At 67.3% G+C, this 56,344-nt stretch carries 52 protein-coding genes and 1 tRNA gene (2 of these 53 running past the window's edge); 30 read left to right on the top strand and 23 right to left on the bottom strand.

What is annotated here, in order from left to right; genetic code table 11:
• The 10 genes from AC1RMY_RS21995 to AC1RMY_RS21950 all read right to left on the bottom strand — a co-directional run.
• A protein-coding gene (locus AC1RMY_RS21995; RefSeq protein WP_492868160.1) for a winged helix-turn-helix domain-containing protein crosses the window boundary here: on the bottom strand, positions 1-937 show its 5' portion. The gene continues 266 nt to the left of window position 1, outside the view; only the first 937 of its 1,203 coding nucleotides appear in the window; its start codon is at positions 935-937; the stop codon falls past the left edge of the window.
• Positions 938-1,052: 115 nt separating this feature from the next.
• Positions 1,053-1,334, bottom strand: coding sequence for a hypothetical protein (locus AC1RMY_RS21990; protein WP_492868158.1), 282 nt, complete (start codon positions 1,332-1,334; stop codon positions 1,053-1,055).
• Positions 1,335-1,342: 8 nt separating this feature from the next.
• Entirely contained in the window at positions 1,343-2,353 is a 1,011-nt protein-coding gene (locus AC1RMY_RS21985) for a WD40 repeat domain-containing protein (protein WP_492868156.1), read from the bottom strand.
• A gap of 170 nt (positions 2,354-2,523) precedes the next feature.
• Positions 2,524-3,486: a CobW family GTP-binding protein gene (locus tag AC1RMY_RS21980; protein ID WP_492868154.1), complete on the bottom strand. Its 963-nt coding sequence runs from the start codon at positions 3,484-3,486 to the stop codon at positions 2,524-2,526.
• Positions 3,487-3,530: 44 nt separating this feature from the next.
• On the bottom strand, positions 3,531-4,463 hold the full coding sequence (locus AC1RMY_RS21975; protein ID WP_492868152.1) for a metal ABC transporter substrate-binding protein: 933 nt from the start codon (positions 4,461-4,463) through the stop codon (positions 3,531-3,533).
• 37 nt (positions 4,464-4,500) lie between these two features.
• Positions 4,501-5,382: a metal ABC transporter permease gene (locus AC1RMY_RS21970; RefSeq protein ID WP_492868150.1), complete on the bottom strand. Its 882-nt coding sequence runs from the start codon at positions 5,380-5,382 to the stop codon at positions 4,501-4,503.
• A 172-nt stretch (positions 5,383-5,554) separates the two neighbouring features.
• Complete coding sequence (aztA, locus tag AC1RMY_RS21965; RefSeq protein WP_492868148.1) at positions 5,555-6,289, bottom strand: zinc ABC transporter ATP-binding protein AztA; 735 nt, start codon at positions 6,287-6,289, stop codon at positions 5,555-5,557.
• 14 nt (positions 6,290-6,303) lie between these two features.
• A complete protein-coding gene (locus tag AC1RMY_RS21960; RefSeq protein ID WP_492868146.1) occupies positions 6,304-6,453 on the bottom strand; it encodes a hypothetical protein in 150 nt (49 codons plus the stop codon).
• A 174-nt stretch (positions 6,454-6,627) separates the two neighbouring features.
• Entirely contained in the window at positions 6,628-8,280 is a 1,653-nt protein-coding gene (locus AC1RMY_RS21955; protein ID WP_492868144.1) for an OpgD/OpgG family glucan biosynthesis protein, read from the bottom strand.
• A 161-nt stretch (positions 8,281-8,441) separates the two neighbouring features.
• A complete protein-coding gene (locus tag AC1RMY_RS21950) occupies positions 8,442-8,681 on the bottom strand; it encodes a hypothetical protein (RefSeq protein WP_492868142.1) in 240 nt (79 codons plus the stop codon).
• Positions 8,682-8,817: 136 nt separating this feature from the next.
• Between AC1RMY_RS21950 and AC1RMY_RS21945 the strand changes: the two genes are divergently transcribed.
• The 5 genes from AC1RMY_RS21945 to AC1RMY_RS21925 all read left to right on the top strand — a co-directional run bounded on the left by AC1RMY_RS21945 (position 8,818) and on the right by AC1RMY_RS21925 (position 13,353).
• Positions 8,818-10,407 carry a gamma-glutamyltransferase family protein gene (locus tag AC1RMY_RS21945; RefSeq protein WP_492868140.1) on the top strand — a complete coding sequence of 530 codons (1,590 nt, stop codon included), beginning with the start codon at positions 8,818-8,820 and terminating at the stop codon, positions 10,405-10,407.
• 15 nt (positions 10,408-10,422) lie between these two features.
• Complete coding sequence (locus AC1RMY_RS21940) at positions 10,423-11,619, top strand: amidase (protein ID WP_492868138.1); 1,197 nt, start codon at positions 10,423-10,425, stop codon at positions 11,617-11,619.
• Between the two features lie 81 nt (positions 11,620-11,700).
• The gene (nthA, locus tag AC1RMY_RS21935; RefSeq protein ID WP_492868136.1) at positions 11,701-12,324 is read left to right on the top strand and encodes a nitrile hydratase subunit alpha; all 624 of its coding nucleotides are present in this window, start codon (positions 11,701-11,703) and stop codon (positions 12,322-12,324) included.
• Positions 12,321-12,980, top strand: coding sequence for a nitrile hydratase subunit beta (nthB, locus tag AC1RMY_RS21930; RefSeq protein ID WP_492868134.1), 660 nt, complete (start codon positions 12,321-12,323; stop codon positions 12,978-12,980). Before nthA ends, nthB begins: the two co-directional genes overlap by 4 nt.
• Positions 12,967-13,353: a nitrile hydratase accessory protein gene (locus tag AC1RMY_RS21925; RefSeq protein WP_492868132.1), complete on the top strand. Its 387-nt coding sequence runs from the start codon at positions 12,967-12,969 to the stop codon at positions 13,351-13,353. The genes nthB and AC1RMY_RS21925 overlap by 14 nt, the downstream gene beginning before the upstream one ends.
• A gap of 11 nt (positions 13,354-13,364) precedes the next feature.
• Here AC1RMY_RS21925 and AC1RMY_RS21920 read toward each other — a convergent pair whose 3' ends face one another.
• Complete coding sequence (locus tag AC1RMY_RS21920) at positions 13,365-14,336, bottom strand: KpsF/GutQ family sugar-phosphate isomerase (protein ID WP_492868130.1); 972 nt, start codon at positions 14,334-14,336, stop codon at positions 13,365-13,367.
• Positions 14,337-14,511: 175 nt separating this feature from the next.
• On the opposite strand from AC1RMY_RS21920, the gene AC1RMY_RS21915 reads away from it, so the two are divergent.
• Positions 14,512-15,390, top strand: a complete 879-nt coding sequence (locus AC1RMY_RS21915) for a hypothetical protein (RefSeq protein WP_492868128.1) — start codon at positions 14,512-14,514, stop codon at positions 15,388-15,390.
• A 101-nt stretch (positions 15,391-15,491) separates the two neighbouring features.
• Entirely contained in the window at positions 15,492-17,051 is a 1,560-nt protein-coding gene (locus AC1RMY_RS21910; RefSeq protein ID WP_492868126.1) for an outer membrane beta-barrel protein, read from the top strand.
• Positions 17,052-17,218: 167 nt separating this feature from the next.
• On the opposite strand, the gene AC1RMY_RS21905 is transcribed toward AC1RMY_RS21910, so the two are convergent.
• Positions 17,219-19,081, bottom strand: a complete 1,863-nt coding sequence (locus AC1RMY_RS21905; RefSeq protein WP_492868124.1) for a M3 family oligoendopeptidase — start codon at positions 19,079-19,081, stop codon at positions 17,219-17,221.
• A 213-nt stretch (positions 19,082-19,294) separates the two neighbouring features.
• Here AC1RMY_RS21905 and AC1RMY_RS21900 point away from each other — a divergent pair, with 213 nt between their 5' ends.
• The 14 genes from AC1RMY_RS21900 (at position 19,295) to AC1RMY_RS21835 (ending at position 38,096) form a co-directional block, all read left to right on the top strand.
• The gene (locus AC1RMY_RS21900; protein WP_492868122.1) at positions 19,295-20,788 is read left to right on the top strand and encodes a sigma-54-dependent transcriptional regulator; all 1,494 of its coding nucleotides are present in this window, start codon (positions 19,295-19,297) and stop codon (positions 20,786-20,788) included.
• 105 nt (positions 20,789-20,893) lie between these two features.
• A complete protein-coding gene (locus tag AC1RMY_RS21895; protein ID WP_492868120.1) occupies positions 20,894-22,849 on the top strand; it encodes a L,D-transpeptidase family protein in 1,956 nt (651 codons plus the stop codon).
• A 273-nt stretch (positions 22,850-23,122) separates the two neighbouring features.
• Complete coding sequence (locus AC1RMY_RS21890) at positions 23,123-24,832, top strand: peptidoglycan L,D-endopeptidase MepK (RefSeq protein WP_492868118.1); 1,710 nt, start codon at positions 23,123-23,125, stop codon at positions 24,830-24,832.
• Positions 24,833-24,911: 79 nt separating this feature from the next.
• Complete coding sequence (locus AC1RMY_RS21885) at positions 24,912-25,121, top strand: hypothetical protein (RefSeq protein WP_492868116.1); 210 nt, start codon at positions 24,912-24,914, stop codon at positions 25,119-25,121.
• A 314-nt stretch (positions 25,122-25,435) separates the two neighbouring features.
• Positions 25,436-26,416 (top strand): LysR family transcriptional regulator, encoded by a 981-nt coding sequence (locus AC1RMY_RS21880; protein ID WP_492868114.1) that lies wholly within the window; start codon positions 25,436-25,438, stop codon positions 26,414-26,416.
• A 150-nt stretch (positions 26,417-26,566) separates the two neighbouring features.
• The gene (locus tag AC1RMY_RS21875; protein WP_492868112.1) at positions 26,567-27,631 is read left to right on the top strand and encodes a TRAP transporter substrate-binding protein; all 1,065 of its coding nucleotides are present in this window, start codon (positions 26,567-26,569) and stop codon (positions 27,629-27,631) included.
• Entirely contained in the window at positions 27,628-28,281 is a 654-nt protein-coding gene (locus AC1RMY_RS21870; protein WP_492868110.1) for a TRAP transporter small permease subunit, read from the top strand. The genes AC1RMY_RS21875 and AC1RMY_RS21870 overlap by 4 nt, the downstream gene beginning before the upstream one ends.
• Positions 28,278-29,639: a TRAP transporter large permease gene (locus AC1RMY_RS21865; RefSeq protein ID WP_492868108.1), complete on the top strand. Its 1,362-nt coding sequence runs from the start codon at positions 28,278-28,280 to the stop codon at positions 29,637-29,639. The genes AC1RMY_RS21870 and AC1RMY_RS21865 overlap by 4 nt, the downstream gene beginning before the upstream one ends.
• Before the next feature lie 61 nt (positions 29,640-29,700).
• Positions 29,701-31,752, top strand: coding sequence for a hydantoinase/oxoprolinase family protein (locus AC1RMY_RS21860; protein ID WP_492868106.1), 2,052 nt, complete (start codon positions 29,701-29,703; stop codon positions 31,750-31,752).
• Positions 31,753-31,767: 15 nt separating this feature from the next.
• Positions 31,768-33,441 carry a hydantoinase B/oxoprolinase family protein gene (locus AC1RMY_RS21855; RefSeq protein ID WP_492868104.1) on the top strand — a complete coding sequence of 558 codons (1,674 nt, stop codon included), beginning with the start codon at positions 31,768-31,770 and terminating at the stop codon, positions 33,439-33,441.
• A 520-nt stretch (positions 33,442-33,961) separates the two neighbouring features.
• A complete protein-coding gene (locus tag AC1RMY_RS21850) occupies positions 33,962-34,957 on the top strand; it encodes an HAD family hydrolase (RefSeq protein ID WP_492868102.1) in 996 nt (331 codons plus the stop codon).
• A 14-nt stretch (positions 34,958-34,971) separates the two neighbouring features.
• The gene (locus tag AC1RMY_RS21845; protein ID WP_492868100.1) at positions 34,972-35,919 is read left to right on the top strand and encodes a formylglycine-generating enzyme family protein; all 948 of its coding nucleotides are present in this window, start codon (positions 34,972-34,974) and stop codon (positions 35,917-35,919) included.
• Positions 35,920-35,952: 33 nt separating this feature from the next.
• A complete protein-coding gene (locus AC1RMY_RS21840; RefSeq protein ID WP_492868098.1) occupies positions 35,953-37,590 on the top strand; it encodes an arylsulfatase in 1,638 nt (545 codons plus the stop codon).
• Positions 37,591-37,844: 254 nt separating this feature from the next.
• Entirely contained in the window at positions 37,845-38,096 is a 252-nt protein-coding gene (locus AC1RMY_RS21835; protein ID WP_492868097.1) for a hypothetical protein, read from the top strand.
• 196 nt (positions 38,097-38,292) lie between these two features.
• On the opposite strand, the gene AC1RMY_RS21830 is transcribed toward AC1RMY_RS21835, so the two are convergent.
• Positions 38,293-38,368, bottom strand: a tRNA-Ala gene (locus tag AC1RMY_RS21830).
• A 142-nt stretch (positions 38,369-38,510) separates the two neighbouring features.
• On the opposite strand from AC1RMY_RS21830, the gene AC1RMY_RS21825 reads away from it, so the two are divergent.
• From AC1RMY_RS21825 to AC1RMY_RS21815, 3 genes are all read left to right on the top strand, one after another.
• Positions 38,511-38,801, top strand: a complete 291-nt coding sequence (locus AC1RMY_RS21825) for a YggT family protein (protein ID WP_492868095.1) — start codon at positions 38,511-38,513, stop codon at positions 38,799-38,801.
• Position 38,802: 1 nt separating this feature from the next.
• Entirely contained in the window at positions 38,803-39,120 is a 318-nt protein-coding gene (locus AC1RMY_RS21820; protein WP_492868094.1) for a DUF167 family protein, read from the top strand.
• A gap of 69 nt (positions 39,121-39,189) precedes the next feature.
• Positions 39,190-39,897 carry a carbonic anhydrase gene (locus AC1RMY_RS21815; protein ID WP_492868092.1) on the top strand — a complete coding sequence of 236 codons (708 nt, stop codon included), beginning with the start codon at positions 39,190-39,192 and terminating at the stop codon, positions 39,895-39,897.
• Here the strand turns inward: AC1RMY_RS21815 and AC1RMY_RS21810 are convergent.
• Genes AC1RMY_RS21810 through AC1RMY_RS21800 form a run of 3 tightly spaced genes read right to left on the bottom strand, consistent with a single transcriptional unit; the run spans position 39,894 to position 41,570 of the window.
• The gene (locus tag AC1RMY_RS21810; RefSeq protein WP_492868091.1) at positions 39,894-40,484 is read right to left on the bottom strand and encodes a HutD/Ves family protein; all 591 of its coding nucleotides are present in this window, start codon (positions 40,482-40,484) and stop codon (positions 39,894-39,896) included. The two genes, AC1RMY_RS21815 and AC1RMY_RS21810, sit on opposite strands and share 4 nt — an antisense overlap.
• 13 nt (positions 40,485-40,497) lie before the next feature.
• Positions 40,498-41,427, bottom strand: coding sequence for a site-specific tyrosine recombinase XerD (locus tag AC1RMY_RS21805; RefSeq protein WP_492868089.1), 930 nt, complete (start codon positions 41,425-41,427; stop codon positions 40,498-40,500).
• The gene (locus AC1RMY_RS21800) at positions 41,424-41,570 is read right to left on the bottom strand and encodes a histidine kinase (protein ID WP_492868087.1); all 147 of its coding nucleotides are present in this window, start codon (positions 41,568-41,570) and stop codon (positions 41,424-41,426) included. Before AC1RMY_RS21800 ends, AC1RMY_RS21805 begins: the two co-directional genes overlap by 4 nt.
• Before the next feature lie 174 nt (positions 41,571-41,744).
• Between AC1RMY_RS21800 and AC1RMY_RS21795 the strand changes: the two genes are divergently transcribed.
• Complete coding sequence (locus tag AC1RMY_RS21795) at positions 41,745-42,368, top strand: shikimate kinase (protein WP_492868085.1); 624 nt, start codon at positions 41,745-41,747, stop codon at positions 42,366-42,368.
• Complete coding sequence (aroB, locus tag AC1RMY_RS21790) at positions 42,365-43,519, top strand: 3-dehydroquinate synthase (RefSeq protein WP_492868083.1); 1,155 nt, start codon at positions 42,365-42,367, stop codon at positions 43,517-43,519. Before AC1RMY_RS21795 ends, aroB begins: the two co-directional genes overlap by 4 nt.
• Before the next feature lie 34 nt (positions 43,520-43,553).
• On the opposite strand, the gene AC1RMY_RS21785 is transcribed toward aroB, so the two are convergent.
• The 4 genes from AC1RMY_RS21785 to AC1RMY_RS21770 all read right to left on the bottom strand — a co-directional run bounded on the left by AC1RMY_RS21785 (position 43,554) and on the right by AC1RMY_RS21770 (position 48,162).
• Positions 43,554-43,940, bottom strand: coding sequence for a DUF1801 domain-containing protein (locus AC1RMY_RS21785; protein ID WP_492868081.1), 387 nt, complete (start codon positions 43,938-43,940; stop codon positions 43,554-43,556).
• Positions 43,941-43,993: 53 nt separating this feature from the next.
• Positions 43,994-45,118 carry a calcium:cation antiporter gene (locus AC1RMY_RS21780; RefSeq protein ID WP_492868207.1) on the bottom strand — a complete coding sequence of 375 codons (1,125 nt, stop codon included), beginning with the start codon at positions 45,116-45,118 and terminating at the stop codon, positions 43,994-43,996.
• 140 nt (positions 45,119-45,258) lie between these two features.
• Positions 45,259-46,242 carry a TRAP transporter substrate-binding protein gene (locus AC1RMY_RS21775; protein ID WP_492868079.1) on the bottom strand — a complete coding sequence of 328 codons (984 nt, stop codon included), beginning with the start codon at positions 46,240-46,242 and terminating at the stop codon, positions 45,259-45,261.
• Between the two features lie 102 nt (positions 46,243-46,344).
• A complete protein-coding gene (locus AC1RMY_RS21770) occupies positions 46,345-48,162 on the bottom strand; it encodes a glucan ABC transporter ATP-binding protein/ permease (protein WP_492868077.1) in 1,818 nt (605 codons plus the stop codon).
• Between the two features lie 150 nt (positions 48,163-48,312).
• Between AC1RMY_RS21770 and AC1RMY_RS21765 the strand changes: the two genes are divergently transcribed.
• Both AC1RMY_RS21765 and AC1RMY_RS21760 read left to right on the top strand, forming a co-directional pair.
• Positions 48,313-49,080 (top strand): motility protein A, encoded by a 768-nt coding sequence (locus AC1RMY_RS21765; protein ID WP_492868076.1) that lies wholly within the window; start codon positions 48,313-48,315, stop codon positions 49,078-49,080.
• Positions 49,081-49,106: 26 nt separating this feature from the next.
• Positions 49,107-49,931, top strand: a complete 825-nt coding sequence (locus tag AC1RMY_RS21760) for an OmpA/MotB family protein (RefSeq protein ID WP_492868074.1) — start codon at positions 49,107-49,109, stop codon at positions 49,929-49,931.
• Between the two features lie 12 nt (positions 49,932-49,943).
• Here AC1RMY_RS21760 and AC1RMY_RS21755 read toward each other — a convergent pair whose 3' ends face one another.
• The 3 genes from AC1RMY_RS21755 to AC1RMY_RS21745 form a co-directional block, all read right to left on the bottom strand.
• Positions 49,944-50,429: a CAP domain-containing protein gene (locus AC1RMY_RS21755; protein WP_492868072.1), complete on the bottom strand. Its 486-nt coding sequence runs from the start codon at positions 50,427-50,429 to the stop codon at positions 49,944-49,946.
• Positions 50,430-50,472: 43 nt separating this feature from the next.
• Positions 50,473-53,088, bottom strand: coding sequence for a DUF3772 domain-containing protein (locus tag AC1RMY_RS21750; protein ID WP_492868071.1), 2,616 nt, complete (start codon positions 53,086-53,088; stop codon positions 50,473-50,475).
• A 270-nt stretch (positions 53,089-53,358) separates the two neighbouring features.
• Positions 53,359-54,483 (bottom strand): ROK family protein, encoded by a 1,125-nt coding sequence (locus tag AC1RMY_RS21745; protein ID WP_492868070.1) that lies wholly within the window; start codon positions 54,481-54,483, stop codon positions 53,359-53,361.
• A 275-nt stretch (positions 54,484-54,758) separates the two neighbouring features.
• Here AC1RMY_RS21745 and AC1RMY_RS21740 point away from each other — a divergent pair, with 275 nt between their 5' ends.
• Positions 54,759-55,238 carry a DUF2938 domain-containing protein gene (locus AC1RMY_RS21740; RefSeq protein WP_492868205.1) on the top strand — a complete coding sequence of 160 codons (480 nt, stop codon included), beginning with the start codon at positions 54,759-54,761 and terminating at the stop codon, positions 55,236-55,238.
• 37 nt (positions 55,239-55,275) lie between these two features.
• Positions 55,276-56,344 carry the 5' portion of a metal-dependent hydrolase family protein gene (locus AC1RMY_RS21735; protein ID WP_492868068.1) on the top strand. It continues 167 nt past the right edge of the window, so only the first 1,069 of its 1,236 coding nucleotides appear in the window; it begins with the start codon at positions 55,276-55,278; the stop codon falls past the right edge of the window.

Raw genomic sequence — 56,344 nt, 5'->3', positions numbered from 1 at the left:
CCTCGAAGGCGTGGCTGTAGCCGAAGAACAGCTTGAGCCGCTTGCGCTGGATGATCAGCGGGTCGAAGGGCGAGAGGATATGGACGAGCCCGGCCTCAGCGCCCTTCTCGGGCACGGCCATGTCTCGCCGCATCCAGTGCGGCACGACCGAATCCGCGATGCGGACCGGCATGAGCTCGCGGCGCTTCACCCGCGCCTCGATCAGCTCGGCGACCGCCTTCTTGCTGGGCGCATCGAGATGGCAGATCGAATCGAGACTGACGACGCCCTGGGCACGCAGGGCGCGGTCGAGCAGATAGGCCGTGACCTGCCGCTCGGACGCCGGCGCCGGCCGCTTCTCCCAGCCGAAATGCCGGTCGATCAGCTCATAGGTCTTGAGCATGCCCGAGCGCGCGGAGATGACGAGTTCGCCATCGTAGAAGGCCCGCTCCAGCAGGCCTTTCGACGGCTTCTTGCTGGCCCAGAGATGCGCCTTCTCGACCAGCACATCTGTATCGATGTCGCGGATGGTCAAAGCGCCGTCGCGGCGGATACGGCTGAGCAGCTTGCGGGTTTCCTCGCGTCCCCCCACGGCGGACCAGCGCTTGGGCTCCTCGCGATGCGCCTTCATCGCACCGAGGAAACAGCGGATGTCGCGTGTCGGCACATAGGACAGCGCATGCGTCCAATACTCGAAGACGCTCTTCTCGACGGATTGCGCCTGCGCCAGATGCCCGCGCTCGTAGGTTGGGATGCGACTGTAGAGGACGTGGTGGTGACAGCGCTCGATCACGTTGATCGTGTCGATCTGGACATAGCCGAGATGCTCGACCGCCGCGCGCGTCGCCTCAGGCCCCGAGCCGAAGGGCTCGGCCTCGTCGAGCCGCTGGGCCTTGAGCCAAATCGCTCGGGCCTGGGCCTTGGCCAGGGTAGGCGGGGATTTGAGACGCGCAGCCATACGGCACGCTAGCCGCCTCCGCATCCGGCCGTAAGGCCCTGTGGCGAGGCCCCTGACATGAGCTGGCGGGAGAGCGCCGTGCAGAGGCACAGCTTCGTCCCGAATGACGCGACGTTTAGGTGTCCTGCCCCCAAAGAGCGCTCGCCAGCGCCTCCGGCGTCACATCCGCAATCGCCATCTGCAGCTTGAACGCTCTGGTCTTCTCGCCAGGGTTCATCACCAGGATCACCGTCTCCGTGCCGGGACAGGCGGGATCGGCGCAGATGATCTCGTTGACTGCGATCGCAGCCGCCTCCGGCAGCCCCAGGATCTCACGCACCTGTGCCTTGATCCGCCCGGCCTGCTCCGCGGCCTGCGCCTTGTCGGCTCCGCCCTTGCCGAAGAGGCCGAAGCGCATCGTCCCGCTCAGGCGGCCGGCAGCGTCAGCACGCCGGCCGCGCCGTCTTCGGCGCCGAAGGCGAGGCGCTTGCCTGCCTTGTCCCAGGCGAAGGCGGTGATGCCGCTGCCCCGCAGGGCCGGCCGCACCAACAGCTCGGAGGCATCGGTCAGGCGGATCATCAGGATGCAGCCATCGTCATAGCCCACCGCCAGCACCAGCGCCCGGGGATGGAAGGCGACGCGCGTCACCTTGGCATGGCGCGCCCCGCATTCGCGCGGCGCCTTGCCTTGGGGCCCCTCGCCCTGGAAGGGCCAGACGATCGCGGCATCCGCCCCGCTCGAGGCGAGCCAGAGGCCGTCATGCGACCAGGATAGCGAGCGCGGCTTGGCCGGATAGCCGGTCATCCGCATATGGCTCGGCTTGTCACCGAGCCGCCAGCCATGCAGCGCGTTCTCCTGCATCGAGGACACCACGAAGCGCCCATCCGGCGACCACATCACGTCGAGATGCGAGCCCTTCCATTCGAGGAATTCCGGCTTAGCCTCGGTGTTCGGATACCAGAGCGAAACGCCGTTCATCTGGCCAATCGCGAGCCTATAGCCCTTGGGCGCGAAGACGAGGCCCTGCGGCGTCGTTGTCAGGTCGAGCGACCTGACCTTGCCCTTGTCGTCGCGGGCGTGGACGGTCTTGCCGGTGTTCCAGGCGATGCTGCCGGAAGTGGAAAGCGTCACCGCGTCGATCCAGCGGCGCTTCGGATCGCGGGCGATCTCGACAGGATCGCCCGTAGCCAAGGTCGCAACCACGCGCCCGTCATCGCCGCCGCTGACCAGCCGCTCGCCGTCGCCGGTCGCACAGAGCAGGCCGCCGGCATGCGCCTGGACGCTGTCCTGCGCTCCATCGGTCCAGCGCAGCACGCGGCCATCGGCGAGAGCGAGAGCGAGCGTTGCCTTCAGCCACTGGGCGCCGACGACATGCTCCCCCGCCTCGACGGGGACGACATGCTCGCGCAGCGAGACGGGTTTGGTGATCGTGTCCATGGGCGGGGTCTAGCGCAGCTTGCCAGTCATGAAAACCGCGCCGTCATCCCGGGCGGAGCGAAGCGGAGACCCGGGATCCATGCCGGAACGGTTCAGGCATGGATCCCGGATCGGCGCCGCTGACGCGACTTGTCCGGGATGACGGAACAGGAATCGGAGGAAAGCCCCCTTTACGCCGCGCAGGCCTCGAAGCCCTTGCGCAGTTCGTTCTCGTTCAGGTCGCGCCCGATGAAGACCAACCGGCTCTGGCGGGCCTCGTCCGCTTTCCAGTCGCGCTGGAGATCGCCGTCGAGGATCATGTGCACGCCCTGGAAGACGAAGCGGCGCGGCTCGTCCTTGAAGGCGAGGATGCCCTTCGAGCGCAGGATGTTGGGGCCCTGCGCCTGGCTGATGTCGTTGATCCAGGGCATGAACTTCTCGGGATCGACATCGCCGGGAATCGTGAACGACATCGAGCGCACCTCGTCGGAATGATGGTGATGATGGCCGGATTCGAGGAAATCCGGCTCGATGTCGAGGATGCGGTCAAGGTCGAAGGCGTTGCGGTCGAGCAGGTTTTCGATCGGCACGTCGCAGCGCGTCGCCTTGTGCAGCTTGGCATAGGGGTTGATGGCGCGGATCGCGGCCTCGACCGAGGCCAGTTCCTCGGGCGTGACGAGATCGATCTTGTTGAGGACGATCACGTCGGCGAAGGCGATCTGGTTCTTGGCTTCCGGAGCGTCCTTCAGCCGCTCCAGCAGCCACTTCGCATCGGTCACCGTCACCACCGCGTCGAGCTTGGTGGCGTCGCCGACATCCTGATCGACGAAGAAGGTCTGGGCGACCGGAGCCGGATCGGCGAGGCCGGTGGTTTCGACGATGATCGCGTCGAACTTGCCCTTGCGCTTCATCAGCCCGTCGAGGATGCGGATCAGGTCGCCGCGCACGGTGCAGCAGATGCAGCCGTTGTTCATCTCGAAGACTTCCTCGTCGGCGCCGACGACGAGGTCGCCGTCGATGCCGGCCTCGCCGAACTCGTTGACGATTACCGCGAATTTCTTGCCGTGATCCTCGGTGAGGATGCGGTTCAGGAGCGTGGTCTTGCCGGCGCCCAGATAGCCTGTGAGCACCGTGACGGGGATTTTCTCGGACATGGGTTCGACCTGATGCGTGGCGGGGGCGGCCCGTGGCGCGGCTCTCAGGCCGGGCCGGCGGCGAGCGCCTTTTCGATCTCGCTTATATTGTGTTTCATCATGCCGATGTAAGTCCCGGCCGGGCCGGCAGCATCGGAAAGCGCATCGGAATAAATCCGGCCGCCGATCTTCGCGCCGCTTTCGCGCGCGATCTGCTCGGCGAGGCGTGGATTGGTGACGTTTTCGAGGAACACGGCCGGCACCTTCTCCGCTTTCACCTGCCGGATGATGCGCGCAACGTCCTTGGCCGAGGCCTCGGCCTCGGTCGAGACGCCCTGCGGCGCGATGAACTGGATGCCATAGGCCTTGACGAAATAGCCGAAGGCGTCGTGCGAGGTGATCGCCTTGCGCCGGTCGGCCGGGATGCGAGCGACGGCTGCTTTGATCTCGCTGTCGACCGCGTCGAGCTGCGCCAGATAGCGCGTCGCATTGGCCTCGTAAGCTTCCTTGCCGGCGGGATCGGCCTTCACCAGCGCATCGCGGATATTACCGACATAGATTTTGGCGTTAGCGACGCTCTGCCAGGCATGGGGATCGATGCTGCCATGGTCGTGGCCATGCCCGGCCTTGCCGTGGTCGTCATCGCCCTTCAGCGGCGCGATCCCGGATGTCGCCGTCGCGATCGCAGCCTTCGCCGCCGACGACTTGATCAGGCGGGTCATCCAGCCCTCGAATTTGAGGCCGTTGACGACGATCAGCTTTGCCGCTGCCATGCTCTTCGCATCGGCCGGCGTCGGCGAATAGACATGGGCATCGCCATTGGCGCCGACCAGCGTCGTGACGGCGACCCGGTCGCCGCCGACCTCGCGGACGAAGTCGCCGAGGATCGAGAAGCTCGCGACGACAGGCAGCTTCTCCTGGGCGTTTGCGGCAAACGGCATGGCGGCGAGCAGCATTCCGGCGGCAAGCCCACCCAGCAGGGCGCGACGGTTCGGCATGATCATCTCCAGCGAATAGTGAAACACTATAACGTAACTAGCGCTGGAGATGGGAGCGAGGCAAGAGGCGCCGCGCAAGCCCGCCCTGCGAACCGAGCAGGAGCGAGCCGAGATAGAGCGCCCCTGCCGCGAGGATGATCGCCGGCCCGGCGGGGAGATTGGTCCCCGCCGAATAGGAAACGACGAGCCCGGCATAGCCCGAGACCATTGCGAAACCGCTGGCGAGCAGGATCAACCGCGTGATGTCGGCGGTCCAGAAGCGCGCGGCGGCTGCCGGCAGCATCATCAGACCGACCGCCAGCAGGGTGCCGAGCGCATGGAAGCCCGCGACGAGATTGAGCACGACGAGGCCCAGGAACGTCAGGTGGACGACGCCACCGGAGCGGCTGACCGAGCGCAGGAAGCCCGGATCGACGCATTCCATCACCAGCGGCCGGTAGAGCGCCGCCAGCGTCAACAGCGACAGGCTCGCCACGCCCGAGAGCAGGATGAGCACGTCATCGTCGAGCGCCAGCACATTGCCGAACAGCACGTGGAAGAGATCGACCGCAGAGCCTCGCAGCGAGACGATGGTGACGCCGAGCGCCAGCGAGATCAGGTAGAAGGCGGCGAGTGAGGCGTCTTCCTTCATGACCGTCACCCGCGCCACGGCCCCGGCCGCCAACGCCACCGCGAAGCCGGCCGCAAGCCCGCCCAGCGTCATCGCCGGCAGCGAGAAGCCGGCGACGAGATAGCCGATCGCCGCGCCTGGCAGGATCGCATGCGCCATCGCATCGCCGGTCAGGCTCATCCTTCTCAGCATCAGGAAGACACCGATCGGCGCGCCCGAAACCGACAGCGCGACGATGCCGACCAGCGCCCGGCGCATGAAGTCGAATTCGGCGAAGGGGCCGATGAAGAGGTCGTGGAGAAGCGTCATCGACGGCCTGAATTCCCGACGCCGTCATTCCGGACAAGCCGCGTAGCGGCGCCGATCCGGAATCCATCGTAAGGCATCGTCGATGCACTATGATGGATTCCGGGTCTCCGCTGCGCTGCGCCCGGAATGACGGCGTCCTTGTCCTAGAGGGTGTGCGAGATCAGCGAAATCATCATGCCGCGTCGCGCTCGCAAGGGGCGGCATGGCTGTCGAAGGCCTCGACCATGCGGCGTGCCTTCAAAAGATTCGCCGGCGTCAGCACCTGCGCGGTCTCGCCCCAGGCCACCGTCTCGCGCGCCAGCAGCAGCGTATGCGGGAAGGCACGGCGCACGGTCTCGATGTCATGAAGCACGGCGACGACGGTGCGGCTCTCGCCATGCCAGCGCTGGACCAGCGCCAGCAGATCGGCCGTGGTGCGCGCATCGATCGCGGTGAAGGGTTCGTCGAGAAGGATGATGTCGGCGTCCTGCAGCAGCAGACGCGCAAACAGGGCGCGCTGCATCTGCCCGCCGGACAGGGCTCCGATCGGCCGGCGCTCGAAGCCCGAAAGTCCGACGGCGGCGATCGCCGCCTCGACCTTGGCGGCGGCACCGCGCCCGATCCGCCCGAAGATGCCGGCGCTGTTCCATAGCCCCATCGCAACGAGATCGTAGACATGGATCGGGAAGGATCGGTCGAGCTCAGCCGATTGCGGCAGATAGGCGAGGCGCTTTCCGCCCGCGACCGAGACATCGCCACCGAGCGGCGACAGCGCCCCGGCGATGCCTTTGAGCAGCGTCGACTTGCCGGCACCGTTGGGGCCGACGATTGCCGTCAGGCTGCCCGAGGCGATCTCGCCCGACAGGTGATGCACCGCCGGATGGCGGTCATAGCCGAGCGTGAGATCTTGCAGGCGAATGGCGGACACAGGTTCGAACTCACTCACAGGATGACGGCCAGCGTAGCGGCCCAGACCAGCGCGACGACGACGCCGGCGAGCCCAATGCGCCCGAGCGCCGACAGGCGCAGCAGCGACCAGCCCGGATCTTCCGAGACGGCATGGGAAGGAGGATGGGCATGCGCATGGACCATGCGCGATGATATAATGTTACGAACCGGCCGGAGCAAGCGGAGTCTGTGGATGGCTCCAGCGCCTTTCTGTCATGCTCGGCCTTGTGCCGAGCATCCCCATGCGGAACCACATTCGACCAGCGAAGACGTGGGTGGTCGGGACAAGCCCGATCATAACGACCGGAGCGGCCCCGCTCAGAACGGCAGGTACTGATACAGCCAAGTCTCAGTCAGCACTGTCTCGCCAGCCTTCAGGAAGCAGCGCATCTCGACCGGGTCGCTGCCATCGACGGTGAGGTCGAACTGCGCCCGCCAATGTCCGGGCACGTCATTCGGCACCGCTTCCGCGAAGATATAGGAGAACGAGCCTCGCGAGGCCGAGAGGACGACCTCGGGCTTCACGCCGAAGGGGATCGTCTCCAGCGCCGGTCCCTTGAACTCGATCATGAATTTGCGCACGCCCTTGGGCCGCGTCGTGCCGGGCTGGCCGCCATTGCCGAGGCGCGTCGCGACGACCCGGCCGAGCTGCGTCGGGAACGGCTCGTCGGCGAGCCAGTGCAGCCGGTAGCGGAAGGCATAGGACGCGCCCGCCCTGGCCGGACCGGCCGGCACCCACATCGCGACGATGTTGTCGTGGATCTCGTCATCGGTCGGGATCTCGATGAGCTGGACCGCGCCCCGGCCCCAGTCGCCTTGCGTCTCGACCCAGAGGCTCGGCCGGCGCTCGTAGAAGACGCCGTCGAGATAATGCCCGACCTCGCGGTCGCGCTGCATCAGGCCGAAGCCGCGCGGGCTTTCGTCCATGAAGGAGGAGGCTGTCGTGCGTGAGGGGTTGTTGAGCGGCCGGAAGGCGCGCTCGCCTGTCCCGGTCCACAGCGCGAGCCCGTCGGAATCATGCACCTCTGGGCGCCAGTCGACGGCGGTGGCCTTGGCGGTCTCGGAATACCAGTACATCGAGGTCAGCGGCGCGATGCCGAGCCGCTCGACATCCTTGCGCAGGTAGAGCGCCGTTTCGATATCCATCACCACGCCCTTGCCACGATGCATGCGGAAGCGATAGGCGCCGGCGACGCTCGGCCCCGAGAGGAGCGCGTAGACGACGACGAATTCGGCGCCCGGCGCTGGCGTCTCCAGCCAGATATGGGTGAAGTCGGGAAACTCCTCCGCCTTGCCGCCGACCGCCGGATCAATGGCTAGGCCGCGTGCCGAAAGTCCGTACTGATAAAGCTCGCCGATGGCGCGGAAATAGGAGGCGCCGAGGAAGGCGACCCAGTCGTTCTTCTTCCAGTCGAGCTTCTCGCCCTTGCGCCCGGGGTGCCCGGTGCGGCTCTCCTGGAAGCGGAAACCGGCGAAGCCCGCGCCGCGAGGCAATTCGCGCGCCGGCGAATCCGCCGGCATCTCGAAATAGCTCTCATCATAGACGATCTCGCGCGCCTTGCCGTCGTCTAGCACATGCATCCGCACCGGCTTCTGGAAGTAGCGGCCGAGATGAAAGAAGGTCACCGGCCAGGGCGAGGGCCCGTCGGCCCAGAGCGCCATCTCGGGCCGGAACTTGATCTTGCCATGGGCATCGTAGTCGATCCGCTCGAGCACGTCGGGGCGCGGACTCGGCGGCGCCTGATAGGGCCTGGTCGCAAGGTCGCGGGCCCGCGTCTTCAGCATCTCGAAGGTGAAGGCTTCGGCTTCGCCGAGCTTGAGGCCCTGCTGGGCCAGCGCCTCCGGTGAAAAACCGAGCGCGGCGAGAGCCGCGGTTGCGCCTGCTGTCGCGAGCAGGGTGCGGCGGTCGAGGGAGAAAGGCGTGGTGACACCGTGCTCGGCGCGGTCTGGCATGTCTGTCCCGGTTCGCATTTTGCGGTCCTGCGCTCCCGGCTAGCCTGTCCTGCTGGGCAGGGCAACCGGCGCGCACGCCCGAGATAGGCAGTCAAACGTGGCAAAACAGGTGCGGCAGTGAGGCGAATGATCGCTGGGCCGGTTTCCGTCCGTCCATCGGCGCCTTCGGCAAACGCTGCTCAGCCGTTTTCGGTCAGCCGCTCGATCTTGAGAACGCGGCGCATCAGGTTGAGCATGGCATAGCCCGCGAATACCGAAAACACCGCCATCAGCACATAGCTGACGATCGCCCCCAGCTCGAACAGCCCGGCCAACGCCCAGCCGGAAGCCAGCGCGACGCCGAACAGCTCGACCGCGATCAGGATACCCAGCGAAACCACCATGATCAGGTTGCGCCAGTTGGTGCGCCTTGCGGCCATGCTGTCAGTCCTCGATCCTGGGGCGGCAGAGCCCCCGTTTTTCGGGCGCAAGCTCTAGCGAAGCAGGCTGGAGCATGCAACAAAATCGCGCCGTCCCGCCGAAATGGCTGCTCCAGCCGAGTTTGAAAAGACCCTTATGATCGATACGCCTGTCTTCGGTTCGGCGGCCGCCGCCGCGCCTCACCATCTCGCTTCGGAAGCCGGCCGCGCCATCCTCGCCGAAGGCGGCAACGCCATCGAGGCCATGGTCGCAATGGCCGCCACCATCTCCGTGGTATATCCGCATATGAATGCGATCGGCGGCGACGGCTTCTGGCTGGTGCATGAGCCCGGCGGCAAGGTCCGCGCCATCGAGGCCTGCGGCGCGGCGGGCTCGCTCGCCACCATCGAGCGCTACCACGAGAAGGGTTACGATGCGATTCCCCAGCGCGGCCCGGACTCGGCCCTGACGGTCGCGGGCGCAATCGGCGGGTGGGAAGCAGCGCTGGCGCTCTCGAAGTCGCTAGGCGGCCGGATGCCGCTCGAGGACCTGTTGGCCGACGCCATCCGCCATTGCGACGAAGGCTATGAGATCTCGGCTTCCGAGCTGCGGACCTGGCCGCAGCAGGTCGAGGCGACGAAGGAAGCGATCGGCTTCAGCGAATTCTTCTGGCCCGGCGGCGAACAGCCCAAAGCCGGCGCGCGCCGCAAGCCCGAGGCTCTCGGCGCGACCTTCCGCCAGCTCGCCGATGCCGGCCTGTCCGACTTCTATCGCGGCGACATCGGTCGCGAGATCGCCCATGACCTCAGCCGGATCGGCGCCCCCATCACCCGCGCCGATCTGGAAGCCTTCAAAGCCCGCCTCGTCCAGCCGCTCTCAATCCGGCTGCCGGAACTGACCGTTTACAACTTCGCCCCGCCGACCCAGGGCGTCGCCGCGCTGCTGATCCTCGGCATCTTCGAGAAGCTCGGCATCGCCCGTGCGGAGGGCTTCGACCATCATCACGGCCTGGTCGAGGCGACCAAGCGCGCCTTCGCGATCCGCGACAAGATCGTCACCGACCCGGCTTTCGCGAAGGTCGATCCGGCAAGCGTGTTGACCGAGGCCGTCTTCGCCCGCGAGGCCGCCGCGATCGACCGCAAGCGCGCCGCCTCCTGGCCGTTCAAGACCGGCGATGGCGACACCGTCTGGATGGGCGCGATCGACGGCTCGGGACTGGCGGTCTCCTATATCCAGTCGATCTACTGGGAATACGGCTCCGGCTGCATCCTGCCGCGCACCGGCATCAACTGGCAAAACCGCGGCGTCGCCTTCTCGCTCGACGCCAAGGCGCTCAATCCGCTGCAGCCCGGCCGCAAGCCGTTCCACACGCTGAACCCGGCCTTCGCCCGCTTCGACGACGGCCGCGTCATGTCCTATGGCGCGATGGGCGGCGACGGCCAGCCGCAGTTCCAGGCGCAGATCCTGTCGCGCTACCGCTTCGGCCAGAACCCGGCCACCGCCGTCGACGCACCGCGCTGGCTCTTCGGCCGGACCTGGGGCGCGGGGTCGATCTCGTTGAAGCTCGAGAGCCGCTTCGACCCGATGCTGCTGGCACGGCTGACCGGCTCCGGCCATCCGGTCGAGGAGTATTCGGAAGCCTATTCCGACCAGTTCGGCCACGCGGGCATGCTGGTGAAGCACGCGAAGGGTCATGTCGAGGCGACGCATGATCCGCGCTCCGACGGTGACGCCAAAGGCTGCTGAGAGGATTTGTTTCGGATGCTCGTCGACGATCCGTTCCGCTGCTTCGTCCCCTATCCGGAAACGCCCGTGAAGCATGCGGCGACCGGCCCGCTCGCCGGGCTGACGCTCGCGGTCAAGGACCTTTTCGACGTCAAGGGCTATCCGACCGGCGCCGGCTCGCCGATCGTGCTGGCGCAGTCGGGCATCAAGGCCAAGACCGCGCCGCTGGTGAAGCAATTGCTCGACGCCGGCGCGCGCTTCGTCGGCAAGACCCACACCGACGAGCTCGCCTTCTCGCTTAACGGCAAGAACGCGCATTTCGGCTCGCCGATCAATCCGGCCGCGCCCGAGCGCATCACCGGCGGCTCCTCCTCCGGCTCCGCCGCTGCGGTGGCGGGGCGGCTGGCGGATTTCGCGCTGGGCTCGGATACCGGCGGCTCTGTGCGTGCGCCCGCGAGCTATTGCGGCTTGTTCGGTATCCGCCCCAGCCATGGCCGCCTCTCGCTCAAGCGCGTCTGGCCTTTGGCAGAGAGCTTCGACACGCCCGGATGGTTCGCGCGTGATGGCGAGGTCTTCGCCCGCGTCGGCGAGGTGCTGCTCGGCAAGGACAAGGTGTCCCTGCCTGAAACACCCCGCCTGCTGATGGCGGACGAACTCTTCGCCCAGGCCGTGCCGGAGGCCGAGACTCTGCTGCGCAACGTCGTTCAGCGCATCATGCCACTGCTCGGGGAGCTGCAGGCGGTTACGGTCGCGCGCGATCTCGACGCCCTCTACTGGGCCTCGCGCCGCATTCAGGGCCGCGAGGCCTGGCTGAATGACGGCCCGATGATCGAACGCTTCGGCGCGCCGCTGGGACCGGGTGTCGGCGACCGCTTCGCCTACGCCAAGGCGATCACCGATGCGGATTTCCAGAAGAGCGAAGGCGTCCGCAAGCGCTTCCGCAGCAAGCTGACCAAGCTGCTCGGCAGCGACGGCGTGCTGCTCTTGCCGACTGTGCCGGACATCGCCCCTCTCGCCGCCGCCGGCGAGGATGAGCTCGACGATTTCCGCAACCGCGCGCTGCGCCTGCTCTGCCTCGGCGGGCTCTCGGGCTTCCCGCAGATCTCGGTCCCCGTGTCGCGGCGCGAGGGCGCCCCGCTCGGCCTCTCGCTGATCGGCCCCAAGGGCTCGGACAAGTCCCTGATCGCCTTCGCGGTCCGGCTGGAGCGGGCGGGCCGCGTGCGGATCGCTTGATACGCATGGCCTCAGCTACCATCCTTCGAGATGCGAGCTTCGCAATTCTCCGGAGACTGAGGGTTTGACGGGAGAAGGTCCATGAGCGGCCACCACGACCACGATCATCATCACGACAACCACTTCACCCCAATCGAAGCGCGGGTGAGAGCGCTGGAATCGCTGATGGTCGCGAAAGGTTATGTCGATCCCGGCGCGCTCGACGCCATCGTCGAGACCTATGAAACCAAGGTCGGGCCGCGCAACGGCGCCCGCGTCGTCGCGAAGGCCTGGACGGACCCGGACTATGCGGCGCGGCTGAAGGCGGATGGCACGGCGGCCGTCGCCGAACTCGGCTATGGCGGGCGCGGCGGCGAGCACATTGTCGCCTGCTTCAACACGCCGGAAGAGCATAACCTGATCGTCTGCACCTTGTGCTCCTGCTATCCGTGGCCGGTGCTCGGCCTGCCGCCGGTCTGGTACAAATCGCCGCCCTACCGGGCCAAGGCCGTGATCGATCCGCGCGGTACGCTGGCCGATTTCGGCGTGACGCTGCCGGAGGGTCAGCGCATCCGCGTCTGGGACTCGACCGCCGAGACCCGCTTCATCGTCATCCCCATGCGCCCGGCCGGCACCGAGGGCTGGTCGGAGGAAAGGCTCGCTTCCATCGTCAACCGCGACGCGATGATCGGCACCGGGCTGCCGCGCGTGGAGGACGCATCATGAATGGCGGGCAGGATCTCGGCGGGCAGATGGGCTTCGGCCCGGTGAGCCCCGAGCCGAATGAGCCGATCTTCCACGCCGATTGGGAGAAGCGCGTGCTCGCGATCAATGTCGCGGCCGGTGCCATGGGCGCCTGGACGATCGACGGCATTCGCGCCGCCCGCGAGAGCCTGCCGCCGGCACAGTACCTCTCCTCTTCCTATTACGAGATCTGGCTCGCCGGGCTCGACAAGGTGCTCGTCCAGCACGGCTTCCTGACGCCGGAGGAACTCCAGCAAGGCAAACCTCTCGCGCCCGCCAAGACGCCGAAGCGCGTCCTCAAGGGGGAGGAGGTCGAAGGCGTCCTGCGCCGCGGCTTCCCCTATGAGCGCGAGGCGCAGTCGCCCGCGAAATTCGCGGTCGGCGACAAGGTCCGCACCCTGGTGATGCACCCGACGCACCACACCCGCCTGCCGCGCTACGCCCGCGGCAAGGAAGGCGTGATCGAGCGCGTGACCGGCTGCCATGTCTTCCCGGATACCGGTTCGCAAGGCCTGCCGGAGACCGCGCAGTGGCTCTACACCGTCGTCTTCACCAGCCCGGAACTCTGGGGCCGCGACGCCGACCCGACATCGACGGTCTCGATCGAGGCCTGGGAGAGCTATCTTGAGCCGGCCTGACACTGACCTCGCGACCGCGCTCGCCGCCGACACGCCGATCCCGCGCGATGCGGAGGGGCCGGTCTTCGCCGAGCCCTGGCAGGCGATGGTCTTCGCGCTGGTGGTGGAACTTCAGAACCGGGGCGTATTCACGGCGGATGAATGGGCACAGGCGCTCGGCGCCGAAATCCGCGAAGCGGTCGCCGCCGGCGGCTGCCGCGACGGCTCGGATTACTACGAGCGCTGGTGCGAGGCGCTGGAGCACCTGCTCATCGCCAAGGGGCTCGCCTCGCATGACGGCGTCGACGCGCTGGCGGCCTCATGGGCGCGCGCCGCCGAGGCGACGCCGCATGGCAAGCCGATCCTGCTGGAGAACGATCCGCAGCGCGGTTGAGCGCTGCCTGCTTAGGCCACCCCGAGCGACAGCAGATCGTGCACATGCACGAGCCCGACCGGGCGCTCTTCGGCATCGGCCACGATCAGCGCGGTGATGCGCAGCCGGTTGACCATCTCCAGCGCCTCGCCGGCCAGGGCGTCGGGGGCGATGCGGCGCGGATTCGGGCTCATCACGTCGCGGGCGCGCTGGGCCAGGCTGCCGCCGATGAGCTTGCGGCGCAGATCGCCATCAGTGACCACGCCCGCGAGCTTGCCGTCGAGATCGACCACGATCGCGCAGCCGAAATTCTTCGCCGAGATCATCGCGATCACGTCGGGCGCCGCCGCATCCAGGCCGACCACCGGCAACGCCGCGCCGCGATGCATGATGGTTTCGACCGTCTTGAGCTGCGCGCCGAGCTTGCCGCCAGGGTGGTAGACGAAGAAATCCTGACGCGAGAAGCCGCGCGCCTCCAGCAAGGCCACCGCCAGCGCATCGCCTAGCGCGATCTGCATGGTCGTCGACGTTGTCGGCGCAAGCCCGTTGGGGCAGGCCTCCTGCGCCTTTGGCAGGGTCAGCGTCACATCAGCCTCGCGGCCGAGCGCGCTGTCGGCATTGGCGGTGATGCCGATCAGTCCGACGCGGAAACGCCGCGTATGGGCAACCATGGCCGCAAGTTCCGCTGTCTCGCCTGACCAGGACAGCGCGATGACGACATCATCGGGCTGGACCATGCCGAGATCGCCATGGCTGGCCTCGGCCGCATGGACGAAATGGGCGGGCGTTCCGGTCGAGGCTAAGGTCGCCGCGATCTTGCGGCCGACAAGGCCGGATTTGCCCATGCCAGAGACGACGACGCGCCCGCCCGCCGCCTGGATCATCGCGACCGCAGCGCCGAAGGGCTCGCCCAGGCCATTGGCCAGGGCGTCGTGAAGGGTATCGAGGCCGGCACGCTCGGTCGCGATGGTGCGGAGCGCGGAAGCGCGGATATCGGCTGTCATGCCGCGCGCTCTAGCACAGTCCGCGCCGCGTTTTCCACCGCCATGGCGAGCGGGCGGCGCCGGCGCTCATGCGTTCGAAGGATGCCGCGGGCCTCGCGGCCACGCTAGCGTCGGCTTCGGAGGCGCGTTGCCCGTTCGCGCGAGCCTGGGCGACACATGCGATGGAGATCGTGCGATGCCGCTGACGCCGAAGGAATATCTCGACCGCTACACCTCGATCGTCGTCAAGCACCCGCTCAACGGGACGCAGGTCACGACCAGTCTGACCGGCTACGGCTCGGGCTGGGGGCCGGAGCCGGGCTGCAACCGCAAGACCATCGGCCCGAAGGCGCAGAAAGAGTTCTTCGCCCTGAAGACCGCGCTGCAGAAGCACCTCAGCGGCGGCGGCAAGGTCAAGCCGCTGCCCAAGGAAATCTATTTCAAGGAGCGGCCGCTCGGAAACATCCCGGCATTGGAAGCTTTCTACCCGATCACGCTGATCAACAGCTATGTCGGCAAGGGCAGCCCGGACGAAATCCGCGACACCTTGCGGCTCGCCATCGCGCTGGGCCGCATCGGCGGCAGCCGCGACGTGGCGGGCCAGGCCGCCGGCGCCTCGACCGTCGCCGAATACATGGAACGATTCCTCACGCTCGACTGCAACGGGCTCGTCGGCAATTATTACGGGTTGAGCGGCATCCCGAACATCTCGGTCGGCAGCTACGCGGTCGCCGGCCGGCGGCGCAAGACGATGAACGACGTGCGCCAGGGTGACTGCGTCGTCACGCACAGCAAGAGCCGCCCCTATGAGCACATTGCGCTGGTCGAACTCTGGCAGGTGACCGAGAACGTCCCAACCAAAGACATGAAGGGGACCGTCTTCGCCAAGCTCGTCGAATGGGGCCAGGCCGGCGGCGAGGAGAAGCATTACACCGGCGCCGCCGCGAAGACGATCAAGGTCGGTCCGGGGCCTGAGAAGACTTGGGGCGTCGGCTTCGACGGAGCCAACGGCACCTATCGCTACGTCTTCGCGCCGCCGCCCTCCTTTTCCGAGCACAATGGCTGGCCCGACTAGGGGCCGAACCCGAGCGTCGACGCCGGTTCATTGACGCGCCGTTAACCGAGTTCGTTCTAACTCCGTTAACCATGCGCGTCCTCCCGGGCGCGCCAGAGCTCATGCTTTGGAGCGACGAGAGCCTCGTGTCCTGCCGCGTACCGACCCTGTTGCTGACCGGCGTCACCGCGGCGAGCCTCGCGCTCGCCGCGACCGCCGTCCAGGCCCAGCAGGCGCCCCGCGTCGGATTGCGCTCGTCGGTTCCCGTCTATGTCGCCCAGCAGTCGGCGCCGGAGCAGCCCGCCGCGAACCCGCTCTCGGCAATGCCCGCCTCGGTGCGCGACCCCGCGGCGCTGATCCAGGACCAGGCCTCGACGATCTCGCGCCGCGCCCCGCCGAATGCGAGCCGGCCGGTGCGCGCGACGTCCGTGCGCGGCGTCACCCAGCGCCAGTTCCGGCCTCCGCAGCCGACGGTGACCGGCCTGCCGCCGGCTCCTCCTCCACCGCCTCCGCCGCCGCGCCGTCGCGCCGGCGCTGAGGAAGACCCCTATGCGCCGCTCGGCCTGCGGCTGGGCAATGTCGTGCTGAAGCCGGCAATCACCAGCGGCATCGGCTACGACACCAATCCGCAGCGCAGCGCCGGTCCTGACCGAAAGGGTTCGCCCTTCAGCCGGACCGACGGCGAACTCGAGATCCAGTCGGACTGGAACGTCCATGAGCTCAAGGGCAAGCTGCGCGGCGGCTACAGCTCCTATTTCCGCAATCCCGAGGCCTCGCGCCCCGATGGCGAGGGCAATCTCGACCTGCGGCTGGATGCCTCGCGCGACACACGCATCCTGTTCGAATCGCGCATGAAGCTCGATACGCAGCGGCCGGGTTCGCCTGATCTCAACGCGCCGGTCATTGGCCGCCCGCTCGTCTATCAATATGGCGGATCGGCCGGCGTGACGCATGACTTCAACCGCCTGCAGATGACCCTGCGCGGCTCGGTCGATCGCAGCGACTATGAGGACGCGGAACTGGCCAGCGGCGCGATCCTGAGCCAGAAGGACCGCAACCAGACCCAGTACGGCCTGCGCCTGCGAGCGGCCTACGAAGTGACGCCCGGCTTCAAGCCCTTCATCCAGGGCGAGGTCGACACGCGCGAATTCGACCAGGCGGTCGATTCGAACGGCTATCGGCGCTCTTCCGACGGCGCCACGGGGCGCATCGGCTCGACCTTCGAGATCAGCCGCCAACTCACCGGCGAGATCTCGGGCGGCTATCAGAACCGCAAATACGACGACACTCGCCTGCGCAACCTCAAGGGCTATGTCGGCGATGCCGCGATCCTGTGGTCGCCGACGCCGCTGACCACGGTGACGTTGCGAGGCACCTCCGAACTCGGCGACACCACCATCGCGGGCTCGTCCGGCACCCGCGCCCACCGCGCCACGCTCGAGATCGCCCATGCGCTGCGCCGCAACCTGATCATCACCGGCATCGCCAGCTTCGGCCGCACCGAATATGACGGCCAGGACCTGCGCGAGGACTTCTCCAGCCTCGGCGCCCGCGTCGAATACAAGCTGACGCGGACCTTCTCGGTGCGCGCGAGCTTCACCCATGAACGCCTGAACTCGACGGCGCAGGGTTCCGACTATACGGCGAACGTCGCACAGGTGGGCCTGCGAGTGCAGTTCTGATCGAGCTTACCTAAACCCCATATGCGGTCATCCCGGACAAGCGGCTTTAGCCGCGCCGATCCGGGATCCATTCCGGAACTTCTCCGACAAGCGCTCGGGGATGGGATCCCGGGTCTCCGCTTCGCTCCGCCCAGGATGACAGCGCATTTTGAAGGTGGGAAAACGCCCTATTCCATTCCCTCCAGCTCGATGATCAGCCCCTCGATCATCGAGAGCCCGATCTGCCAGAAGCCGGGATCTTTCGCATCGAGCCCGAAAGGTGCCAGCAACTCGGAATAGGGCTTGCTGCCGCCCGCCGAAAGCAGGGCGAAGTAGCGCTCCTGGAAGCCCTCTGCCGCATTCTGGTAGACGCCGTAGAGCGAGTTCACCAGACAATCCCCGAAGGCATAGGCGTAGACATAGAAAGGCGAATGGATGAAGTGCGGGATGTAGCACCAGAACGGCTCGTAGCCGGGTCCAAGCCGGATCGCCGGCCCCAGGCTCTCGGCCTGCACGCTCATCCAGAGCTCGCACAGCGCCTCGGCCGTCAGTTCGCCGCTCTTTCGAGTCTCATGCACCTTCCGCTCGAAGGAATAGAACGCGATCTGGCGCACCACCGTGTTGATCATGTCCTCGACCTTGGCCGCCAGCATCGCCTTGCGCTGCTTCGGATCGCTCGTGCCGTCGAGCAGGCGGCGGAAGGTCAGCATCTCCCCGAAGACGCTCGCCGTCTCGGCCAGCGTCAGCGGCGTCGGCGCCATCAGCGCGCCATTCGGCGCCGCCAGCACCTGATGCACGCCATGGCCGAGTTCATGGGCGAGCGTCATCACGTCGCGCGGCTTGCCCTGGTAGTTGACCAGCACATAGGGGTGGGCGGACGGCACCGTCGGATGCGCGAATGCGCCCGGCGCCTTGCCGGGCCGGGCCGGCGCATCGATCCATTTCTCGTCGAAGAAGCGCCGGGCGATGCCCGCCATCTCCGGTGAGAAGGCGCCATAGGCGTCGAGCACCGTGTCGCGCGCCTCCGTCCACGGGATCGTGCGCTGCTCGACCTGCGGCAGCGGTGCATTACGGTCCCAGAAATCCAGCTCCTCACGGCCGAACCATTTCGCCTTGAGTTTGTAGTAGCGGTGCGACAGCCGCGGATAGGCCTCACGCACGGCGGAAACCAGTGCATCCACGACCTCGCGCTCGACGCGATTGGCGAGATGGCGCGAATCCGCGACGTCCTCGAACTTGCGCCAGCGATCGGAGATTTCCTTGTCCTTGGCGAGCGTGTTGGTGATGAGCGCGAAGGTGCGCAGATGCGCGCGGAAGACCTCGCTCAGCGCCTCGGCCGCGGCCTTGCGCACGCCGCCATCGGCATCTTGCAGCTTGTTCAGTGTCAGTTCGAGCGTCAGCTCCTCGTCGCCGAACCTGAAGCGCAACGAAGCGATGGTCTCGTCGAAGAGCCGGTTCCAGGCCGCATGACCGGTCATCGACTTCTCGTGGAAAAGGGCTTCGATCCGATCCTCGAGCTGATGCGGCTTGTCCTTGGCCAGATCCTCGATCCAGGGCTTCCAGTGCGACAGCGGCGCCTGCGCCACGATGCGCGCCAGCCGTTCGGGCTCGATCCGGTTGAGTTCGAGCTCGAAGAACAGGAGTTCGGTCACTGCCGCGTTCAGCCGGTCCTGCGTGTCGCCATAGAACTTGGCGCGCTGCGGATCGGTGGTGTCGCCGGCATAGACGAGGCCCGCATAGGCGCCGATCCGGCCGAGCAGGTCGCTGAGCTTCTCGAAGGACCCGACGGCCTCGGCCAGCAAGGTGCTGGCATCGTCGTGCTCGGCCAGCGTCGCGAGCTTGCCGCGATAGAGCGAGGCGAAGCCCTGCGCCTGGGTCATCGCGCCATCGAGATCGGCTTTCAGGGCGGCTGAATCCATCGACGGGTAGAGATGGCTGAGATCCCATTCCGGCAAGGGGCCGAGCGCCTTTGCAGTGGCGGCCTTGGCCGTGCGGGCCGCGGCCGTTTCGGCGGGCTTTGCGCGCATCACCCCGTCAAACGCAATCGTCATCTCTGAATCACCTCGCAGGATCGGGCCGGCTCTACACTCATATGCGCGGGGCAGGTGGCGCGATCAACGCTGGTGTGAGGCTGTCGGCGTCGCAGCCGGTCGCGCCTCGCTTAAGCACCGCTTAACCGTTCTGGCCGAGGATGCCCCAGAACGAAACAGCGATTCCGCTGCTGGTCGTTTTTCAGCATCCCACTGCCCGACTACCGAGGTGCCATGACCGCCACCGTCCTCGTCGTCGACGACGATCCCGTCCAGCGACGCCTGCTAGACGCCATGCTCCGGCGTTCCGGCTACGACGTCGTCACCGCCGAAACCGGCCAGGACGCGCTCCGACAGCTTTCCGGGCCGGAGGGCGAACGCTTCGACGCGATCGTCCTCGACCTCGTCATGCCCGAGCTCGACGGCATGGGCGTGCTGGCCGCCCTGCGTGAACGCGGCATCGACACGCCCGTGATCGTGCAGACGGCGAACGGCTCGATCGAAACCGTGGTGCAGGCGATGCGCGCCGGCGCGGTCGATTTCGTCGTCAAGCCGGTCGGGGCCGAGCGACTGCAGATCTCGCTGAAGAACGCGCTCAAGCTCGGCGCGCTCGAACATGAACTGCGCCACATCAAGCGACGCGCCGCCAACACGCTCGGCTTCCGGGACCTCGCCACCAAGAGCGCCGACATGGCCCGCGTCGTACGCCTCGCCGAGCGCGCCGCGAAGTCGAACATCCCGATCCTGGTCGAAGGCGAATCCGGTGTCGGCAAGGAGGTCCTGGCCCGCGCGATCCAGGGCTCCAGCGACCGCAAGGGCAAGCCCTTCGTCACCGTGAACTGCGGCGCGATCCCGCACAACCTCGTCGAATCGATCCTGTTCGGCCATGAGAAAGGGTCCTTCACCGGCGCGACCGAGCGCCATGTCGGCAAATTCGTCGAGGCCAATGGCGGCACCCTCTTCCTCGACGAAGTCGGCGAACTCCCGCTCGACGCGCAGGTCAAGCTGCTGCGCGCCATCCAGGAGGGCGAGGTCGATCCGGTCGGCGGCAAGAAATCGGTGCGCGTCGACATCCGCATCATCTCGGCGACGAACAAGAGCCTGCTCGACCAGGTCAAGGCGGGCGAGTTCCGCGAGGACCTCTATTACCGGCTGAACGTCTTCCCGATCACGCTGCCGCCGCTGCGCCAGCGCCGCGAGGACATCCCGGATCTCGCGCGCGGCTTTCTCGCCCGCTTCGCCGCCGAGGAGGGCAAGAAGCTGCGCGGCATCTCCGCCGAGGCGCTGTCCCTGATCGGCGGCTATGACTGGCCGGGCAATGTCCGCCAGCTCGAAAACGCGATGTTCCGTGCCGTGGTGCTGGCCGATGGCGACGAATTGACCGTCGCCGAGTTCCCGCAGATCGCGGCGCAGATGGACGGCTTCGACATCCGCATCCCGCCGGCGCCCGCGCCGCTCGGGCCGGCGGAAGCCCGCAACGACACGCCGCGCATCATCCAGATGCCCGTGCGCGACCCCAATGCGCTCGACCTCGTCGAAGGCTCCGACATGCGCAAGCTCGACGACCTCGAGCGCGACATCATCAAATTCGCGCTGGGCCATTATCGCGGCCACATGTCCGAGATTTCGCGCAAGCTCGGCATCGGCCGCTCGACGCTCTACCGCAAGCTCAAGGATTACGGGCTGATCGAGGCGGAAGCCGGCGCGGATGAAACCGATGCGGCCTGAGCCGCGACCAACCGATTGCAGCAGCATGTTGCGCCGCCGCATCTTGTCGAAACAGGCCGAGTCACGCAGGAATGCGGCACTCGGCAGAATTCAGGGATAGCGACCATGCGTCGTCGCCAATGGGCGAATCTGGCTTGCGTCTCGGCTCTGGCGCTCTCACTCGGATGCACTGCCGCCCTCGCCGAAAGTGGCGCCACCACCGACCCGACGCTGGGCATCCCGCTGCCGGAACAGCCTGCCCTCGTCATTCTGGACCATGAAAGGCCCGCGGTCGCACAGCCGCAGGCCAGCGCCGAGGCCGCTCCAGGCGCTTCAGGAAGCACCGTCTCCGAAACCGCCAGCGTCCCCGACGCCGAACCCGGCATGGTGACCGGCGCGGTGACGCCCTCCGCCCAGCCTCATGGCAGCCTCGTCACTCCGGAAACGCCATCCACTCCGGCAGCGGCCGACGAACCGATGACGCTCGACATCCCAGAGATCGAGCTTCCGCCAGCCGATCCCGCATTGATTCCGGCGATCAAGCCCCAAGGCTGGCCCGAAACCGCACCCGCACCTTTGCGTTCGGCCGAGCCGCTGATCGCACCGCCCGACCTGCCGAAGGTCGTGGTCGAGCTGCCCCCAACCTCAGCATTCGCAGCCGACATCACCGCCCGAGCAGCCGAGGCGCTGGCGTTGCCGCGCCTGAGCGAGCGCGAGCGCGCCGATATCCTCGCCGCCTATGAGGCGAACGGCAACAAGCCGCTCTGGATCGACGGCAAGGGCTGGAGCGAGGCCGGCAAGCGCCTGACGGCCAGGCTCGGCCGCGCCGCCGAGGATGGCCTGCGACCGACCGACTATCCTCTGCCGGCCTTCGAGGCCAGCGACAAGGGCAGCCTCGCGGAAGCCGATGTCAGGCTTTCCGCGCTGGCCGTGCTCTATGCCCGCGATGCGCGCGGCGCCCGCGTCGACCCCCGTCGACTTTCGAAGCTGCTGACGCCGACGCTCTATCTGCCGTCGGCCACAGAGGTGCTGTCGGAGCTGAGCGGCGCCGGCGATCCCGGCGCGGTGCTCGCTGCCTACAATCCGCCCCATGAAGGCTACCGCCGCCTCAAGGCCAAGCTCGCCGAACTGCGCGAACATATCGACGACACCCCGCTGGTGCGTATTCCCGCCGGTCCGGCCCTGAAGCTCGGCATGCGTGACGACCGCGTACCGCTTGTGCGCGCCCGGCTCGGTCTCGGCCCGACAGAGGAGCCGGTCTTCGACCGCTCGACGGCGACCGCTCTCGCTGCCTTCCAGAAGCAGGCCGGCCTGCCCGCCAACGGCATCCTCAGCCCGCAGACGCTGGCCGCGCTCGGCACGCCGGCGCGGGCCCGCGGCGAGCAGGACATCGTCGCCCAGATGGAGCGCTGGCGCTGGCTGCCGGCCGATCTTGGTACCGACCACATCATGGTCAATGTTCCGGAATTCCGCGTCCGCGTCATCCGCCACGACCGGATCGTCCACGAGACACGCGCCATCGTCGGCAAGCCCGAGACCGCCACGCCCATCTTCTCGCACAAGATGGACCATGTGATCGTCAACCCGTCCTGGTATGTGCCACCCTCGATCCTGAAGAAGGAGTTCGTTCCGGGGCTGGCAGCCGATCCGGAATACGCGGCCAAGCGCGGCTATGTCGTGACGCGCACCAAGGGTGGCGGCATTTCGGTGCGCCAGCCGCCGGGCGAGCGCAACGCGCTCGGCTGGATCAAGTTCATGTTCCCGAACGAGCATTCGGTCTATCTGCACGACACGCCCAACCGCCGGCTCTTCGCCAATGAGCGGCGTGCCTTCAGCCATGGCTGCGTGCGCGTCGACAACCCGTTCCTGCTGGCCGACCAGGTGCTCGGTGCGGAATGGACGCATGAGCGGCTGAAGCGCCTGATCGGCTCGGGCGAGCGTCGTATCAACCTGCCGCTGCCGCTGCCGATTCACCTCGTCTACAACACCCACGTCGTTGGTGCGGATGGCAAGCTGATCACCTTCGACGATCTTTACGGCTTCCATCGCATGGTCAGGCAGGCACTCGAACAGCGCAGCTGATCCCTCTGGCTGATATATGGGCACCGTTTCGCCACGATCCCCAGCTAGCCAGCAAGCTGCAAAAAATGATGGCACGCCGATCCTCGGCTTGCTAACCAATCGTTAACGCTTCTCCGCAACTGTTCGTTCACGTTCATTCGCGCCGCTCAGCCGGGGCATCGAGACGGGTCAGGCAGATTGGGCAGGTCAAACGCCACGCTTTCGGGACGGCTCGCGTCGCGCTCGAAGCCGGTAGTTCTTCGGGCGCTGACCCTGGGGGTCGCGGCTGGCGCCTTGCTGCTCGGCGTACGCGGCACGCAGGATGCCGTCGCCAATGGCGACACCCGCACGCTCACCATCCGGCACATGCACACCAAGGAGGAGACGACCGTCACCTTCAAGCGTGACGGCCGCTACATCTCCGAAGCGCTGGAGAAGCTCAACTGGGCGCTCCGCGACTGGCGCACCGACGAGCCGATCCGAATGGATCCGCGCCTGTTCGACGTCGCCTGGGAAGTCCAGCGCATGGTCGGCTCCGAACAGCCTTTCCATGTCGTCTCCGCCTATCGCTCGCCCGGCACCAATTCGATGCTCCGGCGCCGTTCGAGCGCCGTCGCCAAGCACAGCCAGCACATGCTCGGCAAGGCGATGGATTTCTATCTGCCGGACACGCCCACCGCCCGCATCCGCGAGGCCGGCATGCGGCTCCAGCGCGGTGGCGTCGGCTTCTATCCCGGCGCCCACACCCCCTTCGTGCATCTCGACGCGGGCTCGGTGCGCTCCTGGCCGCGCATGACGCGCGACCAGCTCGCGCGTCTGTTCCCCGACGAGAAGACCGTCCATCTCCCCGCGGACGGCCAACCCATGGGCGGCTACGAGCTGGCAAAGGCCGAAATCCTGGCTGGCGGCGGCTCCGTCGCCGGCTACGCTGCGGCCGATCTCGACGAGGGCGCGGTGATCTCTTCGGGTCGCAAGAGCCTCTGGGCAGCTCTCTTCGGCGGCGACGAGGAAGAGGCCGACGCCCGCCCGACCCGCGGCCGGCGCGGCGCGCCGCGGCCCCAGCCTGCCGTCATGGCCTATGCCAATAGCGGCTATGTCGACAGTAACTCCTCGGATGGTGGCCGCTTCGCCGTGGCTTCCGTTGCGCCCGCGCCCACGCGCTCGCTCGCACAGGAACGCGCCGAGCGGCTGGCGCCCCGTGCGCCCGAACCGCCGGCAGCCCAGGCCGTCGTGCCTGTCAATGTCGCAGCAGCCCCTCCCCCGCAGGAGAGCCGGCCTTCGCTGATCGACGCTCCGATCCCGCTCGCGCGCCCGCGCGGCCTGACCCTGCCGCAGCCGCCGAGCGAAGGCGCAGTCCAGGTCGCGGCGCTTCCCGGATCCGGCGGCGCGCTCGCCTTCGCGCAACAGCCGGCGCTCACCGATCAGAAGCTGATCCTCGCGGCCCTGCCGCCGCGCCGGCCGGACGGAGTCGCGGCCCTGACCGAAGCCGTGATCGCTGGCCGGCCGACCAACGCACCCTTGCCGCCGACGCGGCCCACAGCCCTCGCACAGTTCGCCCTGGCGGGCAGTTCGACCCCGCTCGCGCCGACCGGATTGCGCGGCTCCGAGGCCGCCGCCCAGCCCGCCATGCCGGAAGGCCGTCTCGTCACCGTGACCCACCCGCTGCCGCCCAGCCGTCCACATGGCGGCGGCGTGACGGTGGCAGCCGCCGCGCCAACCCGTCCGACGCCGGCGCCGACGCCGATCGTGGCGCAATATGACGCGGACCGTTCCGGCCTCGATTCCCTGTTCGCAGCAGTGGCGCGTACGCCCGCTCCGGCCGGTACGAGCGTCACGGTCGCGACCGCCCGCGCCAGAACGACCGCGCCGGCAATAGCCCCGATCGCGGGTCCGAGCCCGGCTGCCGCGCTCGGCTTCAGCCATGCCGAACCGAGCGACGCCAGGACCGGCTCCTTTAGCGGCCCGGCCGTCCGCGCGCTGCCTACCAACTTCGTTCAGAACTGAACCGACCGCCGCCCGCGTTAACGGATTGGCGACCCGGCTCGCGCCACACTGCCGGCGATTCGTCAGCAGTGAGAGTGACATGGGACAGGTTCTGCAGTTTCGACTGCCGCAAGTGCGGAAAGAGGCCCCGGTCGGCCTCGCGCTCGATCTGCTGTCGGCCGTGGATTTTGCGCTACGCGACCTGACCGATATCGGCAACCACGTCACCCTCGAAGCCGTGCGCGAACAGGCCGCCGCCTGCCGCGAAATGCTGGAAGCCGCCTATCTCGCCGAATGCGAACGCGGCTGACACCACCAGCTCGGCGCATTCGCTGATCGACCGCGCCGCATCGCCCAAGCCGGCGCAGTCTGCCGCGCATTCTTGCAAGGCCTGTCGAAGCGAGACCTGTCGAACGACGGCCGTCTGATCGACGGCTTTGCCGCACGCGACCGCGCCCCCCGCGGCGAGCAGGCCGAAGCGCGCGCCCCCATACTCGAGATCGCTTTCCGCCTCTGACAGCGCGCCCGCGCGGCTTCGGCACGGATGATGCTAGCCGGTGATGGCAGCGCCTCTCGGCTTGCCGCCGGCGCGACGTCCCGCGGCTCCCGTGAGGCTGGCTGAGCATGAACGATCTGAAATGCCTGGAAACCTTCGTCTGGGTGGCGCGGCTCGGCGGGTTCAGGGCGGCCGCCGGGCATCTCAACACCACCCAGCCCTCGATCTCAGCGCGCATCGACCAGCTCGAAAGCCATTTCGGCACCACCCTGTTCGGCCCGCCGCAGAAGCGCACGACGCTAACCCGGGAGGGCACCGTGCTGCTGGAATATGCCGAGCGCATGCTCTCGATCATGACGGAGGCCCGCGCCGTCGTCTCGCGCGCCGATGCCGTGCGCGGCGTGCTGCGGCTCGGCGTCGCCGAAACGCTGGTGCACGCCCTGATGCCGAAGCTGATCGCGGTCATCAACGCCAACTATCCCGAACTGGTCGTCGACATGGTCGTGGACACGACCAACGTGCTCTGCGAGCAGCTTCTGCGCGGACAGGTCGATCTCAGCATGCAGGTCGGCCCCGTCGCCGATCCGCGCGCGATCAACCAGCGCCTTTGCCATCTGCCGCTGGGCTGGGTGGCAAGCCCTGAGCTTCCGATCGGAGAGGGACCGTTGACCCTCGCCCGGCTGGCGCAATGGCCGATCATCAGCTTCTCGCATTCGAGCCCGCTGGCGGAGGAGATCAAGCGGGCTCTGGCCGGCGAGGGCCGCGAGCAGGTCCGGCTCTGGGGCAGCGCCTCGCTGACGATCATGATCCGCATGGCGCTCGACGGCATGGGAAGCTGCATCCTGCCGCTGGCGCTGGTGCGCGAGGAGATCGAACGGGGCCGGCTGCGCCGGATCGAGGTCGAGGGCGTCACGCTGCCGCCCAACGGCTTCCAGATCGCCTATCTGCGCAAGCCCAACAATTTCCTGGCCGCGCTGGTCGCAAGGCATGCCTGCCAGATTGGAAAGACGCTCGAGGAGCGGCCACCGTCCGATCGGAATTCCCGATCACCCCGATCCAAAAACACAATTCGACAGTGCAGGGCCAATAGCCTTCAAATCACGCCCTGAAGACAGCCGGAACGGCTGTCCGGGCTGAAACCCAGCAGAACGAGGATCGTCAGTTCAGGATAGCAATCGCCGATCACAGGCGAGGCGGGGAGCGAGACAGCCATAAGCGCGGGGCCATCAGGGGAACAACAACAACCGAGGCTCACAGCGATGATGAAGAGCATTTTGACCGGCGGAGCACTGCTTGCGGCGCTCACGACCGCCGCAGCCGTATCGGCGCAGACCGCCCTGCCCAAGCTGACCATCTCGGCGGTGACGCAGCCGCTGCCGACCAGCGCCCAGTATACCCTCGTCGACCAGCCGCTGCTGCGCGACGGCCTCGCCAAGGCCTCGAACGGCCAGTTCACGATCCAGCTCTCATCCCATGCCGAGCGCAATCTCGGCGGCGCCGAGATCGTCCGTCTCGTCCGCTCCGGCCAGGTCGACATCGGCGCCGGCACGCTCACCACCCTGTCCGGCGACGTGCCGCTGCTCGACGGCATCGACCTCTCCGGCCTAAGCCCCGACATCGGCATGGCCCGCAAGATCGCCGACGCGATGCTGCCGATCGCCAACAAGGAGCTGGAGCGCTTCAACACGCGCCTCGTGGTGACCTATCCCTTCCCGGCGCAGGTGCTGTTCTGCCGCCAGCCCTTCACAACGCTCTCGGACCTCAAGGGTCGCAAGATCCGCACCTTCGGCAACTCGCTGGTCGATCTCGTCCAGACCATCGGCGGCCAGCCGGTGAGCATCGGCTTCCCCGAGGTCTACAGCGCGCTCGAACGCGGCGTCGTCGACTGCGCCGTCACGGGCACGGGCTCGGGCGCCGCCGCACGCTGGCCGGAGGTGGCGAGCCACATCTCCGATCTGCCGCTGTCCTGGGCGGTAGCCGGCTACATGGTCAACGTTGCCTGGTGGAACAAGCTCGACGCGCCCAGCAAAGTGCTGCTCGAGAAGACCTTCGCCGAGATGACCGACGCGCTCTGGAAGCTCGGCGATGCCGCGACGCGCGACGGCATCGACTGCAACATCGGCAACAAGGACGCCTGCAAGATCCATTCGCTCGCCGCTCGGCCTATGACCGAGGTCAAGTCGACCGAGGCCGACAAGGTGCTCGTGCGCCAGATCATGGAGAGCACCGTCCTGCCCGGCTTCGTCAAGCGCTGCGGCGCCCGTTGCGGCACCGTCTACAACGAGGTCATCGCGCCGATCTCGAAGGTGGAGTTCAAGCCTTGACCGGCGCGGCCGGGGTTTCGACCCCGGCTCCGCTGCGGTTTGCCCGGGCCCTGCGCAAGGGCGTCGATCGCGCGGCAGCCGGGATGGCCTATCTGGCAGGCTGGAACTACGTCGCCTGCGCCCTCTTCATCACCGCCGACATCGTCGGTCGCTCGGCCTTCGGCGTCTCCAGCGCCGCGACCGTCGAGATCAGCGGCTACATGCTGGCCTGCGGCATATCCTGGTCGCTGGCCCACACCCTGGCGGAGCGCGCGCATATCCGGGTCGACGTCCTCGTCAACCGCATGCCGCTGCGCGCCCGCGCCTTCCTCCATCTTCTCGCCCTCGTCCTGCTCGGATTGTTCTCGGCCTTCCTCGCCTGGGCGGGGTGGGACCTGCTCCAGGAATCGCTGATGTTCGACGCGCATGACAACAGCGCCCTGCATATCCTGCTCGGCATCCCCCAGGGCATCTGGGCCTTCGGCCTGGCGGCCTTCCTCGCGATGATCGCGGTGCTGCTGCTGGAGGCCATGCTCGAGCTGTTCTGCGGCCATTACGACGAGATCGTCGCGCTGCTCGGCTCGCGCAGCATCGACGACGAGGCGGACGAGGCGCTCGAAGCCGTCGCCATGGCGCATGTCGCGATGGCCAGGAAAGACGCCAGCGCATGATCGCCGTCACCTTCCTCCTCGGCATCCTCGGCCTCGTCGTCGTCGCGGCCTCCGGCGGCCAGGCGCTGCCGATCGCAGAGATCCTGGTGCTGGTCGCGGTCTTCCTCGTGTTCTTCGGCGCCGGCGTCCACATCGCCGCCGTGCTCGGCATCCTCGCAGTGCTGACCGGGCTGATGTTCTCCGACCGGCCGTTCTGGGCCTTCGCCGGGCAGACCTTCTGGGGGCCGTCCAGCAATTTCGTGCTGATCGCCGTGCCGCTCTTCCTGCTGATGGGCGAGATCCTGCTGCGCGCCGGCCTGTCGGAGCGGCTCTACAAGGCGCTCAACGTCTGGCTCAACCGACTGCCCGGCGGGCTTCTGCACACCAACATCGCCGCCTGCGCCCTGTTTTCCGCAATCTCCGGATCCTCCGTCGCCACCGCCGCGACGATGGGCTCGGTCGCCCTGCCCTATTTCGAGGGCACGAAATACAGCCAGCGCATGGTGCTGGGCTCCCTCGCCGCCGGCGGCGCGATGGGCAACCTGATCCCGCCCGGCATCACCTTCATCGTCTACGGACTGATCACCGAGACCTCGGTCGGCGCGCTCTACATCGCGGCGATCGTCCCCAGCGTCATCGTCACCGCCTTCTTCGTCGCGATCATCATTCTGCACGGCCTGCGCAACCCGCTCGACAAGCCGCCGCCGCTGCCGCTGATCATCAAGCTCAAGGCGCTCGCCGATCTCGTGCCGACACTGGTGCTGATCGTGCTCGTGCTGGGTTCGATCTATGCCGGTTATGCGACGCCGACCGAGGCCGCAGCCCTCGGCGTCGTCGGCGCCGCCGTCTTCGCGCTGATCGAACGCCGGCTCTCCTTCGCCATGGTGCATGCCTCTGCCCTGACGACGGCGCGCAACACGGCACTGCTCGGCCTGATCATCATGGGCGCCTATCTGCTCAACTACGTGCTGACGCTGATCAATGTGCCGCAAAGCGTCGCCACGATGATCTCGGGGCTTCCGGTCCCGCCCTGGGCGATCATGCTGGCGATCATCGGCATGTATTTCGCGCTGGGCACCTTCATGGAGGGCTTCTCCATGATCATCACCACGGTGCCGGTCGTGTTCCCGATCGTCATCGGCCTCGGCTATGATCCGATCTGGTTCGGCGTGATCGTGACCATGCTGGTCGAGATCGCCCAGATCAGCCCGCCCGACGGCACGGTGATGTATGTGCTGCAGGGCATGCGGCCCAAGGGCGGGCCGATCACCGATGTCTTCGCCGGCGTCATGCCCTTCCTTGCCGCCTATCTGCTCGCTGTCGCCGTTTTAATGCTGTGGCCGCAGACCGCGCTCTGGCTGCCGGCGCTGATGCGCTGATCACACCCAACCGTCAATCTCCCAAATCCTTGCCACGCTCGTCATGACGACTGGAGAACCCGTGACTTCCGCTCCCTTCATCCGCATCGGCATCGATATCGGTGGCACCTTCACCGACCTTCAGATCCTGAACGAGTCCACCGGCACGCTCGCGAGCCTGAAGACGCCGACGACGCCGGAGGACCCCTCCATCGGCCTGTTGACCGGGCTGAAGCAGGCGGGCGACCGCTTCGGCTTCTCCCTGCCCGACATCCGCATTCTCCTGCACGGCACGACCATCGCCACCAACGCCGTGCTGGAGCGCCGCTTCGCGACGGGTGTGCTGATCACCACCGCCGGCTTCGAGGACGTGCTCGAGATCGGCCGACACAACCGGCGCGACATCTACAGCGCCCGCCAGAAGCGGCAGGAGCCCTTGATCCGGCGCGATCGGCGCCTGGGTGTGGTCGAGCGCATGCGAGCGGACGGCAGCATAGAGACGCCGCTCGACCTCGCGGCTTTAGGCGCCCTCGCGGAACAGATCGCGGCAGCGGCTCCCGCCAGCATCGCAGTCGCCCTGCTCAACGCCTACCGCAACGATGCCCACGAGAAGGCGCTGGCCGCCTGGCTCGCCGAGCGCTTCCCCGCGATCCCCGTCTCGCTCTCCTCGGACATCAGCCCTGAAATCCGCGAATTCGAGCGCACCTCGACCACGGTCCTCAATGCCCTGCTGCTGCCGGTCGTCGGCAACTATCTCGATCGGCTGACGGCGCGCCTCGCCGAGGCCGGCATCGCTGCGCGACTTCTTCTCGTCCAGTCCAATGGCGGCGTCTGCAGCGCCGATGTCGCCAAGCGCCAGCCCGCGCGGCTCCTGCTGTCGGGCCCCTCGGGCGGTGCACTCGCGACGCTTCGGATGGCGCAGGCGCTGGAGCGGCCAAACCTGCTCGGCGTCGATATGGGCGGCACCAGCTTCGATGTCTGCGTCGTCCGCGACGGCGCGGTGACCCAGATGACCCAGGGCGAGATCGACGAATTGCCGGTGCGCCTGCCGATGATCGAGATCCGCACCATCGGCTCCGGCGGCGGCTCGATCGCCTCGATCGACGAGGCCGGGCGCCTGCGTGTCGGCCCGCGCAGCGCCGGCTCGCGCCCCGGCCCGGTCTGCTATGACCGTGGCGGCACGGAGCCGACCGTGACCGACGCCAACCTCGTCATGGGCCGCCTCGACCCGCGCTATTTCCTCGGCGGCGCCATGAAGCTCGATCTCGACGGCGCCCGCCGCGCCATCGAGACCAGGGTCGGCGCGCCGCTCGGTCTGTCGATGTCGGAGGCGGTCGACGGCATGATGACGGTGACGAATACGAGTCTGGCCGCCGCCGCGCGGCTCAGCCTCTTCGAAAAGGGCCTCGATCCGCGCGATTTCAGCCTCGTCTCCTTCGGCGGCGCCGGCGGGCTGCATGCGATACCGGTTGCCGAGGAACTCGGCGTCTCCGAAGTGGTCTTCCCGGCCGATGCCTCGACGTTCTCGGCCTATGGCATCCTGCATTCCGACATCGTCCACGATCTCGCCCGCAGCCGCGTCATGCCCGCGACCGCGGCAAGCCTTCCCCAGATCGCGGCGATGCTCGCCGAGTTGCGGGCACAGGCAGAAGCGCTGCTGACGGAAGACGGCGTGTCGCCCGACGCCCGTCGCTACGGCGTCTCGGCGGACCTGCGCTACAAGGGCCAGGCTTCCGAACTCGTCGTGCCCTGGCCGGAGGCCGCCGGTACGGAAGAGGCGCTTGCGCGCGTCATCGCCGACTTCCACGAGGGCCATGCCCAGCGCTTCTCCTATGCGGATGAAAATGCGGCGGTGGAGATGGTGGCGCTGCGGCTCGCCGCCGTCGGCGTGCTCTCGAACGGGACGGCCAGCACTGCAGCCACTCTCGCCGCCGGACCGTCCGAAGCGATGGAAACCCGGCCCGTGCTGCTCGACGGCCAATGGAGCGAAGTCGCCGTGTTCCGCCGCAGCGCGCTCGCCGGCGAGATCGCCGGCCCGGCGCTGGTCGAGGAAGAATACACCACGATCCTGCTCACCGCCGGATGGGCCTGCGTGCCCGGCCCGATGGGCACCCTGATCGCCCGCAAGAACTGACCGGGAGACGATGCCATGAACGCCCCCATGCCCCGCTTGCCTATGTCCCCGGCCGCAGCCGCCGATCTCGGCCCCGTCACCATCGAGGTCCTGCGCAACGCCTTCACGGCGACGGCCGCCGAGATGGACGTCACCGTCTGGCGCACCAGCCGCTCGACGATCGTGCGCGAGATGCTGGACTACTCGACGGCCGTATTCGACCGCGACGGCTACAACATCGCCCAGTCGGCCCGCATCCCGGGCCATCTCAACTCGATGAGCGCCGGCCTGTTGACCATCGTCCGCGACTTCCTGCCGCTCGATCAATGGGCGGAAGGCGACGTCGTCATCACCAACGACCCCTATTGCGGCGGCCAGCATATCCCCGACATCCTGGCCTATCGCCCGGTCTATGCGGAGGGGCAGCGCATCGCGATCGTCGGCACGCTCTGCCACCATCTCGACATGGGCGGCATGGCCGCAGGCAGCTATGCCGCGACTGCGACCGAGATCTTCCAGGAAGGGCTGCGCATCCCGCCGCTCAAGCTGGTGCGCGGCGGGGTGATGAACGAGGACGTGCTGGCGATGATGCGCCAGAACGTGCGCAGGCCGGACATGCTGATGGGCGATCTCCAGGCCCAACTCGCCTCGCTTGCCGTCGGCCACGGCACGATGCAGCGCCTCGCCGCCCGCTTTGGCGCGGAAACCATCATCGAGGTCTGCCGCCGGCTGCTCGACGGCTCCGAGCGGGCGGTGCGCGCCATGATCGGGCGCATCCCCGACGGGCGCTACAGCTTCGAGGATTTCCTCGACGATGACGGCATCGTCCCGGAGCCGATCCGCATCCACACCGCGATCGAGGTGAAGGGCGAGGAGATGATCGTCGATCTCTCCGGTTGCGGCAAGCAGGCGACCGGGCCGATCAACGCCACGCTCGCTTCCTCTGGATCGGCCATCTACTACGCGGTGATGGCGATCGCCGATCGCGACATCCCGGCCAATGCCGGCTGCTACCGGCCGGTCACGGTGATCGCGCCCGATGGGCTGATCGTCAACCCGTCCCACCCTGCTCCGGTCGCGAACCGGGTCGCGGTCGCGCACCGGCTGGCGACGACGATGTTCGGGGCGCTGCACCAGGCCGTGCCGGGGCGTGTGCCGGCTGCCTATTACGGCGTCTCCTATGTCTGCTCCTTCCAGACGATTGGCGAGAAAGGCGAGCGCGGCGTGCTGGTCGAGATCGAGATCGGCGGCACCGGCGCCTATGACGATCAGGACGGCTTGAGCGCCTATTCCTACGGCATGCACAACAACGCCTCGATCCCGATCGAGATGATCGAGGCCGACATCCCGCTGACGGTCACGGGTTACGGCCTGATCGACGGCTCGGGCGGCGCCGGCTGCCATCGCGGGGGCTTGGGCCTCTTCAGGGAATGGCGGGTGGACAGCCCGGCAGCCGTCTTCACCGCCAATCTCGAGCGCTTCAAGTTCCAGCCCTATGGGCTGGAAGGCGGCGAGCCCGGCCGGGCCGGCAGACTCTTTCTGATCCGCGCTGGCGAGTGGAAGGCGCTCGGCTCGAAGATCAACAATCTGCCGCTGCTGAAGGGCGACATCATCCGCTTGGAAACCTCTGGCGGCGGCGGCTACGGCCCCGTCGAAAAGCGCAGCCTGGCCGACGTCCATCGTGACAGGATGTGCCGGTACGCGGACTGAGGCGTCGCATCGGCCGTCAGACGCCCTACGGGCATGGCCGATCGGGAATGCGACGGTGACGAAGGAAGGGCGGTGCGCCGACGGTTTCGAGATCGGCCTCGCGCAGAATTGTCAAAGCGGCATGAGCACGCGAATACCGGGCTCCGTGAAGGATTAAGATAATATATCTCGATCATGTTTTCGTAATGTAATGCGCGACTTTCGACGCAGTGCACCAGAACTATTTGCTTGTCGCGGTGAATTCACTGCGCCATCATCGGGATCGGAGACGACGAGAAAAAATCCAGGCTTTGGAGTCGAAGCGATGGATGGGGAACTCTCGAATCGGCGCGCGCCACGATGCCCGGCCGCCACCAGCAGCAGATCCGGCGAGGCGCTGGGATCATCCTCCCGGCGGCCATCGGAATCGCGCGGAGGGCTCGATCGCCGCGCCAGTCGGCAGTGGCGGCGACAAGCCCCTCAGCGACAAATGGACCTCCTCGCGACCTGAAATCCTGCGACAGCAAGAGCGAGAACCGGCATGTCCAGGTTGCGCGCGACCGTCACCGCATTTCTCCTGATCTGGGTTCTCGCGATCCCGGCCTTCGCCCAGGGCGACCCGCTGCCCTCCTGGAGCGACGGCAAGAGCAAACAGGCGATCCTCGACTTCGTCGGCCGCGTAGCCCGTGAGGGCGGCCCCGATTTCGTCAGGCCGGCGGAACGGATCGCGACCTTCGACAATGACGGCACGCTCTGGGCCGAGCAGCCAGTCTACTTCCAGCTCCAGTTCGCCTTTGACGAAATCAAGCGGCTCGTGACCCAGAACCCGGCGCTGAAGAGCAAGGAACCCTATCGCTCGGTGCTCGCACGCGACCTCAAAGGCTTGTCGGCCAACGACAACAAGGGCTTGCTGCAGGTTATCGCGTTGAGCCATTGGGGCATGACGACCGACGTGTTCAACGCCTCGGTCGCGGACTGGCTCGCTTCGGCCCGCCATCCGACCAAGCAGCGGCCCTACACCGAGCTGGTCTACCAGCCGCAGCTCGAGCTGCTCGCCTATCTCCGCGCCAACAGCTTCAAGACCTTCATCGTCTCGGGCGGCGGCATCGAGTTCATGCGCGTCTTCGCCGAGAAGGTTTACGGCATCCCGCCCGAGCAGGTCGTCGGCTCCTCCGGAGCCGTGAAGTTCCGGCTGACCGCCGAAGGCAAGCCCGAGCTTTTCAAGGAGAACAAGGTCGAGTTCGTCGATGACGGCCCGGGAAAGCCCGTCGGCATCAACCGCTTCATAGGGCGACGCCCGATCCTCGCCTTCGGCAACTCCGACGGCGACCTGCAGATGCTGCAATACACGGCAGCCGGTCCGGGGGCGCGCCTCGCCCTGATCCTCCACCACACCGATGCGGACCGCGAATGGGCCTATGACCGCACATCCCGGATCGGCAAGCTCGACAAGGCGCTCGACGAAGGCCGGGCGAAGGGCTGGACCATCGTCGACATGAAGACGGACTGGAAGACGGTCTTTCCGGGCGGCAAGTAGAACGCGAGGGGCAGATGCTGGACCGACCCGCTCCGACCACGGGAATGCGTCGCGTCGAGGGCGGCACTTTCCGCATGGGCTCCGACCGGCACTATCCCGAGGAGGCGCCGAGCCACCGCGTCGCCGTCGACGGCTTCTGGATCGACGAGGCCCCCGTCACCAACCGGCAGTTCCGGTCCTTCGTGGAGGCGACCGGACACGTCACCTTCGCGGAAATCGCGCCCAATCCGAAGGATTACCCGAACGCGCTGCCGCATATGCTGCGGGCTGGCTCGCTGATGTTCGACCCACCGATGCACCCGGTCGACCTGCGCGACTGGTCGCAATGGTGGACCTTCAAGTTCGGCGCGACCTGGCGCAAACCCTACGGCTCAGGCTCGTCGATCAGAGGGCTCGACGATCATCCGGTCGTCCATGTCGCCTACCGCGACGCCGAGGCTTATGCGTCATGGGCAGGAAAGTCGTTGCCGACAGAGGCCGAATGGGAGTTCGCCGCCTGGGGCGGGCGCGAGGATGCCGAGTTCGCCTGGGGCGATGAATTGATGCCGGAAGGCCGCCACATGGCGAATATCTGGCAAGGCCAGTTCCCGCACGAGAACACCAGGGAGGATGGCTGGGCGCGCACTTCGCCCGTCCGCAGCTATCCGCCGAACGGCTACGGTCTCTACGACATGATCGGCAATGTCTGGGAGTGGACGACCGACTTCTGGTCTATGCGACACGAGGGCGACGCGCCGAAGGCCTGCTGCGTGCCGCAGAACCCGCGCGGCGGCTCGGAAAGCGAAAGCTACGACCCGCGCCAGCCGGAGATCCGGATCCCGCGCCGGGTCCTGAAAGGCGGCTCCCATCTCTGCGCGCCGAGCTACTGCCGGCGCTACCGCCCCGCGGCACGCCATGCCGAGCCGGTCGACACATCGACCAGCCATGTCGGCTTTCGCTGCGTCGTCAGGCCCATTTCGTGACTGCCCTACCTGAACCCGGAAGGAGGACGCGCGATGAAGGAAGATCTGGAGCACATCGGACAATCGGCATCCATCGAGGATCAGCCCTGCCTGGACCGGCGGAAGATCCTGCTGTCAGGCACCGCATTCATGACCGCCGCGGCGGTCGGCTCGGGCGCGATCGCCCAACAGCCGGCGCCGGCGCCCCGGCCGGCCGCTCCCGCCGGCGGCCGGCAACCGAACATTCTGGTCATCTGGGGCGACGACATCGGCACCTGGAACATCAGCCATAACAACCGCGGCATGATGGGCTACCAGACCCCCAACATCGACCGCATCGCCCGCGAGGGCGTCGGCTTCACCGACTATTACGGCCAGCAGAGCTGCACCGCGGGCCGCGCCGCCTTCATCGGCGGCAACGTGCCCGTGCGCACCGGCATGACCAAGGTCGGCCTGCCGGGCGCCAAGGAGGGCTGGCAGAAGACGGACGTCACCATGGCTACCGTGCTGAAATCGCAGGGCTATGCGACCGGCCAGTTCGGCAAGAATCACCAGGGCGACCGCGACGAGCACCTCCCCACCCAGCACGGCTTCGACGAGTTCCTCGGCAATCTCTACCATCTCAACGCAGAGGAAGAGCCGGAGAACTTCGACTATCCCAAGAGCCCTGAGTTCCGGAAGCGCTTCGGGCCGCGCGGCGTGATCAGGGCGTCCGCCGACGGCAAGATCGAGGATACGGGACCGCTGACCAAGAAGCGCATGGAGACGATCGACGAGGAGACCAACGCCGCGGCGATCGACTTCATCGACCGGCAGGTCAGGGCCAACAAGCCGTTCTTCTGCTGGTGGAATGCGACGCGGATGCATTTTCGCACCCATGTGAAGGAGGCCAATCGCGGCAAGTCCGGGCAGGACGAGTACAGCGACGGCATGGTCGAGCACGATGCCATGGTCGGCGTGCTCCTCAAGAAACTCGATGATCTCGGCATCGCCAACAACACCATCGTCTTCTACTCGACCGACAATGGCCCGCACTACAACACTTGGCCCGATGCCGGCACCACGCCCTTCCGCAGCGAGAAGAATTCCAACTGGGAAGGCGCCTATCGGGTGCCCGCCTTCATTCGCTGGCCGGGCACTTTCCCGGCCGGATCGACGCTGAACGGCATCGTCGCTCACGAGGACTGGCTGCCGACATTCGCGGCGGCAGCCGGCGCGCCGGACATCAAGGAGCAGTTGCTCAAGGGCGTGACGCTGAACGGCCGCCCCTACAAGAACTACATCGATGGCTACAATCAGCTCGATTATCTCTCCGGGAAGGTGAAGGAGTCACCACGGAAGGAGTTCTGGTACGTCAATGACGATGGCCAGGTCGTTGCCGCGCGCTACGAGGACTGGAAGGTCGTCTTCCTGGAGAATCGCGGCCAGGCCTTCGGCGTCTGGCGCGAGCCTTTCACCGAGCTGCGCGTGCCTCTGCTGTTCCATCTGCGGCGTGACCCGTTCGAGAAGGCGCAGCACAATGCCAATGTCTACAATGACTGGTTCCTCGATCGCGCCTTCGTCATCGTGCCGATCCAAGGGCTTGCGGCGCAATTCCTGCAGTCGATGAAGGACTATCCGCCGAGCCAGTCCCCGGGCTCGTTCAATCTGAGCAAGATCGAGGCACAGCTCCGAAACGCAGCGATGCCTTGATGCGAGGACGGTGCGCTCTCCCGAGACCGGGCGCACCGCCAGCCGTCGAGCGCTCCGGACACCGTGCCCGTAACCCATTTCCGTTCGAGGTGGGGAAGGTTGCCGGACCGCGCGAAACCGGATGCGGCGTGGCGCCCTGCATGCCGGTGCCACCGTGCAATTTCACAGCTTGAGAGTTCCCGTCGCGCGCGTCATCCTCGGCGCGCGTCGCGCGGCTCGCGACAGTCTTGTCCGGTGAGGATCTGATGAGGACCATGACGAAGAACTCGGGCTTGCTTGCGACGGTTTTCTGCTGCGCCGCGCTGGCGGCCTGCAACACCTCATCCGAACCACCCGTCGCGTCCTCCGCGCCGATCGCGATGCCGCTGCCCGCGCAGCGCAGCTATCTTGATCCCGGTCCGAACGCCCCGAGCAGAGGCGGCGCGAACTATGTCCGGGCGAACCAGACCAGCGGACCGCGGCAGACGGATTTCTTCGGAAACGACGTCCTCCCGCAGACGCCTTGAGGCCTGCGCCGCCCGACAGGGCAAACAATGCGCCATGTGCTCCGCCAGGCAGCACATGGCGCGGCGCTCGGCAGGAGCCGAGGCGGCAAGGTCATGCGACTGTGGAGAAGAGCCTTCGAGCAAGATGCGCGAGCGCGCCCCTCGCCACGCCCCGTCATCCGATGCTTTCGCTGCGCCTCGTGGCCCACCAGAAGCCTGGTGGAGCTGAGGGGATTCGAACCCCTGACCTCTGCAGTGCGATTGCAGCGCTCTCCCAACTGAGCTACAGCCCCGAGGCGCTGGCCTTCTAGGCCGTGCGTCGCCTGTCTGTCAATCGTGCGCGCCATGAGTTTCTCGGGTGAGTTTCTCAGGCGCGTTTCGCCGGCCGGCTGGGGACGCAGCGCCGCTGTCCAACGATGATCAAGAGGAATGCCGATGCGTGCTGTTCTCGACGTGGTGATGCTCGCCTTGGACATCTACAAATGGCTCTTGATCATCTCCGCGATACTGAGCTGGCTGATCGCCTTCAACGTCCTCAACACCCGCAATCAGTTCGTCGCGACCGTCTGGGATATGCTCTACCGGATCACCGAGCCGCTCCTGCGCCCGATCCGCAACATGCTGCCCAATATGGGCGGTATCGACATCTCGCCGATCATCCTGCTGCTCGGCATCTTCTTCATCCAGAGCGTGATCGTTCGCTACATCTACCCAAACGTCTTCTGATATGACCGAGCCCTGGTCCGTCTCCGGCGACGGCCTGCGGTTGACGGTCCGGCTCACTCCGCGCGGCGGGCGCGACGCGATCGACGGCGTCGAGACCCTCGCCGATGGACGCGCTGTCCTGAAGGTCCGGGTCCGCGCCGCGCCCAGCGACGGGCAGGCCAATGCCGCGCTGGTCGCGTTTCTCGCGCGCGAGCTCGACCTGCCGCGCTCGGCCGTGACGCTCGTCGCGGGCGCGACCGCCCGGCTCAAGACGGTGGCGCTGACCGGCGAGGCACAGCGGCTCGCCAGCCTGTTAAGGGCCAAGATCGCGGCGGGATGAACCGGCTTCGGCCCTCCCGCAATGCAACACGCGCTTGACGAAACCGCGCGCCTCCTGTTCGAAGGAGCCATGGAAAAGCCAGCAGCTCCTTTGCCAGCAGCCCCGTTTCCCGATCGGCTGACCGAAGGCTACCGCGCCTTCCTCGACGATCGTTTCGACCGCGAGAAGGATCGCTACGAGCAGCTCGCCGAAAGCGGCCAGACGCCGAAGATCCTGCTGATCGGCTGCTGCGATTCCCGCGTCTCGCCGGAGGTGATCTTCGATGCGCGGCCGGGCGAGATGTTCGTCGTCCGCAACGTCGCCAATCTGGTGCCGCCCTTCTCGCCCGACGATCAACTCCACGGCACTTCGGCAGCGCTCGAATATGCCGTGCAGGCGCTCAAGGTCGAGCACATCGTCGTGCTCGGCCATGGCCGCTGCGGCGGCATCCGCGCCTTCGCCGACGATGCGCAGGGGCCGCTCTCCTCCGGCGACTTCATCGGCAAGTGGATCACGCTGATCGGCCCCGCCGCCGAGCGCACCGGCGGGCGCGGACGCCACGAGACGCTGGACGGCTATGTCGAGCGCCTCGCCTTGTCGTCGATCCAGCAATCGCTCGCCAATCTTCGCAGCTTCCCCTGCGTGCAGATCCTCGAGGGCAAGGGCCGCCTGCATCTGCACGGCGCCTATTTCGCCGTCGCCACCGGCGTCCTGATGATCCTGGACCCCGTGACAGGCCAGTTCGTCCCGGCGATCGGCGAATTGCCGCGCAAGGCGCAGCCGATCCGCTGCGACTAACGAAGGCGGATCGTCGCCAGTAGGGTCTGCCCTTCGCCCACCGTCAGCGCGACATCCGCATCGGCGTCGATGCGCAGGGCGTGCCCGGCAGGAACGCTGAACGCCTCCGCGCCGCAGCGCCCGGTCACGGCCGTGCCCGGTGCATAGAGGATGTGGATTCCACGGCTCAGGGCCATGCCCTGCCCCGCCACCGGAACGACCATGTCGGCCGTGCACAGCGCCCGGTCGACCATCAGGTTCAGCACCTCGACCGGCCCGTTCTCCAGCCGGCTGACCAGGGGGATGCCACCATCATAGCGCACCGGCCGGAAGGGCTCGCGCAGATCGACCTCGCCATCCGCCCCCTCCAGAACGAGGCCTGAGCCGACGATCACCACCTGCAGGCGCTCATAGCCGGTGAGGTCCGAGAACGGGCCGGGCTGGACGATGGCCGTGCGACCCAGCCGCCAGATCATGCCCTCCCAGCCGGCCGGATCGGCGCCGGGGGCGCAGGCATCGGCGATGTCCAGCGTGACACCGCCACCATTCTTCCAGGGCTTGCTCCGGAAGCTCTCCGGCGGGAGCGGGGTCAGCGTCGGCTGCGTCATGATCAGGCTCTTCTCAGGCATCGTCCGCCAGGGGATGCAGGTCACGCACCATGCTCTTGAGGCGGTCGTCGAGGACATGGGTATAGATCTGGGTCGTCGCGATGTCGGCATGCCCCAGCAATTCCTGCACGACACGCAGATCGGCGCCATTCTGGAGCAGATGGCTGGCGAAGGCATGGCGCAGCACATGCGGACTCAAGCTCGACGCGGACAGCCCGGCCGCGCCTGCCAGGACCTTGAGATCACGGCCGAAGGCCTGGCGGGTGAGATGGCCGCTCTCGCCCTCGGAGGGAAACAGCCAGCGGCTTTCCCCACCGCCGGTCTCGCGCAAGGCCTCCAGCCACGACCGCGCGGCCTCCCGCGCCGGCTCGTTCAGCGGCACCAGCCGGTCCTTGTCGCCCTTGCCGCGCACCACCAGGAAACGCTCGCGCGTTGTGGCGGCCGAGAGCGGCAGCGCGATCAGCTCCGAGACGCGCAGGCCAGTGGCGTAGAGCATCTCGATCAGGCAGCGCATCCGCAGCGCACGCAGGCGCGCAGGCCTCGTCACGCCCTCGCGCTCGCAGGCCGATCGCGCCGTCTCGATCAATCGGTCGACATCGGCGACCGAGATCACCTTGGGCAGGGGCCGCCCCTGCCGGGGGCCCTCGATCGCAGCCGACGGGTCTCCGGGCGAGAAGCCCTCGGTGTAGAGGAAGCGGTGGAACTGGCGCACGGCCGAAAGCCGGCGCGCCGCCGAGGAGGCCTTCAGCCCGCGCGCCGAGACATCGGCAAGCCAGGCGCGGATATCGTCGGCGGAGACCGCGTCGAGCGCCTGCCCGCCAAGGAATTCGAGATAGTCGTCGATATCGCGCTGATAGGCGTCGAGCGTGTTGCGGGCGGCGCCGCGCTCGGCCGCGAGCATGTCGAGGAAGCCGTTCAGCCGCGCCCTTGCGATCCGGCTCATTTCGGCTGCAGCTTGGAGGGCGGCACCGTCTCGACCATCTCACGCGGCACCGGCTGGACGAAGGTGACCAGCGCGACCATGCCGCCGAAGACCAGCCCGCCGAGCAGGGCGAGAAACGCCACGAATCTGAACAGCGTCGGCACGGCGAGGCTTAACCCTTGTGGAAATCGACAGATGCGGCGTCGAATAAGCACATTTGTCTGGAAATGGCGGGCAGGAGCAAGGGCAGCAAGACCACAAGCCGGCCAAAAACTGCAGGGCGCGGGCATGACGGCGCGCAATCGCTCATGCTAAACGGGCGCTGAGGACAACGCCCGATGACGATCGTCGAAACGCTCGACCAGCCCGAGAGTGAGAGATTCCGCGTGGACCGCGACGAATTGCGCGCTGCGATCGGCCGGCGCGCCATCGTGCTCGTCGGCATGATGGGCTCGGGCAAGAGTTCGGTCGGGCGCCGGCTGGCGGCGCGGCTCGGCCTGCCCTTCGTCGATGCCGACGCCGAGATCGAGACCGCCGCCGGCATGACGATCCCGGAGATCTTCACCCAGCGCGGCGAGGCCGAGTTCCGCGACGGCGAGCGCCGGGTCATCAGCCGCATCCTGACGACGCGCAGCCCCCTGGTTCTGGCGACGGGCGGCGGCGCCTTCATGAATGCCGAGACGCGCGCCCGCATCGCCGATCTCGGCATCTCGATCTGGCTCAAGGCGGAGCCCGAGGTGCTGATGCGGCGCGTGCGCAAGCGCTCGAACCGGCCGCTGCTGCAGACAGCCGATCCCGAGGAGACTTTGCGCCGGATGCTGGGCGAGCGCGAGCCCGTCTATGCCCTGTCCGACCTGACGCTGGTCTCGCGCGACGAACCCCATGACGTCGTCGTGAGCGCCGCGATCACGGCGCTGGAGCGGCATCTGCGCGCCGGCGACGACAGAAAGCGTATGCCATGACCACTCCCGCGAAGGAGGCCTCCGGCGCCCGGATCGTGGTTCCGGTCGCGCTCGAAGGCCGCGCCTACGACATCCATATCGGCCGCCACCAACTCTGCGAGGCCGCCGCCCTGATCGCCGGCTTCGCGCCCGGCGCCAAGGTCGCGCTGGTGACCGACGAGAGCGTCGCGGCGTTGCATGCGCCGGCCTTCGAGGCCTGCCTGCAGCAGGAGGGCATCGCCTCGACGCGCATCACCGTGCCGCCGGGCGAGGCGACCAAATCCTATGCCCAGTTCATCGCGCTCTGCGACGCGTTGCTGGCGGCGAAGATCGAGCGCGACGACCTCGTCATCGCGCTGGGCGGCGGCGTCGTCGGTGATCTCACCGGCTTCGCCGCCGCCGTGCTACGCCGCGGCGTGCGCTTTGTGCAGATGCCGACGACCCTGCTGGCGCAGGTCGATTCCTCCGTCGGCGGCAAGACCGGCATCAACTCCAGCCATGGCAAGAACCTCGTCGGCGCCTTCCACCAGCCGGCGCTGGTGATCGCCGACACCGCGCTGCTCGACACGCTGAGCGAGCGCGAGTTCAAGGCGGGCTATGCCGAGGTGGTGAAATACGGGCTGATCGACGACCCCGGATTCTTCGATTGGTGCGAGGTCAACTGGAGCCGGATCATCGCCGGCGGGCCGGAGCGCGACCATGCGGTCGCGGTCGCCTGCAAGGCCAAGGCCGCCATCGTCGCCCGCGACGAGCGTGAGGAGGGCGACCGGGCCCTGCTCAATCTCGGCCACACCTTCGCGCATGCGCTGGAACGCCTGACGGACTACGACTCCGCTCGGCTCGTCCATGGCGAGGCCGTCGCGATCGGGCTGGCGCTGGCTTTCCGCTTCTCGCAGCGCATGGGGCTCTGCCCCGGGCAGGACGCCATCCGCGTCTCGCGCCATCTCGACGCCGTCGGCCTACCCAGCACCCTCCAGCAGGTCCCCGGCGGCGTCGGCAGTGCACAGGAGATCGTCGCGGCGATGGGCCAGGACAAGAAGGTCCGGCGCGGCGTTCTGACCTTCATCCTCGCCCGCGGCATCGGCAAGAGCTTCATCGCCCATGGCGTCGCGGCCGAAGAGGTTCAGGCGTTTGTCGAAACCGAACTGGCGGCGAACGGGCAAGCTCGCTGACGCAAAGGCGCTCCTAGCCGGCGCCAGCCAAGGCTCAGGCCCTGTTCAACGCCACGGCAGCCTGGATGAGCGCCTTGAAGGCGTCGCCATCAAAGGTATCGCCCTGATGCAGATCGATCGCGCGGCGGACGTTGCCGTCGAGACTGGCATTGAAGAGGCCGGCAGGATCGGCGAGAGCAGCTCCCTTGGCGAAGGTCAGCTTCACGGCCTGCTTGTAAGTCTCGCCGGTGCAGATCATGCCGCCGCAATACCAGACCGGAACGCCTCGCCACTTCCAATCCTCGACCACCTCCGGCACCGCCTGCCGGATCAGGGCACGGACATGAGCGAGCATCGTGCCTCTCCAGTCGTCCAGCTCAGCGATTCTCGCATCGATCAACGCCGACGGCGTCTCATCCGGGGCCATTGCGGTTTTTGTCATGGCGCCGCCACTTCCTGTGATCGTTCCCAAGCTTTGGCCGAAACCTGCACTCCCTAGGGGCTGAACACCAGCACCAGGAACACGAAGAACACCGAGAGATGCACCGCGCCCTCCAGCATTGTCGTGCGCGTGCCGGTGAAGGTCAGCGTGCTCAGGAGCAGTGTCATCGCGAGGATGACCATGTTGGTGCCTGACAGCCCGAGCACGATCTCCTGTCCGGTGAGCAGGCCGATCGCCAGCACCGCCGGCACGGTCAGACCGAGCGTCGAGGCGGCTGCGCCCAAACAGAGATTGATCGCGCGCTGGAGCTGGTTGGCGCTGATCGCCCGCAGCGCCGCGATGCATTCCGGCGTGAACACGACCATTGCGATCAGGATGCCGCCGAGCGCGACCGGCGCGCCGAGCTTGATAATGCCGAAATCGAGTACGGCCGCGAGGCTCTTCGACAGGATGACGATGGGCAGGATGTTGGCGAGCAGCAGCGCGACATGGCTCGCGGTCGCACCGCCAGGGTCTTCATGGCCGTGATCGGCTTCCCCGGCTTCGTCGACGGGCAAGGCGGTGCGCGGCAGTGGAGCCTGCTCGCGGGTCGGCTCCTGGAAGAAGGAGCGGTGCCGCCCGGTCTGGAGCACCAAGAAGGCGCCGTAGAGCGCGAGCGTGAACAGCGAGAAGCTGACCGACTGCAGCGTCGTCAGCGTGCCATTGCTTGTCGAGGTCGTGAAGTTCGGCAGCACCAGCGGGATCACCGTCAGCGGGATGATCACCGCGAGATAGGAGGAGGCGCCCTTGAGATTGTAGCTCTGCGCGAAATGGCGACGGCCTCCGACGATCAGGCCGATGCCGACGACGCCGTTCAGCACGATCATCAGCACAGCGAACATGGTGTCGCGCCCCAGCGTCGGCGCGCCCTTGGCTCCGAGCATCACCGCCGAGATCAGCGCCACCTCGATGATCACGATCGAGAGCGTCAGGATCAGCGTGCCGAAGGGCTCGCCCAGCCGGCCCGCCAGGATCTCCGCCTCATGCACCACCCCGAACGCCGCCCAGATGATGATGCCGAGCAGCCAGAGGAAGATCAGCGCCGAGATCAGGCGCGCGCCAAGCTGGCCCAGAAGGCCGTCTCCGAATAAGAGGAATGCGGCAACGGTCGCCCAGGCGCAGGCGAGGCGCAGGATCATGGTGCTCAATGGTCCATCCCGAAATTAATCGGCTTGAAAAGGGCGTGCGAAAGCGGGCCGCCGAAGCAGCCTGTCGCAGCCTAACGCATTCGGATGAAGTTTTGTTCGCCAGACCGCCGGCGGATGCGTGAACCTCGAACTCAGGGCTTGCGATAGGCGTCCAGAACGGCGGCGCCGTCCGGCCCCGCCTTCTGGCGCCAATCGTCGACCACGCCCTTGCCGGCCTCCGCGAGCGCCTTGGCGATGGCCGGCGGCACATCCGTCAGGATCGTAACCTTGTTGGCGCGCATGCGGGCGTAATTCTCGTCGAGCCGCGTACGGATCGCGATCCATTGCCGCTGCTCCGTTGCTGCGGCGGCATCGTCCACGATCTTGCGGAGATCGGCCGGCAGCGCCTCATAGGCCGCGAGGTTGACCGTTGCGAGCGAGATCGGCAGCGCGTAGTTCACCTCGGCGAAGTTCGGCAGGAAGTCCCAGAGATTGCGTCCGGCCCCACCATCGCCCGAAGACAGAACGGCAGTGACGCTGCCATCCTTCACCTTCGGCATGGCATCCGCGAAGGAGAGATTGCTCGGCTTGGCGCCGGCCACGTTCATCACCGTGGTCGACGTCGCATCATAGGTGCGGATCGAAAGGCCCGCGAGCGCGGTCGGCGCGCTCAGCGCCTCCTTCGACCAGATGCCCGAGGCCGGCCAGGGCGTGGTGTAGAGGATCTTCTGGCCGAAGCCGGCGAGCTTCCTGTCATAGGCCGGGCGAGCCAGATCGGTGAGCTTGCGCGCATCCGCGATCGAGGTCGCCAGGAACGGCAGCGAAGACAGTCCGAACAGCGGATCGACCGCGCCGAGCGCGCCTGCGAAGGCATCCCCCGCCGCCACCTCGCCCTTCTGCACCGCGGCGATCATCGCCGCCGACTTGATGCCGCGCGAAGCGTCGAAGCTCGGCTTGATCGTCAGCCGCCCGCCGGACTTCTCGTTCACCAGCTGGGCAAAGGTCGCAACGCCTTCGCCGGGAATTGCGGTCGCCGGATATTCCGTCGGCATCTCCCAGACCGTCTGCGCGCCCGCGGGCACGGTGATCGCCAAGGAGACGGCCGAAAGCACGAAGCCCGCGATGAACGAACGCATGGTCATAACCCTCGTAGCGGCGGGCAGGCGACGACCGGCCCCTCTTCGACGGAGCCGTTCCATGCAAGATCGGGGCGAGCGGCCCGTTCGATCGAGCGTGCCTCAGTCGAGCGTGATCTTGGCGGCGAGCGGGCTCACCGTCTCTTCGGTCACGGAGGTCGGCGCCTTGTCGCTGACGAGGTACTGCGCGCGCGCCAACGCGGCGAAGCGCCCGCCCTTGGCGACGAGTTCCTCGAAGGAGCCCATCTCGATGACGCGGCCCTGCTCGAACACCAGGATGCGGTCGGCATTGCGGATCGTGGCGAGGCGGTGGGCGATGACGAAGGTCGTACGCCCCTTCATCACCTCCTCCAGCGCCTTCTGCAGCTTGACCTCTGTCGCGGCATCGAGCGCCGAGGTCGCCTCGTCGAGGATCAGGATCGGCGGGTTCTTCAGCAGGGCGCGCGCGATCGAGAGGCGCTGGCGCTCGCCGCCGGACAGCGTGCGGCCGCGCTCGCCGACCAGCGTGTCGAGCCCGTCCGGCTGGCGTGCCATCACCTCGGTCGCCTGCGCCCGGTCGAGCGCCTGCATCATCTCCTCGTCGGTCGCGTCGGGCTTGCCGACGGTCAGGTTCTCGCGGATCGAACGTGCGAACAGCATCGGCTCCTGGAACACGACGCCGATATTCCGGCGCAGCGACAGGAGCGAGATCTCGCGGATGTCCTTCCCATCGACAGTGATCGAGCCCGATTGCGGATCGAAGGCGCGGTGCAGCAGGCCGAGCGTGGTGGATTTGCCCGAGCCGGTGGAGCCGACGATGGCGATCGTCTCGCCCGGAGCGACCGCAAACGAGACGTCCTGCACCGCGGCGCGCTTGCCGTCATAGGAGAACGAGACATCCTTGAAGGCGACCGCGCCGGAAAGCCGCCCGGCATCGAGCGCGCTCGGCAGGTCGCGCACGGCCGGGAGCGTGTCGATCACCTCGAAGAACTCGCGCATCTTCGGCGCCTGCATGAAGATGAAGTTCACGAAGGCGACGATTTGCTCGAGGCGCCCGACCAGCATGGTGGCGAAGCCCATGAAGGTGACGATCTCACCGACGGTGGTCAGCCCCTGCATCAGGAGCCAGGCGCCGACGACGAAGATCGCGAGCACGGTCAGGGTCGCCGAGGCGCGGGTCGCGACCGTCGCGATCGCCCACCACGACAGGACCGGGAGCTGCGCATCGAGCAGGCTGGCGATGGTCGAGCGCAGGCCGCGAACCTCGGCCTCGATGCGGGTGAAGCTCTGGATCACCGGAACGTTGCCGAGCGCATCGGAGGCGCGCTCGGCGAGGTTCGAGTGATAGGATTCGACATTGCTCTGCAGCTTGTCGGTCTTGCGCAGCACATAGGCCGTCAATGTGCCGAACAGCACGACGAGGCTGATCAGCAGCAGGCCGAGCTGCCAGTTCTTCCAGAGCGTGAAGGGCAGGAGCACGAACAGCGCGACGAGGCTGGCGCAATGCTCGCGGAAGAAGGAGAGCCACAGCGCCCACATGCCGCTGGTGCCGTCGAGCATCACCTTGAGCACGCGGCCGGAATGGGTCTGGGTGTGATAGGCCAGCGGCAGCGTCAGCGCGTGCTCGAAATAGTTCGCCATCACCGCGAGCCGGCGCCGATGCGCCAGCCGGTCCGAATGCAGCGAAACGAAGACGGAGGCGCCGATGGTGAACAGCCCGAAGCCGACCCAGGCCAGGATCAGGGCGTTGATGTCGCTCCAGCTCAGCTTTTGCCCGGAGCCCTGCACGCTCGACAATTTGTCGATCAGCGCGCCGAACAGCATCGGCTCAGCGAAGGAGGCCGCCGCCAGCAGCACATTGGCCAGGGCCAGGATGAGACCCAGGCGCTTCTCGGGGCCGAGCTCGCCGAGGACGCGCATGTAGATGGAAAAGAGCGACATGGCCGCCAGCTTTAGCTGACATGGCGGCCCGGGCAAGCTCCCAAGCGCAAGGCTCTAAACCTTAACGCTTCCTTCAAGGGGCTCTCACTATCCTATCCCGGTTCTCGGCATGGCGACGGCGCCGGTCCGGGCGGCTGTCAGGGTGGTGTCATGGATCTCGCAACGGGCGTAGGACTCGCCGCCGGCGTCGGCGTGCTCGTCGGCCTGATCATGCTCGATGGTGGCAATTTCAAAGCCTATTACGACATTCACGCGGTCATCGTGATTTTCGGCGGCGCGACCGCCGCGACGATGATCCGCTTTCCGTTCTCGGTGATCCTGCACGGCCTGCCCATGGGCATGCGCTTCGCCTTCACCATGAGCGCGAGCCATCCGCGCGAACTCATCGAGGAAATCACCCGCGTCGCGGACCTCGCCCGCAAGAGCGGCCCGGTTGCGCTCGAGACGGCCGAGGTCTCCGACACCTTCCTCGCCCAGGGCCTGCGCTACATCGCCGACGGCTACGACAAGGAATTCATCCGCGACACCATGGAGCGCGACCGCGACAACTTCCTGCAGCGGCTCGACGAAGGCTCGAAGGTCTATCGCTCGATCGGCGACTGCGCCCCGGCCTGGGGCATGATCGGCACGATTCTCGGTATGGTGACGATGTTCGCCAACATGTCCGACCCATCCAGGCTCGGACCGGCCATGGCGACCGCGCTGCTGGCCACGCTCTACGGCGCCATCGTCGCCAACATGATCGCCATGCCGATCGCCGACAAGCTACACGTCAAGCTCGAGGAGGAGGAGATCGCGCGCACGCTGATCATCGACGGCGTGCTGCAGATGCGCGACGCCAAGAGCCCGACGCTGGTGCGCGAGATGCTGCTGGCCTATCTGCCGCAGCATCATCGCGCCGATATGGCGGAAGCCTGAGGCCCATGGCGGCCGGGGTCTGAGCGATGGCGAAGAAGAAGCGCGGCGGCCATGGCGGCCACGGCTGGTTCGTCACCTTCGCGGATCTGATGGCGCTGCTGATGAGCTTCTTCGTCATGGTCGCCGCCTATTCGAGCCAGGACAAGGCCAAGCTCCAGATCGTCGCAGGCTCGATGCGCGAGGCCTTCGGCTCGCAGAAGGACGTGCGGCTCGCCGGCATCGTCGAGGCGGACGGCATACCGAGCGGCAAGCACATCAAGAACTCCCGCATCATGCCGCTGGATGACGCGACCGATACACCCGGCCCGATCAAGAAGGCGCCCCATGACGACGGCTTGAACCAGCCGCAGCAGGACCGCGGCTTCGCACTCGCAGCCGCCTCGCTGCGCCAGGCCCTGCGTGACATGCCGGAGATCGCCGAGGTGTCACGAAATGTCCTGGTCGAGGTCACCGAGACAGGCATCGACATCCAGCTCGTCGATCAGGAAGGCCGCGCGATGTTCGCGGAGGGCAGGAGCCAGCCGAACGAACGCATGCGCAAGCTGCTGGCTACGCTGGCGCCGACGCTCCGACGTATGCCCAACAAGATCGCGATCTCCGGGCACACCGCCACGCCACGGCCAGGCGCCGCGCCCGAGGGAGACCCCTGGGATCTCTCCGTCGGTCGTGCCGGCGCGGTCCGCGAGATCCTCGCGAATGCGGGGGTGCCGAGCGACCGCTTCGCCTCCGTCTCCGGCAAGGGCGACACCGAGCCGCTGGTCAAGGACAACCCGTATCTGCCCTATAACCGCCGCGTCGGCATCGTCCTGAAGGCCGACGCACCGCCGCTGCCGACGGGGCTGACCCCCTGAGACTCTCAGGCGTCAGGGCGCCAGAATGAGCGCCCAATAGACCTGGTATTTCGAACCCGGCGCATAGGCCGTGGCGATGCCCATCCGTGTCGCGCCCGGCGTCTTCATCACCCGGTCGTGCTGCGGCGAATCGCGCCAGCCCGAGAACGCCTCCGCGAGCCGCCGGTAGCCCGCCGAGAGATTGGCCTCGGCGCCAGCCTGCCCGCTGCGCGCCAGCCGCGCCTTGACCGCCTCGGCCTGTACCGGCTTGTCGGCTGCGGCCATCGCGCTCGCCTCCTGCTGCGCCGCCGCGACCAGGGCCGGGTCGAGCGTCAGCGTGTTCAGCCCGGCATTCATCCGGTAGGCCGAGATCATCGCCCGGGCCTCGTTCGCATCGACCTGCGCCGAGGGCGAGCCGAGATCACGATAGAAGGCCGGCTGGCTCTGGCGCGCCGGCTCGGTGCAGCCTGCTACGCCCAGGAGCGCGAGCGCGCCCGCGACGAGGACGGGACAGGTCATCGAGCGGGCTCTCGCCGCGCCGCATTCCAGGCTGAGCATCGCATCATTCCTTGCTGTCGTCCTTGGCCGGCTCCGGCGGCGCGGGAGCAGGTGCCGGCGGCTGGCCCGCCTCGGTCTCGTCGCCCCCGTCGGCAAGCTTTGGCGGCGCCCGGCGCCCGGCGCGTGCCGGCGCAGCCGATTTCACAGCCTTGGTCTCCGCGGTCGCAGATGCCTTGCTCTCGCGGGTGACGGCGGCGGCGATGCTGCCCAGGGATTGCTCGACGCCCTCGAGCCCCTTGACCAGGAGCTCCGGCGTCGCGACGGCAGGCTCCATCTCGGTCAGCCGCTTGTGGATCGCGAAATTCAGGTCGCTGGTGACACGGCCGACGATATCGACATCGGAGACGACGCAGACCAGCTCGAAATCCATCGTCGTGGTGCCGATCTTCTTGAACATCACCGCCGGCGGCGGTTTCTGCATCACGTCGCCATGGCCGCTGGCGACCTCGCTCAGCATGCCGCGGACATCGCCCGCATCGAGACTTCGCGGCACGGACAAGGCAATCAGGATGCGCCCGGTCCGGTCGTTGCGGACGCGGTTGCGCACCACGCCCGAGACGAGGTTCGAATTCGGCACGATCACCGAGGCACGGTCGAAGGTCGCGATCTCGGTCGAGCGCACATTGATCTTCTTGACGATGCCCTCGGCGTCGCCGACCACGACCTGGTCGCCGACGCGGATCGGACGCTCCCAGAGCAGGATCAGCCCCGAGACGAAGTTCGAAACCACCGATTGCAGGCCGAAACCGATACCGACGGAAAGCGCCGAGGCGACCAGCGTCAGCCGCTCCAGGCTCAGCCCCAATGCCGAGACCGCGAGCGCGACCGCGGCGACATAGCCGACATAGCCTGCCGCCGTGGTGATCGAGTTGCGCAGGCCGGTGTCGAGTTGCGTCGTCGGCAGGAACTTGGTCTCGAGCCAGCCCTGCATCGAGCGCGTAGCCCCGAGCCCTGCCGCGAACAGCAGGCCGGCGATGAAGATCGAGGACAGCGAGATCGTCACGCCGCCGACCTGGAAACCGAAGAAGGCAGCCCGCAGCGAGGTCAGGAAATCCGCCGATTCCAGCCCCCAGGGCGCCAGCACGAGCAGGAGCGCGATGACGATCAGGATGAGCTTCAGCGCGCCGGCCGCGATCACCGCGATCTTGTCGAGCGTCGCCGAGCGGATGCCGAGCCCGGCCTTCAGCGTCAACGCCAGCCGGCCCTTGCCGGTCAGGGCCTGGGGGATGCCGAGATCGACGAGTTGATAGGCCAGCACGAAGATGCAGGCGACGATGCCGACCCAGAGCACCTGCTCGGTCAGGAAGGAGGCGAAGATAACATAGCCGCTGAGCACGGCGAGCGACATGCCCAGCCCGACGATCCAGCCGAAGATGCGGATCGGCCCGAGGCTCGCGCCATCGACCGCGACATAGGGACCGAGACAGGCCTCCTCCTCGACCTCCTCGTCGTCGCGCAGGCGATAGAGGCCGGCCACCAGCGTCAGCGCGAAGATGATGACGAGGATGCTGCGCAGGATGATCGAGACCGCGAGACCCGCCGCGATCGCCGTGAGCCAGGCTTCCAGCACCTTGCTGATGGAGAGGACCAGCGCCAGCGAGGTCCCCATCCACACCACGATGCGCGCTGTCGAATCCATCACGCTGACCAGCCGCCGCTGCGGCTGGCTCGGCGCGAACAGCGCATCGAGCAGCGCCTGGACGAAGGCGACGATCGCCAGCCCGGCGACGATCGCCGCGATCACCGGCTGGATGCGCAACGGCAGCAGCCCCGCCGTATTGAGGGCGGCATAGATCAGCCAGCTCGCCAGCGCCGGCGGCGCCGCGCCAGCGACGACATGGGCGAGCGCGATGTAGAGGGAGTGCAGGCTGTCGCGATCCTGCGTGTTGCTGAAGCGCGCCTTGAAGCGCGGCAGGTAGCGGCTGCGTGCGAGATAGAGCAGCAGCGCCCCGATGAAGGCGAGCGCGACCAGCCCGCCGCGCGCGCCGGACATCGCCTCGGCCACGCCGGAGAGCCAGCCGCCGAAGATGTAGCCCGAGGCGCGCAGATCCTCCGGCACCGTCGCGATCGCGCTGCCCCACATGTCCGGGCTGAAGACGGTCGGCCCGGCGGCGAACAGCGCCTTGGCGAAGAGTTCGCGGCGGCGGTCGCCGATCGCTGCCTGGAGCTGCTCGGCTTGCAGGAAGGAGGCGCGGGCGATCTTCATCGTCTCGTCGGCGTCGGTGAAGGCCTTCTGCCGCGCCTCGCGCTCGCGCGTGACCTCGGCGCTTTCGGGCGGCGCCGCCGCGTCGGGCTTCGGGCCGAGCTGGTCGAGGCGCAGCTTCGCCTGTTCGACGCGTGGCGCCTGTTCCTCGATGAGCTGGCGGAGCTGTTCGAGCGAAGGCTGCAGCCGCACGCGTTGTCGCTGAAGCTCGGCTTCCGTCGCGGTCGGAGCAGCCAGCGTCGATTCGATCTGTGTCAGCTCGATACGGATGGCGTCGAGCCGGGCGCGGGCCGGCGCGGGTTCGGCCGCCGGCTGCTGCGCGAGGACCTGTGTCGCAGCAAGGAAGGCTGCAAGCAGCAGCGCCAAGGCGAGAGCGAGGCTCTGAAGGCGGTGCCTGATTGAGGGCGCTTGCCCCATGCGCGCAGCCATTCCGGTCCGGCCTCGCTCAGGATGGTGATTCGGTCGAGGCCCGACCGTCGCCACAGCTTCATCCCCAAGGCAAGCGGTCGCAGGACTGGCGTGAAGCGAACGATCAAAGGGCAAGGGCAGGACCTGTCTGCAGGGTTGGCGATGCGGGCTGGCGGCCCGCGCTGCCGGAACGGCATACGGGCCGGCCCTCATTCCCTCGCAAACGGGACAGCATCAAGGCATTGCAACGACAAAGCTGCCTGCCCGGGGCGCGGGACGTCAGTCCTTCGCTTTCGCCTTGTAGGAATTCTTCTCCTTGCCGTTCGTCTTGCGCTTCGGCGCATTCCGGTTGCGGTAGCTCGCATTGCCGAGCCCGGTGCCGATCGTCAGCACCGCCCAGTTCTCGACATCCTGCATCGCCGGCATTTCGCTCAGTCCCTGGATCACGGCGTCGTTGTGCATCGTCACCTGCGTCTCGTGATCGCCGATCTCCGGGACGAGTTCGCGGATACTCTCGACGAGGTTGAAGCGGCTGCTCTCCCAATTGCCCGGCAGGTTCTGCGCGCCGCGATCGATCGCCCCGTCCGGCTCGATCAGCCCGGGACAGCCAACGCCGATGAAGGGCGCGACGCGCAACCCGTCCTTCCTGGCCTGCTTGATCTGCGCCTTCAGCATCTCGCCGAGCCGCGCGATCGCCTCGTCCCGGCTCGGCGCGTCATCGGCATGCCGCCACAGTTCGGAGGACCAGACCCGCGCCTTGCTGAGATCAGGCGCCTTGTCCTGGCGCAGCTCGACGATGCCGGCGCGGATGTTCGAGCCGCCGATATCGACGGCGACGAGGCTGTCATAGGCCTCGAAGATCCATTTCGGCGCGAGATGGGCACTGCCGACCAGCCCGGCCTCGTCGGGATGATGGCTCACCGGAACGAGGTCGATCTTGTGCCCGTCGGTGCTCAGGATGATGCCGGCGCGCCCGATCGCGAGTTCGCCGACACGGCTCTCGCGAAAGCCGCCGCCAACGACGATGCGCTCCACCGGCGCCCAGCTCTTGAGCCGCACGAAGCGCCGGATCACGAAGGCGAGCGACTGCGCGAAACGCTCGATCGCGCTGAGCACGAGCGCCGCTTCATGCGGGTCGCCCTCCTTCAGAAGCGCGTCCAGCTCCTTCTTGCTGACGTCGACGGTCTCGCCCTTCAGTGGATCGCCGCCCTGCTCGCGCAGATGCTGACGCAGCGCGTCGAGATGCTCGACGAAGGCGGCCCGGCTCGCCTTGTCGCCGACGAAGCCGTCCTCGTCGCGGATTTCGAGATTGTAGCTGGTGACGCTGACGGAAGGCAGCTCCCCCGAGCCATGGAGCCCCTGCGGACGCGCCTTGCTGTTGCGTGCCGTTGCTGCCGTGGCCATGCCCATTCCGTCCTCCCCCGAACTGCGTTGACCGGGGGCAACCCCCGGATGCCCCGCGAGGTTCCCGCGACGACCCGGCTCAGCCCGTCGGCGATGGCGCCGCGGCAGCGCCTGGCGCATGGCGCGCCTGCGCCCGTCGCGGCGGTTTCGGCAGCCTCGCCGGTTGACCCGCCCGCCGGATCACCGCTCCATGGGCCAAGTTGCGAGTATATCTGCAAAGGACGCCGTGAACCGGCGCAGGAAGGAGCCGGCGATCCGCGCTCCGGGGGAATGACATCATGGATTTCATTGTTCGGGCGGTGTTGATCGGCGTCGGCGCGACCGTGCTGCTCGATCTCTGGGCGCAGTTCCTCAAGCGCGCCTTCGGCCTGCCGGCGCCGAACTGGGCGATGGTCGGGCGCTGGTTCGCGCACCTCCCGCGCGGCCGCTTCATCCATGAAGACATCACCAAGGCCGAACCCGTCGCCAACGAACTCGCCATCGGCTGGATCGCGCATTATCTCGTCGGTATCCTGTTCGCCGGCATCGTCCTGGCGATCTGGGGCGTCTCCTGGGCGCACAACCCGACCTTCCTGCCGGCGCTGATCGTCGGACTCGCCACGGTCGGCTGCGGCTGGTTCATCCTGCAGCCCGGCATGGGCGCCGGCATCGCCGCCTCCAAGCGGCCCAACGCCAACAGCTTGCGCCTGATGAACATCATCGGCCACACCGTCTTCGCGATCGGCCTCTACGGCACCGCTTTGCTCACCCGCTGAACTCCAGCTCTTCACGAATCCTGTCGAGACAAATCCCATGGCCAGTACGCTCTTCACCAATGCCCGCATCGTCGACGGCACCGCACCCGAAGCCGGCGCGCCCGTCAGCGTCCTCGTCGAGGGCGGCACGATCCGCGAGGTCGGGAAGTCCGTCGCATCCGCCAAGGCCAAGGTGATCGATCTCAAGGGCAAGACCCTGATGCCGGGCTTGATTGATGCGCATGTCCACGTCGTCGCCGGCGTCGCCGACCTCGGCAGGAACGCACAGCTGCCGGATTCCCTCGTCACCGCCCGCTCCTTCGTCATCATGCGCGAGATGCTGATGCGCGGCTTCACCACGGTGCGCGATGTCGGCGGCGCCGATTTCGGCCTGAAGCAGGCGACGGAGGAGGGCCATTTCCCGACGCCGCGCCTCGTCATCTCCGGCAAAGCGCTGAGCCAGACCGGCGGCCATGCCGATTTCCGCGGCCGCTATGACGATGCGACCACGCCGATCATCCGCCACCGGCTCGGCGCGCTCGGCCGCGTCTGCGATGGCCTCGATCAGGTCCGCCGCGCTGCGCGCGAGGAGATCAAGGGCGGCGCCGACTTCATCAAGATCATGGCCAATGGCGGCTGCGCCTCGCCGACCGACCCGATCCATTTCCTCGGCTTCTCCGTCAGCGAGCTGGAGGCGATCGTCGAGGAAGCGCGGATGGCCGGCACCTATGTCTCCGCCCATGTCTACACCGACGAGGCGATCCGCCGCTGCGTCGAGGCCGGCGTCCATTCGCTCGAGCACTGCAACCTGATCGAGGCCGAGACCGCCAAGCTCGCGGCCTCGAAGGGCGCGGTCGCGGTGCCGACCCTCGTCACCTATGACAAGCTCGTCTCGGATGGCCCCAAGCTCGGCTTCCCGCCGGACTCCGTCGCCAAGGTCGATGTCGTGCGCTCGGCCGGCATGAACTCGCTCGCCGTCATGAGACAAGCCGGGCTCGCCATGGCCTATGGCAGCGACCTGCTCGGCGACATGCACAAGTACCAATCGGAGGAGTTCGTGATCCGCGGCCGCGCCCTGCCCGCCCATGAGGTCATCGGCTCCGCCACCCATGTCGCGGCCAAGCTGC

Source organism: Allobosea sp. GW822-FHT03F07 (assembly GCF_058801345.1).
Note: the sequence above shows the minus strand (reverse complement) of the source record. Positions and strands in the feature narration are given on the sequence as shown.

Excerpts from the sequence above, each read along its gene's own strand:
- AC1RMY_RS21990 (WP_492868158.1), bottom strand. The coding sequence starts at position 1,334 with ATGCGCTTCGGCCTCTTCGGCAAGGGCGGAGCCGACAAGGCGCAGGCC.
- AC1RMY_RS21985 (WP_492868156.1), bottom strand. The coding sequence starts at position 2,353 with ATGGACACGATCACCAAACCCGTCTCGCTGCGCGAGCATGTCGTCCCC.
- AC1RMY_RS21980 (WP_492868154.1), bottom strand. The coding sequence starts at position 3,486 with ATGTCCGAGAAAATCCCCGTCACGGTGCTCACAGGCTATCTGGGCGCC.
- AC1RMY_RS21975 (WP_492868152.1), bottom strand. The coding sequence starts at position 4,463 with ATGCCGAACCGTCGCGCCCTGCTGGGTGGGCTTGCCGCCGGAATGCTG.
- AC1RMY_RS21970 (WP_492868150.1), bottom strand. The coding sequence starts at position 5,382 with ATGACGCTTCTCCACGACCTCTTCATCGGCCCCTTCGCCGAATTCGAC.
- AC1RMY_RS21960 (WP_492868146.1), bottom strand. The coding sequence starts at position 6,453 with ATGGTCCATGCGCATGCCCATCCTCCTTCCCATGCCGTCTCGGAAGAT.
- AC1RMY_RS21955 (WP_492868144.1), bottom strand. The coding sequence starts at position 8,280 with ATGCGAACCGGGACAGACATGCCAGACCGCGCCGAGCACGGTGTCACC.
- AC1RMY_RS21950 (WP_492868142.1), bottom strand. The coding sequence starts at position 8,681 with ATGGCCGCAAGGCGCACCAACTGGCGCAACCTGATCATGGTGGTTTCG.
- AC1RMY_RS21945 (WP_492868140.1), top strand. The coding sequence starts at position 8,818 with ATGATCGATACGCCTGTCTTCGGTTCGGCGGCCGCCGCCGCGCCTCAC.
- AC1RMY_RS21940 (WP_492868138.1), top strand. The coding sequence starts at position 10,423 with ATGCTCGTCGACGATCCGTTCCGCTGCTTCGTCCCCTATCCGGAAACG.
- nthA (WP_492868136.1), top strand. The coding sequence starts at position 11,701 with ATGAGCGGCCACCACGACCACGATCATCATCACGACAACCACTTCACC.
- nthB (WP_492868134.1), top strand. The coding sequence starts at position 12,321 with ATGAATGGCGGGCAGGATCTCGGCGGGCAGATGGGCTTCGGCCCGGTG.
- AC1RMY_RS21920 (WP_492868130.1), bottom strand. The coding sequence starts at position 14,336 with ATGACAGCCGATATCCGCGCTTCCGCGCTCCGCACCATCGCGACCGAG.
- AC1RMY_RS21915 (WP_492868128.1), top strand. The coding sequence starts at position 14,512 with ATGCCGCTGACGCCGAAGGAATATCTCGACCGCTACACCTCGATCGTC.
- AC1RMY_RS21910 (WP_492868126.1), top strand. The coding sequence starts at position 15,492 with ATGCTTTGGAGCGACGAGAGCCTCGTGTCCTGCCGCGTACCGACCCTG.
- AC1RMY_RS21905 (WP_492868124.1), bottom strand. The coding sequence starts at position 19,081 with ATGACGATTGCGTTTGACGGGGTGATGCGCGCAAAGCCCGCCGAAACG.
- AC1RMY_RS21900 (WP_492868122.1), top strand. The coding sequence starts at position 19,295 with ATGACCGCCACCGTCCTCGTCGTCGACGACGATCCCGTCCAGCGACGC.
- AC1RMY_RS21895 (WP_492868120.1), top strand. The coding sequence starts at position 20,894 with ATGCGTCGTCGCCAATGGGCGAATCTGGCTTGCGTCTCGGCTCTGGCG.
- AC1RMY_RS21885 (WP_492868116.1), top strand. The coding sequence starts at position 24,912 with ATGGGACAGGTTCTGCAGTTTCGACTGCCGCAAGTGCGGAAAGAGGCC.
- AC1RMY_RS21880 (WP_492868114.1), top strand. The coding sequence starts at position 25,436 with ATGAACGATCTGAAATGCCTGGAAACCTTCGTCTGGGTGGCGCGGCTC.
- AC1RMY_RS21875 (WP_492868112.1), top strand. The coding sequence starts at position 26,567 with ATGATGAAGAGCATTTTGACCGGCGGAGCACTGCTTGCGGCGCTCACG.
- AC1RMY_RS21865 (WP_492868108.1), top strand. The coding sequence starts at position 28,278 with ATGATCGCCGTCACCTTCCTCCTCGGCATCCTCGGCCTCGTCGTCGTC.
- AC1RMY_RS21855 (WP_492868104.1), top strand. The coding sequence starts at position 31,768 with ATGAACGCCCCCATGCCCCGCTTGCCTATGTCCCCGGCCGCAGCCGCC.
- AC1RMY_RS21850 (WP_492868102.1), top strand. The coding sequence starts at position 33,962 with ATGTCCAGGTTGCGCGCGACCGTCACCGCATTTCTCCTGATCTGGGTT.
- AC1RMY_RS21845 (WP_492868100.1), top strand. The coding sequence starts at position 34,972 with ATGCTGGACCGACCCGCTCCGACCACGGGAATGCGTCGCGTCGAGGGC.
- AC1RMY_RS21840 (WP_492868098.1), top strand. The coding sequence starts at position 35,953 with ATGAAGGAAGATCTGGAGCACATCGGACAATCGGCATCCATCGAGGAT.
- AC1RMY_RS21835 (WP_492868097.1), top strand. The coding sequence starts at position 37,845 with ATGACGAAGAACTCGGGCTTGCTTGCGACGGTTTTCTGCTGCGCCGCG.
- AC1RMY_RS21825 (WP_492868095.1), top strand. The coding sequence starts at position 38,511 with ATGCGTGCTGTTCTCGACGTGGTGATGCTCGCCTTGGACATCTACAAA.
- AC1RMY_RS21820 (WP_492868094.1), top strand. The coding sequence starts at position 38,803 with ATGACCGAGCCCTGGTCCGTCTCCGGCGACGGCCTGCGGTTGACGGTC.
- AC1RMY_RS21815 (WP_492868092.1), top strand. The coding sequence starts at position 39,190 with ATGGAAAAGCCAGCAGCTCCTTTGCCAGCAGCCCCGTTTCCCGATCGG.
- AC1RMY_RS21810 (WP_492868091.1), bottom strand. The coding sequence starts at position 40,484 with ATGACGCAGCCGACGCTGACCCCGCTCCCGCCGGAGAGCTTCCGGAGC.
- AC1RMY_RS21805 (WP_492868089.1), bottom strand. The coding sequence starts at position 41,427 with ATGAGCCGGATCGCAAGGGCGCGGCTGAACGGCTTCCTCGACATGCTC.
- AC1RMY_RS21795 (WP_492868085.1), top strand. The coding sequence starts at position 41,745 with ATGACGATCGTCGAAACGCTCGACCAGCCCGAGAGTGAGAGATTCCGC.
- aroB (WP_492868083.1), top strand. The coding sequence starts at position 42,365 with ATGACCACTCCCGCGAAGGAGGCCTCCGGCGCCCGGATCGTGGTTCCG.
- AC1RMY_RS21785 (WP_492868081.1), bottom strand. The coding sequence starts at position 43,940 with ATGACAAAAACCGCAATGGCCCCGGATGAGACGCCGTCGGCGTTGATC.
- AC1RMY_RS21780 (WP_492868207.1), bottom strand. The coding sequence starts at position 45,118 with ATGATCCTGCGCCTCGCCTGCGCCTGGGCGACCGTTGCCGCATTCCTC.
- AC1RMY_RS21775 (WP_492868079.1), bottom strand. The coding sequence starts at position 46,242 with ATGCGTTCGTTCATCGCGGGCTTCGTGCTTTCGGCCGTCTCCTTGGCG.
- AC1RMY_RS21770 (WP_492868077.1), bottom strand. The coding sequence starts at position 48,162 with ATGTCGCTCTTTTCCATCTACATGCGCGTCCTCGGCGAGCTCGGCCCC.
- AC1RMY_RS21765 (WP_492868076.1), top strand. The coding sequence starts at position 48,313 with ATGGATCTCGCAACGGGCGTAGGACTCGCCGCCGGCGTCGGCGTGCTC.
- AC1RMY_RS21760 (WP_492868074.1), top strand. The coding sequence starts at position 49,107 with ATGGCGAAGAAGAAGCGCGGCGGCCATGGCGGCCACGGCTGGTTCGTC.
- AC1RMY_RS21755 (WP_492868072.1), bottom strand. The coding sequence starts at position 50,429 with ATGACCTGTCCCGTCCTCGTCGCGGGCGCGCTCGCGCTCCTGGGCGTA.
- AC1RMY_RS21750 (WP_492868071.1), bottom strand. The coding sequence starts at position 53,088 with ATGGGGCAAGCGCCCTCAATCAGGCACCGCCTTCAGAGCCTCGCTCTC.
- AC1RMY_RS21745 (WP_492868070.1), bottom strand. The coding sequence starts at position 54,483 with ATGGCCACGGCAGCAACGGCACGCAACAGCAAGGCGCGTCCGCAGGGG.